The sequence below is a fragment of the Pseudomonas sp. EA_65y_Pfl2_P74 genome (assembly GCF_963970575.1).
Classification (GTDB): domain Bacteria; phylum Pseudomonadota; class Gammaproteobacteria; order Pseudomonadales; family Pseudomonadaceae; genus Aquipseudomonas; species Aquipseudomonas baetica_A.
In genome coordinates this window covers 1-57,671 of record NZ_CAXAOQ010000015.1, presented here as the reverse complement: position 1 = coordinate 57,671, position 57,671 = coordinate 1, and the positions used below count along the sequence as shown (strand labels likewise).

Sequence of the window (57,671 nt, the reverse complement as noted above, 5' to 3'; positions counted from 1 at the left end):
GACATGGCATCCATTTTCATGGCCTTCATGTCCATCATCAACCGATTAAATTCAATACCTTGGCTCATGGTCTACTCTCTTTGGCGGCCCGCAATTTTTTGACACTCACTCGGCGGGTACACAGGTGTTAGCAACAAGGGTGCCAGCTCAGGGGCAGCCTTTTGAGAAAAGCGTTTTCAAAGCGTTGCGGTTCAGATCAAGTGGCGAACAGATAGCCTTCGACATCCATCCCCGCATCGCGCATTTGCGCCAGCTTGTAACGCAAGGTGCGCGGACTGATGCCGAGTTTTTCCGCCGCTTCCTTGCGTCGCCCACGCTCAGTGCGCAGGGTATCGATGATCATCTGAAACTCCCGGCGACGCAGGTCATCGCCCAAGGCGCCGGCCGAATCCGCGTCGATTTCAACTTCACGAATCATTTGTGGCGCTGGCGCTGCCACCGGCAAAGCGGCGAACGTCACGGCACCGGCCAGGCAGAAATCCTGCGGTTGAATCAAACCGCCCTGCTGCAAAATAAGTGCACGCTGAATGGCGTTATCCAGTTCACGCACGTTGCCCGGCCATGGATATCCGGTCAGGCATGCTTGCGCCTCGGGCGAGAGTTTCGCCGCGGCATGCTTCATTTTATTGACGTGCTTGGCCAGCAACCGCTCAGCCAGCGGCAAGATATCGGCAGTGCGCTCGCGAAGTGGACGCCAGGCCAGGGGGAAAACCGACAGGCGGTAGAAAAGATCCTCACGGAATCGCCCCGCCGCCACCTCACCTGCCAGATCGCGGTTAGTGGTGGCCACCACCCGGATATCCAGGCTGATCGGCTTGCGCGCACCGACTCGCTCGACTTCGCGCTCTTGCAGCACACGCAACAGCTTGGCCTGCAGACCGAGGGGCATCTCGGAGATTTCGTCGAGCAGGATCGTGCCGCCGTCGGCCTGTTCGAATTTGCCAGCCTGCGCCGCAATTGCCCCCGTGAATGAGCCCTTCTCGTGACCGAACAACGTTGCTTCAAGCATGTTGTCGGGAATCGCGGCGCAATTGATCGCAATAAACGGTTGATTGGCGCGGTGGGATTGCTGATGAATGTAGCGTGCCAGCACCTCTTTGCCAGTGCCGGACTCGCCGGAGATCAACACGGTTGAATCGCTGCGCGCGACCCGCGCGGCCAATTCGAGCAACTGCGCGCTGGCCGGTTCGACAGCAATCGGGCCTTCGACGTCGCCGGTAACGAGGCTGCCCAGCGCATGGCGCGACACCAGATCGAGTAACGCTTTAGGCTCAAACGGCTTGACCAGATAATCAGCGGCGCCTTGGCGCATCGCATCGACGGCACGCTCCACGGCGCCATGCGCCGTCATCAGCAACACCGGCAATTGCGGCTGGCGGGCGCGCAGCAGCGAAAGCAATTGATGACCGTCCATGCCTGGCATGTTGACGTCACTGACCACCAGACTGAACGCTTCGCGCGCCACCGCCGTCAACGCCTCTTCAGCACTGCCGACTGCGTGGTAATCATGACCGGCCAACAGCAGTGTATCGGCCAGCGCCTCACGCAACGAACGGTCATCCTCGACCAGCAGAACCTTGATACCCATGATGCTCACTCAGCTCCCTGTACAGCGGAAAACAGCGGCAGGATCACCTGCGCGCACGTGCCGCGCCCGACACGCGAACGCAGCTGCAATTCTCCCTGATGCGCCCGGGCCACAGCCTTGACCACGGTCAGACCGAGGCCTGTGCCGGTGACTTTGGTGGTAAAAAACGGTTCACCGAGGCGTTCCAGCACCGACGGCTCGATGCCGCTGCCGCTGTCGCTGATGCACAACCGCAGCGTGTTGTCGCGGGTGTAGCAATGCACTTTCAAGCGCACAACGGCGGCGCTGGCCTGAATCGCGTTTTCGATCAGATTCAAAAGGGCCCCGACCAGCGTGTCGCGGTTGCACAGCAACTCGCCGACATGACTGTCGCACTGCCAGCGAATGGGCAAATCCTGCACATGGGTCAACGCGGCCGCTTGCAACGATTGCATTAAGGCATTGGGCGTGAGGCGGTCAGTCAGCGGCAATTCACCGCGAGCGAACACCAGCATGTCGCGCACCTGATGCTCCAGCTCATGCAGACGCTCTTTCAGGCGCCCGGCAAAACGCTGCTGGGTGGCGACCGGCAGCTCCTGCTCGGTCAAATGACTGGCATAGAGCAATGCAGCCGACAGCGGCGTGCGGATCTGGTGAGCCAGCGAGGCCACCATGCGCCCCAGCGAAGACAAGCGCTCGTGGCGCGCCAGTTGATCCTGCAGGTGACGGGTTTCGGTCAGGTCGTTGAGCAGCACCAATTGCCCCGGCTCGGCATCCAGCGAGCGCGTGGCAATCGACAGGCGCCGACCGTTTTTCAGAGATATTTCGTGACCGTCGTCTTCACGCGGGGCGAAGCAACGCGCGATGACATGGCGCCACAGCTCGCCCTCCAGTGGCAAACCGAGCAACTCGATGGCCGCCGGGTTGGCTTCGACCACAATGCCGTGGCCATCGATCACGATGACGCCGCCGGGCAACAGATCCAGGAGGTTTTGCAGACGATTGGCCAGACGCTCTTTTTCCGCCAGCTCCTGCATGCGCTGAGCGCTGACCACGGCCAGCTCACCCTTGAGCTCGGTAACCCGCGCTTCAAGCATGCTGTAGGAGTCAGTCAACTGACTGGACATCTGACTGAACAGCGCGAAGGCCTGCTCAAGACCCTGCCGGCTTGCCTGCTCTACGGAGGGCGGTTGCCCCTCGGGACTGGAGGCAGAAGACATCTGGGCGGCTTGGGGCATTGTGATCTCTCGCTTTGCTGACCGTCAGTGAAACGGAACGTTGCGAGGGATGTAGCAATACCCGTGCCTAAAAAAAACTGCTTATAAATGAAGAGGTTGAAAAACAGGCGTCAATCATCCGCCTGTTCGTCTCCATCGCGCCGGCTCATACCGTATTTGCGCATCTTTTCCACCAGCGTGGTACGCCGAATGCGCAGGCGCTCGGCAGCCCGCGCCACGATGCCGTTGGCGTCGTCGAGCGCCTGCTGGATCAGGCCCTGCTCGAGACCACCAAGGTAGTCCTTCAGGTCCAGGCCTTCTGGCGGCAGCATGGCGTTCGCGGTGAAGTCTGGCGTATGGCCGTTGATTGCCACGCGCTCTTCGAGATCGCTGCGCAAGCTGTCGACCATTTGCTCGTCTTCATCATCGACGTAGCGGAACTTCTTCGGCAATTCGACCACACCAATCACCCCGTACGGATGCATGATCGCCATGCGCTCCACCAGGTTGGCCAGCTCACGGACGTTGCCCGGCCAGGCGTGACGGCACAGCGACATGATCGCCGCCGAGTTGAAACGGATCGAACCGCGTTTTTCGTGCTCCATGCGCGAAATCAGTTCGTTCATCAGCAGCGGAATGTCTTCGACGCGCTCGCGCAACGGCGCCATCTCGATCGGGAACACGTTCAGGCGATAGTAGAGGTCTTCGCGGAAAGTACCGATCTCGATCATGCTTTCGAGGTTCTTGTGGGTCGCGGCGATGATGCGCACGTCAACGCTCTGGGTCTTGTTGCTGCCCACGCGCTCAAACGTACGCTCTTGCAACACGCGCAGCAGCTTGACCTGCATCGGCAGCGGCATGTCGCCGATTTCGTCGAGGAAGAGCGTGCCGCCATTGGCCAGTTCGAAACGGCCGGCTCGGCTGGTGATGGCACCTGTGAAGGCGCCCTTCTCGTGACCGAACAGTTCGCTTTCCAGCAACTCTGCCGGGATCGCCCCGCAGTTGACCGGTACGAACGGCGCGTCACGACGTTTGGAATGGTAATGCAGGTTACGCGCGACCACTTCCTTGCCGGTGCCGGACTCGCCGAGGATCAGCACGCTGGCGTCGGTGTCGGCCACTTGCTGCATCATCTGACGCACGTGCTGGATCGCACGGCTGGTGCCGACGAGACTGCGGAACAGATTGGGTTCTCGATGACGACCGCGCTCTCGGGCCTGGTCATACATTTCGCGATAGACCTGGGCGCGGTGCAGCGAGTCAAGCAACTTGCTGTAGCTCGGCGGCATTTCGAGGGTCGAAAGCACGCGGCGACGCTGGTCTTCAGGCAAGTCGACGGAAGAATTATCGCCCATCAGCAAAACCGGAAGGAACTCATCCCAGGTTGCGAGTGTCTTTAGCAAGCCAAAAAGCGCACCAGGAGCATTGACCGTCCCGATCAGTACGCAAATGACCTCACGACTAGACGACAAAGAGCCGACCGCCTGCTGCCAGTCATGGCTGCCGCAGGGTAAATTTTCTTCGCCGAGAAAATTCAAGATCACCGCCAGGTCGCGGCGGCGGACGCTATCGTCATCGATCAGCAGAATTTTGGTTTCACGCCACATGCAATAGCAACTTCCCTAGTCAACTCAATGCCCAAAATAAGGGGCAAGCGAGACGCTTGCAGGACACCATGTGCCTGTAGACGCCTGAAATCTGAAAACAGCCACTAGTTAAGTCAAAAAACCGTGCACAGTCAAATTTATGGCGCACATGCCTGGATTAACTGGGGGTCAATTAACCAAACAGATGGTAAACCTTTGCCGCCTTTTGCGCTTGGGTGATCTGCGACATTTCGCTGGCTATCGCCTGCCGCTCACCCATCGCCGCCTCAAGAAGCGCCTTGTAGACATGGAGCAACTCCTCAAGATTGTTGCGCAACGCGTCTTCATCCAGAGCAGCTTCAGCCATGACGTCTTCCATGCAGGAACGGCACGCCAGATCCAGCTCGCCAATGGCTTCCCAGTTGCGTTCGGCCAGCGCAGTGACCAACGCTTCACGGGTATCGGCGATTCGCTGCAATACTAGACTCATGACGATCTCCTTCAGAACTGCGGTGCCGGCACAGGAGCAATGGCATCCCAGCCTTCTTTCACCGTACCCAGCAAGCCTGCAACCTCATCGAGAATGCGCGGATCGCTGCTGATGTTCGCCTCGGCGAGGCGCTTCATCATGTAGATATACAGCCCATCCAGATCAGCCAGGGTGTCTGCGCTATTCTCCAGATCGAGGCCTTCGCGCAGGCCGCTGACAATGCCAATCGCCTTGCTGATCGAAGTGCACTTGCCAGGAATGTCCTTGCGCTCGATGGCGCCTTTGGCCTGAGCGATACGGGCCAGTCCACCTTCCATCAACATTTGCACCAGACGGTGCGGGCTCGCTTCGGATGTCTGAGCGTGTGCGCCGACTTTCTGGTACTGCCGAAGGGCTAACATCGGATTCATGTTCTACCTCATTGCCACAATGACTCGTATAACCAGTTTATCGCCAACGAATCACAGAACTTTAGATCAAAAGACAAAAACCCGGCGCACGCCGATAAAGCGTAGCCGGGTTTTTGTCGTTACCGCCTGTTACTTCGCGGACTGCTGAGCGTTCAGGGAGCTGAAGAACGACGTGATATTACTTGCCGTTGCTTTCATCTGCCCGACCAGCAGGTCCATTGCGTTGTACTTGGCCGTCAACGTCTTCGTCAGGTTATCGACGCGCAAGTCCAGGGCCGTCTGCTGCTTTTGCAGGGCAGTGGTGAGGTTCGTCAGGTTGGAACTGCGCTGATCGAGCAGGCCACCGGTCTTGACGTACGGATCAACCGCCGCGTTCATGCGTGCCAACAGACCGTTTTTGGCGTCGGTACCACTGAACAGCTGTTGAACCTGACCGGCCATGCCCGGGAGTTCCATACGCTTGTTGAACACCGCCGTGTCGAGCGCCAGCAAACCGGTTTTGCTGTCAGTCAGAACACCCATCTGCGACAGTACGGACAATTGCCCCTGACCACCAGCCCCCGGATCAGTCAGTTGAGCACGCACATCTGCCATCAACGAGCGCGGCAACGCGTCACCGGTGAAAGCCGATGAAACGGTCAGCTTGCCATCGGCGTCCGGCGTCGCCTTGGACAGCGTGTCGACGGTTTTCCTCAGGGTGTTATAGGCATCGATGAACGTCTGCAGCGACGCCTGGATACCGGCGGTATTGGTCGCAACCGAAACCGTCGCCGGGGTTGCCGTGCCGTTGACGACAGGGCTCGCAGCAACCAGATTCAGCGTCATACCGCTGATTGCGCCCGTCACCGTGTTGGTCTTGCTGCTGACCGCCAGCCCGTCAATGGTGAGGTTGGCATCTTTGGCCACCTTACCAACCGCCCCGGAAGCGCCTGCCGCCGGATTGTCACCCATTTCCTGGGTGCCATCGATCTCAAGACCAGCGATACCGCTGACCTGCAGGTCCATGCCGGCGCCAGTCTTGTTCGAGCTCAGCACCAGGCGCGAAGAACCGCTACTGTCGGTCACTATGTTGGCGGAAATACCGTTGCTGGCCTGCGCCGTGTTGATCGCGTCCCGCGTGGACTGCAAGGTGGCATTGGCCGGAACCGCAACATTGTAATCAATGCCATTCTGACTGATTTTCAGAGTACCACTCGGAATGGCACTGGCGGCACCGCCGGCAAATGCGGCACTGGCCACTTTCGAGCCGGTGGCCAGGTTCTTCACAACAACGCTGTAAGTACCCGGTACAGCCGTTTTGTCCGATGTCGCACCAACAATCGTTGGTGTGTCCGACGTTGCGGTAAAACCGGCAAATGCCGGGCTCGACGCTTTATTAAGGTCGGTCATCGCCTTTTGATACGCCGCCAGTGCGCTTTTCAGCGAACCGACACCGGAAATCTTCAGCGAGTTAGTTTTCGTCTGAGTGTCGATCTGCGTCTGCTTGGCAGACTTGTCGGCGTTGACCAGCGCGGTCACGATCGCGCCGATGTCCAGGCCGGAACCCAGTCCGGAACCCGGTAGAATTGGACTTGCCATGTGCATCTCCCTTCAGATTGTTGCCATTCTTTTGACCGTTACACGCGTCCTGAGAACGTACAAACATTATTCATGCCAGCTATCAGACTTTGGCATCGAACAGAACGTGGCTCGCATTGGCAAGACTGTCTGCCAGCTTGAGGGCTTCTGCGGAGGGAATCTGTCGAACGACCTCACCCGTCTCGCTTGCGATCACCTTGACGATGACCTTTCCGGAGTGTTCATCGATGGAAAACTCCAGATTGCGCTTGATCGACTGTACAAACTTTTCGATCTCCTGCACCGCCAGTTTCAACTTGGCGTCGTCCGAACCCTGACTCTTCGCAACGACCGGCGCTTCAGTCTTGGCAACTTCAGGCGTCTCTGACGGTTTGTCAGCGACCGGCGTTACTGGCTTGGGAACCGGATAAGACACGTTAAGCTTTAAGCTCATGTCCATACCCATCACCTCTTGACGTAAAAAGGCGAGAGAGCACGACCAGCGCACCCCCCCGCCCAAACTCTATCCGAAATTACTGAAGCAGCTTCAGTACAGCGGAAGGCAGTTGGTTGGCTTGAGCCAGAACAGAGGTCGAAGCCTGTTGCAGGGTTTGCTGCTTGGTCAGGTTAGCAGTCTCTGCGGCGAAGTCGGTATCTTGTACGCGACCTTGTGCAGCAGTGGTGTTCTCGGTGATGTTCTGCAAGTTCTGGATGGTGCTGGTCAGACGGTTTTGCGAAGCACCCAGGCTGGCACGAGTTGCACCGATTGCAGCGATAGCGGCGTCGATTGCAGTGATCGCGTTATCGATGTTGTCCGAAGCAGAACCAGCACCAGTACCCGAAGTACCGGTCAGAACTACAGTACCGCTACCTACGGACAGGCTGACGGCGTCGAACTTGGAGCTCAGTACCAGGTCGATGTGGTTAGCCGAACCGGTGTTTGCACCCACTTGCAGGGTCACAGTACCAGCCGAACCGTCCAGCAGGTTTTTGCCGTTCAGGTTGGTAGCAGCGGAGATACGGGTGATTTCGTCAGACATCTGAGCGAATTCAGCGTTGGTAGCGGTCTGGTCAGCAGTGCCGTTGGTACCGTTACGTGCTTTAACAGCCAGTTCACGCATACGCTGCAGAATGTCGGTCGAAGCTTGCAGAGCGCCTTCAGCGGTCTGAGCAACGGAGATACCGTCGTTGGCGTTCTGGATAGCTTGGGTGTTACCACGGATCTGCGAAGACATACGGTTCGAGATCTGCAGGCCAGCAGCGTCGTCTTTAGCGCTGTTGATTTTCAGGCCGGAAGACAGGCGCTGCATCGAAGTCGACAGAGCGTCGGAAGCGCGGTTCAGGTTTTTCTGAACGTTCAACGATGTGGTGTTGGTGTTTACTGTTAAAGCCATGACGAATTCCTCGTTGGTTGGGTACTGCGGCTTCCGGCCCTGGCAACCGCCGGGTATGGCCTAGAGAACCTTCGTAATAGTTATCGTCGGGATTGCAGGTTGCTTGAGGGCTTTTTGAAAAAAATTTGCCATCACCCTGCCACCCCCGAGAAAACAAAGACTTAGCAGTAATTGAGCCGCGAAAAAATGACGTCATAAAACCGACTTCGGCGCAAACCTGCGGGCCAGCGCAGTCGCCGGGCTCAGACCAGGACACTTTCCAGCAAGTCGAGCAGTTCGTACTCCATATAGTCGGCCAGTCCCAACCAGTCCTGGCGCTCCTGACAATCGAGCATTTGCGTGAGCACCTGCGCCCACATTTGCTGGACATCGGCAGGCGCCGAGAGCAGCAACTGCTGCGCACCTTCGAAGACATCGACCATGCTCAACCCCGCCTCGACATCCCGCCCCAGCCGAAACAGACCAGCACACTGACGGCATTCGCCGATACACTTTTGCATCGCCGTCATTGCACGAACTCCTGATTGAATTGCGTTCCGGCGATCAGCGCACCCGCCCTGCTGCTATTGAAAAACTCAACGTGCGGATGCGCAGCGATGTAACGCTCCAGCACGCACAGGTAACCGCGGAAGTTGAGCTGGGTGCTGACTCGCTGGCCATACCCGTCGCGCACCCAGTGCCGCGCCTGACTGACCCCAGGCCCCAGATCGCCATCGCTCCAGCCAGCGTGGGTCTTGTTCATCGGAAAGGCGAAATCGGCGCCAAATAGCGTGAGACGAGACGCGCCCATTTTCACCGCCAGATCAACGGCCGGGTGAATCACGCTTCCACCGACATGCAGCAATGCCCGCGGATGCTGCTCCCGCAACCCGGCATACACCGGGCTGGCCGAGTAACTGCCATAGCGCTTACCCTTCCAGGCCCGCAAAACCTCGGGGTCGCTCATGGGCAAATACACCAGCGCGATACCGTCGGACGCCTCGAACGGCAAATGACGCAAGCTGATCCGCTGATCAATGGTCACCACCAGATCCGGCACGATCCCGCGCTCAATCAACGGCCGATAAGCCGTGTCGACACAAATGAACAGCGGGCGCTGAGCCTGAGCCCGCAGCGCAGCCAATCGTTCAAAGTGCCCTTCCAGGGTCGGTCCGGTGCCGATCACGTAGATCTCGCGATCGGTGCAGGTACCGAATAACTGCGCCACATCGTCATCACCCAGCAGCACTGGCAGGCAATCCTGCAGACGCTGTTGAATGAACGGCGACTGCGCGTCGAACTCGCGATTGTTGAACCTCAGATGGACTTCGTTCACCAACCGATCGCGGATCTTGGCGTTGTAATCATCGGCCAGCAGCATCTCGGCAGGCAGCGCGAAGAACGGCGTGAAAAAGTCCAGATGATCAGCGGCGTAAAATAACTCGACGCGTGGATCTTCCAGCCATCCGCGCTGATCGAGCAATTGCACCACCAGTGCGAACAACGCTCCATTGAGGATATGCACGTACAAACGTTGCAATCGGTCACGCTCAAGCAGCACAGCAGGTAAATCACCGAGACCGGTGCCGTAGACGTGTAATTGCGCCTTGTCCGGCAGACTGGCCGCCTGAGTATGCGCCTCCTGGAGGCGATCGTGACGGCTAGTGAGTTGAACGCCATTAATGCTGAGCGTCGAGCCCAGCCCCTCAATCAACTGAGCTGCAAGGGCCGCACTGTCTTCAGCCAGCAGTCGCTCGAACAGCGCCGGCCAGCGCCGCTGCAACACCTCGGCATTGGCTTGAAAAAACTCCTTCATGGCGCCTCGCGCTCCCTTTCAGGCAAAAAAATAGCGTTCAAGGGTAACCTTGAACGCTATTTTTGTATCCGCCGTTTTTTGCTTGGCTCATGGACGATAGATGATCGCCGACCCCCACGACAGACCGACCCCGAAACCGCTCAGCGCAACGCGCTGCCACTGCGAGTCGAGGGCATGTTTTTCCAGCAGCAACGGAATGCTCGACGACACGGTGTTGCCGGTCTCGACCATGTCCTTGATGAACTTCTCAGGCTCACCTTCGAAACGCCGGGCCACCGCATCGACAATCGCCGCACTGCCCTGGTGAATGCAGAAGGCGTCGATGTCGTCCGCCTTGAGGCCGGAATCGTCGAGCAGTTCATGCAAGTGCGCCGGGACTTTGAGCAGCGCGAAGTTGAACACCTGACGCCCGTTCATGAAGAACACGCCATCGGTCACTTTCAGGTGCGGCGCACCGGAACCGTCGGTGCCGAACTTCGCCTTGCCCAGCGCCCAGGCAGGGTCTTCGCCCATCCAGGTGGCGGTGGCGGCATCGCCGAACAGCATGGTGGTGTTGCGGTCTTCCGGGTCGACGATTTTCGAATACGGGTCAGCGGTGATCAGCAGGCCGTTCTTCAGGCCGGCGGCTTCCATGAAGCCCTTGATCGCATAGATGCCGTAGACGTAACCGGAGCAGCCCAGGGAAATATCGAACGCCGCGACATTAGTCGGCAGACCGAGTTTGTCCTGGACGATTGCAGCAGTATGCGGCAGGCCTTCTTCGTCACCGTTCTGAGTGACGACGATCAGTGCGTCGATCGATTCACGCTTCAGTTCAGGGTTGCTGGCAAACAGCGCATTGGCCGCTTCCACACACAGATCGGAGGTTTCCTGTTCAGCATCTTTGCGCGGCAGGAAGGCCGAACCGATTTTACCGAGGATGAATTCTTCATCCTTCTCGAATTTTGCACCTTGTGCGTAATTGTCCACGCCGGCTACAGGAACGTAGCTCGCAATGCTTTTTATGCCAATCATTACGGCTTCCCAATATAAAACAGCCCAAAACCACCGCTCGCAAGGATTCGAGGGGCGCCGACAAACAGAAAATGGCTGCCACAACGGGCAGCCACGGGGAGCGCATAGGGCTGTCACTGAAACCGATACACGGCCAGGCGCCATCTCCCCGCTCAATACAATACAGTGAAGATGCGCGTTATGACTCGCAGGTCACGCTATTTTGCCGAATCGGATGCAGATTGGGTTATTCGACCAACGACCAATCCAGCGGCGTACCACGCTTGATCGGTGCGCGAGCGCGACGCCCGAGGACAGCATCGGCGTGCTTGGGCGCCAGGCCAAGGCCGGGCCGAATGGCGCGCAGATTGTCACCGGAAAAGGCTTCGCCGGCAGCCATGTCGGCAGTCACATATAGAGAGCGCCGATAGACCAGTGACTTGCGTTCGACTTCGGTGACGCCGTAATGCACCTGCCCCATGGCCTGCCAGGCACGCTCGGTTTCGATGACCAGACTGGCCAGCTCTGCGGGCTCCAGCGAGAAACTGGCATCCACACCACCTGCCGAACGGTCGAGGGTGAAGTGCTTTTCCACCACTGTCGCCCCGAGGGCCACGGCGGCCACCGATACGCCCAACCCCATGGAGTGATCGGAAAGCCCCACTTCACAATCAAACAATTCCCGCAGATGCGGGATCGTACGCACATTGCTGTTGAGCGGGGTCGCCGGGTAAGTGCTGGTGCATTTGAGCAGCACCAGATCCTTGCACCCGGCCTCGCGGGCGGCGCGCACGGTTTCATCCAGCTCAGCGATGCTGGCCATGCCGGTGGAGATGATCAGCGGTTTGCCGGTCGCAGCCACACGGCGGATCAACGGCAGATCGGTGTTTTCGAAACTGGCGATCTTGTACGCCGGCACATCGAGGCTTTCGAGAAAGTCCACCGCCGTGGCATCGAACGGCGTCGAGAACGCGAGCATGCCCAACTCTTTGGCCCGGGCAAAAATCGGCGCGTGCCACTCCCACGGGGTGTGGGCCTTCTCGTACAGATCGTACAGCGAAGTACCGGCCCACAAGCTGTTTGGTTCCTTGATGAAAAACTCACCCTCGGCCAGATCCAGAGTCATGGTCTGCGCCGTGTAGGTCTGTAACTTCAAGGCATGGGCGCCTGCCTTGGCGGCGGCCTCGACAATCTGCAGAGCCACCGCCAGCGACTGGTTATGGTTGCCGCTCATTTCGGCAATGATGAATGGCGGCGCATCGGCACCGATCAGACGCTCGCCAATTTTGAAACTACTCATCGCGGTGATCCTTCAAAACCTTGGTGAACGCGCAGGCACTTTGGGTGAATCCGGCGTCACTAAACACATTCAAAGAGGGACGATTGTCCGGCAGGACCTGCGCCGTAATGGCTCTCAACTGCGGCCAGTGTGCATGGACGAACACCTCACCTCGCGCCAGCAGCGCCCTGCCCCAGCCAAGACCGAACCGTCCCTCCAGCAGGTAGAGCGAAACTTCGGCCTCAAAGCCACGCAGGTCATAACGCAAGACGCCGACCGGACCGTCATCGGCCTCGGCGATCAATAGCAAGCGATGCGGATTGCGCAGGCTCCCATTCAGCCAGTGCAAATGCTGCGGCCACGCGATCGCGCCGCTGTCCAGCGACCAGCACTGCACAGTCTCGGCATTGCGCCCGTCGAACAGCAAGTGCGCATCATCGAGCGTCGCCGTGCGCAGCTTGAGCACCGCACCGGCCAACGCCGCCGCCACCCGCAACGCACCGCGCCCATCCACCAGTTGCCGCGAACGTTCCGACAAGCTCTGGCGCAGATAAAAATTGTCGACGACAAAACCGATGGCGTCGCGCAGTTGTTCGACGCTGACCTGCTCACGGGCGCCCATGAACACATGCGCCCCCGCCGCCGCCATCACTTCGCCGTTGGCCTGCTGATTGTTCGACACTGCGATGCACAGGGTTGGCAGGCCCAGGGCCGCGCGCTCCCAACTGGTGCCGCCACCGGCGCCGATGAACAGATCGGCGCCGATCATGCGCTGCTGGAAATCGCTGACGAAACTGTGCAGGCGCCAGTGCGGCCGTGTTTCGGCCAGTGCCTGCATTTGCTCCCAGGCCGGATTGTCTGCACCGGCGACGAAATCCACTTCCAGATCAGTGAAATCCTGCAGCGCGAGCATCGCGTGATGAGTCTGCATCGCCACATCGAAACCACCAAAATTCACCAGCACCCGACGGGCCTTGGGTTTGATCTCGATGGCCGGACACACGAACTCTTCACGCAACATGGCGTAGCGTGGACCGAGCAAAATGCGGCAATCGGCGGGCAGCCGCGGCGCGTAGTTCTCGGTGACTCCGGACAGATTCTGATTGAGCAGCAGATCGACGCTGTAATGACGGGTGGCGAGATCGTCCACCGCCGCGATCCGTGGCGCCCAGCGACGGGCCGCGGTTTGCCAGTGATGATCGAGGCCGTAATGGTCGGCGATGATCCAGTCGAACCCGGTATGCCCCTCCAGCAACGATGCCAATGCATCGATATCGGCCTGCCACGGCAGCATCGATTCGATGGCCTGCTGGGGGTCTTCGTCGGGGTAAAAGTCCGGTAACGCGAAGGTTTCAAAACCCTCATCGCTCAGCGAATTGAGCCGATGCCCCGACAACCGCCGGCAGGCAAACGCGACATGACTACCCTGCTTGCGCAGCACCCGCGCCAGCGTCAGACAACGGGCAATATGGCCACTGCCGATGGTCGGCGAGGCGTCAGCGCGGATCAGCACTCTCATTGAAGTTCTCCGCCGGCCTTGAGCGCGGCGTAGAGGTATTCGGCGCGTTTCCAGTCTTCCAGCGTATCGATGTCCTGCACCAGATGCCGCGGCACAATTACCGGCAGGCTCGCGGGGGAATACAGCACCTCACCGCGCAGCCAAGCCTCGCTAAGGCCCCAGTAGAACTGGCCGGCGTCCTGAAACGCTTCGGGCAGATCCTGCGAGCGGGTATCGCGAAATTCCGGGTACAACGCAGTGAGCGCACCCTGCCCGTCCACCGTCAGCGCCCGCTGCACGGGGAAACCAAAGCTGCACACGGAAAACGCAAACGACTTCTGCGGATGCTGCTGCAGCAACCCTAAGCCCTGACGCAGAAAGCGCGCCTGCAACAAGGGCGCGGTGGCGTACACGCAGCAGGCGTAATCGAAGGCCGGGAGCTGCTGCAAGGCATGCGTGATCACCGCAGCGGTGCCGGTGAAATCATTCGCCAGTTCAGCCGGACGCAAGAACGGCACTTGCGCGCCATGGGCCAGCGCCAGTTCGGCAATTTCGGCGTCGTCGGTACTGACCACGACCTGTTCGAACAGGCCACTGTCGAGCGCCGTACGGATCGAACGGACAATCATCGGCACGCCGTCGAACGGCAACAGGTTCTTGCGCGGGATGCGTTTGCTGCCCCCGCGCGCCGGGATGATTGCGACGTTGCTCAAGGGCGTTTTTCCAGCAGGAACCAGGTGACATCGTCCGCCGGGAACTGCGGATCGCGGTGGTAGACGAAACCGTAATCGAGCAGTTGCAGATCCGGATAGCGATCAAGTATTTCCCCGGCGAAATCGCGCTTGAACAGTTTGCCGCTGTTGCCGCGATAAGACACTTCCACCGGCGCCGGGTTGTAGTACTCGGCGATCAGAATGTAGCGCTGACTCAACGCGTACAGCTGCGCATAGGCAGTCGGCAGCAACTCCGGCGCCAGATGGATCAACACGCCTTTGCTCAGGGTCAGGTCGTAACTGCGCTCGCGGGGAAAGTCGAACAGCGAGCCGTGCCAGATCTGCGCGATACCCAGTGCCCGCGCCTGAGCGCAGGCGCTTTCGTTGATCTCGACCCCGAACAGTTCACTTTGCGGCAGCAGTTGATGCAGCGCCTGCAGGTTGTTGCCGGCATTGGTGCCCAGTTCCACCACGCTGTCGATGCGCCCTGCGCGGCTCAGGGCCTTGGCGAACAACGCCAGGTTGGCCGCGACCAGCGGCTGACCGACGTTGCGATCGACGTACTGATTGCCGAAATCGCCCTGCCAGAATTTTTCCTGCTCACTCAGATCACGCATTACACAGTCTCACTCGCCGCCGTAGCGGGATTTATTCGGTCAGCCGGCGCAATTGCTCGACCACATGATCCTGCTGCTCATCACTGAGCAACGGATACAGCGGCAGGCTGATCGCCTCGGCGTAATAACGCTCGGCTTCGGGGAAGTCACCTTCGGCAAAACCCAGGTCGCGATAGTACGGCTGCAAATGCACAGGAATATAGTGCAGGTTCACGCCGATGCCGGCGGCACGCAAGCCTTCGAACACCTGACGGTGGGGCAGACCGATGCGCTCGGTCTGCAAGCGCACCACGTACAGGTGCCACGCCGACTCCGCCTCCGGCTGCGCGCTAGGCAAGGTCAGCGGCAGATACGCCAGCAAACGGTCGTAGCGCGCCGCCAGTTCGCGGCGACGGGCGATGAACCCATTCAGCTTGTTCAGTTGCGACAGGCCCAGCGCCGCCTGCAAATCGGTGATCCGGTAATTGAAGCCCAGCTCGATCTGCTGGTAATACCACGGGCCGTGACTGGGTTCGCTCATCTGTTGCGGGTCACGGGTCATGCCGTGGCTGCGCAGGCGTTGCAAGCGCTCGGCCAGTTGCGGACGATTGGTCAGCACCATGCCGCCTTCGCCACTGGTGATGATCTTCACCGGGTGGAAACTGAATACGGTCATCGCCGCAAACTCCCCGCAACCCACCGGACGCCCGGCATAGCGGGCGCCCACGGCGTGCGAGGCATCTTCGATCACGGTGAAGTTATAGCGCTCGGCCAGTTCGGCAATCTTGCGCATATCGCAGCTCTGCCCGGAAAACGCTACCGCCACCAGCACTTTGGGCAACGTGCCGTCCTGCTCGGCCTGATCGAGCTTCGCTTCGAGGGCGAAGGCATCGAGGTTCCACGTCAGCGGATCGATATCGACGAAATCCACGTCGGCGCCGCAATAGCGCCCGCAGTTGGCCGAGGCCAGAAAGGTGTTCGGCGTGGTCCACAAGCGATCGCCCGGACCAAGGCCGGCAGCGAGGCAGGCGATGTGCAGCGCCGCCGTGGCGTTACTCACCGCTACCGCGAAGTCGGCTTGGCAACGTTCGGCCATCGCCTGCTCGAAGCGCTCGATGCTCGGACCCTGGGTCAGCCAGTCCGATTGCAGCACCTCGACCACCGCATCGATGTCCGCCTGATCAACGCTCTGGCGACCGTAGGGAATCATGCCGACAACTTCGCGTGCAGCTCGGCGATTTGCCCGACCGAGAGGTAGTGCGGATTGGTGTCGGAGCGGTATTCGAAATCTTCACTCACTGGCCGGCCACGTTCGCCGAGCTTGTCGATGGAGAAATCGACATCGACGCTGGTAAAGCGGATCGACGGCTGGATGGTGTAGTGGTCTTCGAACTCCAGGGTCATCCGCGCATCGTCCAGCGGCACCATCAACTCATGGAGCTTTTCGCCGGGGCGAATGCCGACGTTCTTGTGCGGCAAGTGTTCAGCCATGCCCCGCGCCAGATCGACGATGCGAATCGACGGGATCTTTGGCACGAACACCTCACCGCCGTGCATGCGCGCAAAGCTATCGAGGACAAACTGCACGCCGTGGTCGAGAGTAATCCAGAACCGCGTCATGCGTTCGTCGGTAATCGGCAACTGCTGCGCACCGTCGGCAATCAGCTTGCTGAAGAACGGCACCACCGACCCCCGCGAGCCAGCCACGTTGCCGTAGCGCACCACGGCAAAACGGGTTTGTTGTTCGCCGGCAATGTTGTTGGCGGCGACGAACAGCTTGTCCGAGAGCAACTTGGTCGCACCGTACAGGTTGATCGGGCTGGCGGCCTTGTCGGTGGACAGCGCCACAACCCTTTTCACGCCGTTGTCGATGGCGGCGGCGATGATGTTCTCCGCGCCATTGACGTTAGTGCGGATGCATTCGGTCGGATTGTACTCCGCCGCCGGCACCTGCTTGAGCGCCGCCGCGTGCACCACGTAGTCGATGCCGCGCATGGCCTGACGCAGGCGGTCGGCGTCGCGCACGTCACCGAGAAAGTAACGCATGCATGGTGCGTTGAACGTCTGCTGCATTTCGTATTGCTTCAACTCGTCACGGGAGAACACCACCACGCGCTTGGGCTGGTATTGCTCAAGCAGACGGGCGATGAATTTGCGCCCGAACGAGCCGGTGCCGCCGGAGATGAAGATCGATTTTCCGTTGAACATGTATTGATTCCTCTTCCCTGTCCGGCAGGCTTAAGCGAGCAACTGTGCCCAATCCAGCGCAGGGCTGTCAGTGAGCACGTAACCTTTGCCGTGCAGGCTCAGGTTGGCGTTGTAGGCCTGATCCTGGGCGAAAGCGGCTGCCCATTTTTCCATCAGAGCCGCGAGCGCTTTCGGTGCCTGCGGCAACTCGCCCTGATGGATGACCTGCACCGCGGGTGTCCAGACGGTCAGATAACCGGCCTGCCCCGCGCTCAGGCACAGATCGACATCGCTGAAACCATCAACAAAGGTGCTGTCGTCCAGCCCCCCCAAAGCGTCGAACAGTTCTTTGCGGACCATCAGGCACACGCTCGATACCGCCGAATAGTTCTGTTCCACCGTCAGGCGATGCAGGTACCCGTCAGCGTCGTGTTTCTCACCGACGAAAGCCGAACCGACGCCACCGTTCATGCCGAGGATCAGGCCGGCCTGACTGATCTTGCGATCACGGTCGATCAGTTTCGGACCGACCACGCCGACCTCCGGACGCAGGGCGTGGTTGAGCAGTGAGTCGAGCCAGTTCGGGTTGACCACTTCTGCATCAGCAGCCAGCAACACCAGATACTCGCCCCGCGCCTGACGACTGGCCGCGTTGAACAACGCCGCTTCGCTGAACGCCCGATCGGTGCGCAGCACCTGGACTTTGGAGTGCTGATAGGTGCCGAGCCAGTCATTGAGCTCTGCCGTTTGATCCGCCGCGGCGGCGATCAGCACTTCATATTGGTGATAACGGGTGCGCAACAACACGCCTTCGAGGCAACGTTGCAGCACCGCCAGATTGTTACCGGCCGGAATAATGATCGACACCAGCGGGCGATCACTGTGGTGGTAGTCGATCTGGTAAACCCCGGGTACCGCAGAAGTGACCTTGGCCTTGTAGCCGCGATTGCCCAAATGACGCAGCAACGCCAGACGCTCGTCAGGATTCTCTGCCAGTTCTGGGGCTTGGGTAATCAGCAGCGGCTCATCAAGGTGCGCCAGGCTGTTGAGGCCATGCTCTTCGATCAGGCGCAACAGCACATCAAGCTCCAGCGCCTTGCTGAAGTCGGCGCGGTAACCTCCGATTTCCACCAGCGCATCGCGGCGGACCAACCAGTGCCGCGCCATCAGGGTTGGCAGGCTCAGCAACAGGTCGAGGTTGAAACCTGGTCGGAACACGTCCACCAGTACACCGTTTTCCTGGCGCTGGATTTCGTCCGTGGACACTGCACGGCAATCGCCGGCGTTCATCAGTTCCAGACTGGCACGCAGCAGACCACTGGCGGTGAACTCATCACCAGCCTCTGCCAGCAGCAACCAGTCGCACGGCGACTGACGCGCACTCTGATTGAGCTTGTCGACCAGATTGCCCGGTGTCACCCGGACAAAGTGCAGGGTGTTCTGTGAGGTGGTTGCGGCCGGTGCTTCGCCGGTGGTGAACACGACAATCCGGAAGGCCTTGCACTGCCCTTCCAGCAAGCTGTCGAGAGAGACCTGAATCTTGTCAATGTCGCCATCCAGATCCAGCAGAAAAATGCCGAACTGCGGGCCACCGCCATTCTCCGCCAGATGTTGGCTGATTGCCGCGACCTGCTGCTCGTCTGGTGCGCGTGCGGCCAGCCATTTGAGCAGGCGACCGGACTGCATCTTTTCCATGACTGCATGATGATCTTCGATGGTCAAAGCTTCGAGGCGCTCGATCCATGCCTGCATATCCCGGGCTTCTTCTGCTTCGCCCATCGACACCAGTTGCGTCGCCAGACGCTTGACCACGGTACGGTTGAACGCATTCAGGTCATGGGCCTGCCAGAGACGGTCGAGCACACTCTCCGGCGTGTCGTTGTTGCGTGCTTGCAGCAAGTGCGCCTGACGGGTCCAGACGCCCTCAAGCCCTTCCAGTTGGATGCGCCCCGCCGGCATGGCGTGCAGCATGAATTCGAACTGCGCCAGGCGGTCGAAGAACGCCTCGTTGTAGAACGGCATTTCGACGTACTGCAATGGCCCGAACCGGCGATCCGGCTGCTTGAGTTCCTGATTCCAGGTGGACTGGATGATCAGTTCCGCCGTCAGTGCCCGGCCCGATTGCAGGCTGTCGACCATCGCTTCGAAACTTCGCAGGGCGAACGCCTTGCCCTGCTCGGCGTCGAGATTCTTGACGTCGGTCGGCAGCGCGGCGAGGAACTCGGCAAACGCTTCACGCTCGGCTACTGACTTGGCATCGACGTAGGTCAGCGAGTGATACACCTCGGTACTGTGTTCGGACGCACCATAGTTGATCTCCCGTACCACATAAGGCATTGGCAGAATCCGCGCCTTGGCACTGGCCAGCAGGTAGTAGACATGGCCGATTTCCTGCCATTGAAAACTGGTGCCCGGCGGTAGCGCCGAGTGCCATTTCTTCATCAGGTCAGTACGGGTCACCGCGTAAAACGGCGGGATGTACTGACGCATGTAATCGATGACCCGATCCTCAGCCTTTTCAGCGCAGTAGTCTTCCTGGACCTTCTTGTCGCGGCGGTAGTAGCTGACGCCACCGGCCAACGTCAGGTACATCAGGCAATAGCCGTGGCACATGCCGTAATCCGGATTGGCATGCAGGAAGCCAACGGACTCAGCCAGGGAGTCGTGCAGGATGAAGTCATCGTCAGCCGCCAGCACCATGTAAGGCGTGGTCAGTTGCTCCACACCATAAGCCAGTTTGGCCTGCATGCCCCAGTAGGCAAATTGCGGCACATGATGGTAATCGACAGCGGAAAAATCCCCTTCCGGCCGCTCGGGTGTGGAGTCCAGCACCATGATCCGGCAGGGCAAGCTGCTGTAATACTTCACCGCCCGGCGCAGAAACGCCGGCCGATTGTGAGTAATCAGCACCACGGTCAACAGCTCGTTGAGCGGTAGCGCCAGTTCAGAACTGTACTTGCCTTGCATAACTTCTCTCCACAACCGGCGACTCGCCGAGATAACGCTTTGGTGATGTTGCGAATTAACGAACGCGACGCAGATAGCCGTCCGGCGCCACGGTGATCAACAGTTTGTTTTGCAACTGCTGGTCGATCTCGAAATCCTTGTTCTCTTCCAGGTATTTCCATACCGCGGTTTTCGGATTGTCGCCCGGACCCCATGGACGATCCGGGAAGAAATCGGCGGGCATGTCTTCGACCACGGTGTCCATCACCACACAGTAGCTGTCGACCGACACCAGCGGTGCGTACAGGCGCAGCTCTTCGAGGACGTGATCGTGGGTGTGGTTGGAGTCCAGTACCAGAATGACCTTCTTGCCTTTGGCGGCGGCTTGCACCTGGGCAGCGATGGCCGCGTCGATGCTCGAGCCTTCGATCATTTTGATGCGCTTGGCCATCGGGTGGCTTTCAATCGCTTCACGGTTGTGTGGGCGAATGTCGAGATCGATGCCCAGTACTTCGCCGTGACCCTGCAGCTCCAGCAATGAGGCGTAGTAGATGATCGAACCGCCGTGGGCGATGCCGCATTCGATGACCAGATCCGGCTTGACCTGCCAAATGATCTCCTGCATTGCCATCATGTCCTGAGGCAACTGGATGATCGGGCGGCCCATCCACGAGAAGTGGTAGCTGTACTTGTGTTTAGCCGATTCGTTGAAGAAATCACGGGCCAGGCCAGTGAGTTTCTGGTCGTCACCCTGCTGGGCGATCTGCTCACGGCATTCGGCTTCGAAGGCTTGATTGATGCTGTTGTCGGTCATGTTCAAAGTCTCAATGGTCACTGGAACGAAGCGCTGTCAACGGCGTGATAGACGTAGCGTCCACCGGTCATCCGCTTGATCTCTTCGAGGTAATTGGAGTTCATCACAAACAGGTTGGCGCCTTCGGGCAAGGCGTCCATGGCTTCTTGCGGCGAGGACACACGTGCGCCGCTAAGCGGCAGATAACGCCCCTGCTTGGCCGGGTTGATATCCACCACACGATCCACCGCCACACCGGCGCGCTGCAGGAAGAGCGAATAGATCACGCCTTTGGACGAGGCGCCCCAGATCGCCGAGCCCTGCTCGGGGGCGGACTGGATGATCTGCACCGCGCGTTCAAGGCTCGCGGTGAAATCGTCCGGCAACATCAGGCGTGGCACCGGTTGCTGCGGAGTCAGGCGCAACGTCGAAAGGTCGGCGACGATGTACAGGTATTGGCCGCCAAACAGGTGGCCGGCCTCGTGCACCGTGTCGAACATCCGGCGCAGGTCATCGAGGCGGAAATAATTGACGTGTTCGTAGAACAGGTCGAACCAGGCCTTGTGCTCGAGGATCCAGTCGAAGCACGGCACCTCGATGTAGATCTGCCCGCCCTGATTGGCTTGGGCGATCACCGACAGAAAGCTCACCGGGTCTTCGATGTGTTCAAGCACATGGCGCAGCACGATGGCGTCCGCCGCCAGACCGAGGCCACGGGTGAACGGCGCCTTGATCACGTCGGCATTCTCGCCTTCGTAGGCCGGATCGATCCCGGTGATCGAATAACCGAGGCCCTTGAGCAGCTCAAGGAAGTAGCCCTTGCCGCAGCCGACTTCGATCAGTTCCTGGCCCTTGAAGTGCCTGGCGATGATGCTTTCGACGTCGCTCAGGTGCTTCTGAAACTGGCCGGAATGCGCCTGCTCGTTCTGGTAGTCGGCGTCATAGCTGAGCTTGTCGGCATCAAACGCCGCGTTGAAGATCAGACCGCTGCGCTCATCCTGTACCAACAGCATGTCGGCACTGGCCGAGGCTTTCGCCGACTCCGGGTCAGCGAAGGTGCGGTTCTGCAGCACCGGCAAATCGGTGACCCGATACAACTCGTGCCTCATTGCGACTCTCCCAGTAGCTGTTGCAAACGCTCGGTCACGGCCCAGAACGCCATCGGCTCATGGCTCGGATAAGGGTAATGGCCCAGGTTCAGATTCAGTCGCGCACCGCGCTCGCGCAGACGTTGTTCAACCAGTGCACGCACCGATACCGGTTGGCCGCTGGCACAATTGATCACGCCGTTGAAATCGCGCTGATGCACGATCGTGGCGAGGTAATCGGCGGCGCTGGCGATCGGCAAAAAGTCACGCAGTTGCTCGCCACCAGACATGTTGAACGACGCGTCCCCGGCATCGATCGCCCGGTCCAGCGCCGCCAGCAGACTGTTGGGGTTCTGCCCTTCGCCATGCAGGTAAAACAGCCGCGCCCACTGCAAGGTCAATGGCTGTTCCTGCTGCAGGTTTTGCAAAAACAGGTGCAACGTGTGCTTGGCCAGCCCGTAGGGATTGCTCGGCCGTGGCTCGGTGGTTTCGCTGAGCGGGCCGCTTTGCATGCCGTATTCGAAGCAGGTGCCGGTGACCAGCACTTGTTTCACGCCCGCCTCGACCGCACCTTTGATAAAGCGGTAGTCGGCCATCAGGTTGTGCTCGAAATGGAACAGTGCGCGATAGTTCGGCAAGCCCGGCCAGGCCAGATGCGCCAGCGCATCGACACCTTCGGTCAACGCGATTACGTCGAGATCGGCGGCGTGAATATCCGCTGCGACGAATTCAACGTCATTGATCCACGGCATGCCCTGCGCGGTTTCTGCGTTGCGTGCCACTGCACGAACGGTGCAACCGCGTGCCAGCAATGCCGAGACCAAATGTCGGCCAACGAAACCGGTAGCGCCTGTGACGAGGACTTTCACAGCACTTTCAACTCAGGCACGGCAATCACGAAGTGGCCATCCCACTGGCGCACTTGCGCCAGTTGCTGGCTGACTTCGTGCAGCAGGTTCCATGGCAGCACCAGCACGTAGTCCGGTTTCTCGATGTCGATCTGCGCCGGCGCGACAATCGGGATGCGGCTGCCCGGCAGAAACTTGCCCTGCTTGTGCGGATTGGCATCGGCCACCCACGCCAGCAAGTCAGGTTTGACTCCGGCGTAGTTGAGCAGTGTGTTGCCCTTCGCTGCGGCGCCATAGCCGACCACGCGTTTACCGTCAGCCTTGGCCTGCAACAAAAAGCGCAGCAGTTCATGCTTGATGCGTTCGGCGGCAGGCGCCAGGGTCGCGTAGTACTCGGCGGTTTTCACGCCCGCATCCAGTTCAGCCTGCAGTTGTTGCTGCACCGCCGGTTGTACTGCGCGACGCTCGCCGTCCTTGCGCTGGACGAAGACGCGCAGCGATCCGCCGTGAGTGCTCAACTGGCTGACGTCGAAGACTTCCAGACCGTTGCGCTCGCACAGAGTCTGCACGGCAGTCAGCGACAGATAGGAATAGTGCTCGTGATACAGCGTGTCGAACTGCGCGCCGGCCATCAGCGTCAGCAGTTGCGGGAATTCGAACGTGGCCACGCCAGTCGGTTTGAGCAGCGTGGCGAAGCCACCGAGGAAATCGTTGATGTCCGGCACATGCGCAAGCACGTTGTTGGCGGCCATCAGGTCGGCGCCCCAGCCTTCGCTGTTCAACTGCGCGGCAGTGTCGCGACCGAAGAACAGCTCACGAATCTCCAGGCCTTTTTCCCGCGCCGCTTGTGCGGTGCTGCGGGTTGGCTCGACGCCCAGGCACGGAATGCCGCGACCCGCGACGTATTGCAGCAGGTAGCCGTCATTGGCGGCGACTTCAACCACGCGGCTGTCAGCCGTCAGGCCAAAGCGCTCGACCATCTCGGCGACATAGCGCTCGGCATGCGCTAGCCAGGTGCTGGAAAACGAACTGAAGTAGGCGTATTCAGCGTCGAAAAGGCTGTCGGCACTGGTGTAATCCTCGGTCTGCACCAGCCAGCATTGCTGGCACACGGCGACCTTCAATGGCACCCATTGCTCGGCCTGCTCCAGGCGATCGGCGTGCACGTATGCATTGGACGGTGGCGAGGTGCCGAGGTCGATCAGCGGCAGGCTCAGCGGTGCGGCGCACCCACGGCAGTTCATAGACGCACTCCAGCAAAGTGTTGATCGAGCGCGGGATGGCTGGAATCACGCGCTGACAAATTATTGACAGGCAACGGCCAGGCAATCGCTAGCCGTGGATCGTTCACCGACAAGCCGCCCTCATGCTCCGGCGCGTAATCGGCGCTGTGCAGGTAAAGCAGCTCGGCGTCCTCGGTCAGGGTCTGAAAGCCGTGAGCGAAGCCGGCCGGAATCAGCAGGCTGCGACCGTCGCCAGCCTTCAGATGCTCGGCATGCCAGTGCAGAAAAGTCTCGGAGTCCGGGCGCAGATCCACCGCCACGTCCCACACCTCACCGCGCAGGCAGGTGATCAGCTTGGCTTCCGGGGCGTTGGCATTCTGGTAATGCAGACCGCGCACACTGCCCTTCTCGCGGGTGCAGGAATGGTTGATCTGACGGATATGAAACTCGCTGCCAAACGCACTCAGGCTGCCCTCGCAGAACAGTCGGGCGAAGTGTCCGCGCTGATCTTCGAAACGCTTGTGCTCGACGCTGAACAATCCGGCCAGCGGCAACGCCTTCAAGGAAAACTCGCTCACAGCGCGCCTCGGTACAGGTTCAGTTGGCCGAGGGTCACGGCGCGCATGTCATCGCCGCTCTGCCACGCCAGGTGCCAGTCGAGGGTCTGAGCCAAACATTGCTGCAAGGTCCAACGCGGTTGCCAGCCCAACACCTGACGGGCGCGACTGCTGTCCAGGCGCAACAGACCGGCCTCGTGCAATTCGCTTTTTTCGATGCGCAGACCGCGTGCCTGTGGCCAGCGGCTGGCGAGCAATTCGACCACTTCGCCGACGCTGCACATGTCCGCTTCGCTCGGGCCGAAGTTCCACGCTCCGGCATACTCCGGGCCTTGTTCGTAAAGGCCGGCGGCCAGTTGCAGGTAACCGGCCAGCGGCTCCAGCGCGTGCTGCCAGGGGCGTACGGCTTGCGGGTAACGCAGGGTCACCGGCTCGTCTGCCGTCCAGGCTTTGAGCACATCGGGAATCAGTCGCTCTGGGGCGAAATCACCGCCGCCCAACACATTGCCGGCACGCGCCGTGGCCAGGGCCAGACCGTGCTCGGCGTACTTGTCTGCCGCAAAGAAAGAGGCGGCGTAAGACTGCGCCAACAATTCACAGCAAGCCTTGCTGCTGCTGTAAGGATCATGTCCGCCGAGGGCTTCGTCTTCGCGGTACGGCCACAGCCATTCCTTGTTGGCGTAGACCTTGTCGGTGGTCACCAGTACGCAGGCGCGCACGCAACCGACCTGACGAATCGCTTCGAGCAGATTGAGCGTGCCCATCACGTTGCTGGAATAAGTGCCCAGCGGATCGCGATAGCCTTCGCGCACCAGCGGTTGAGCCGCCAGATGCAAGACGATTTCCGGCTCGGTGTCGGCGATGATTTCGAGCAAGGCGCCGAGATCACGCAGATCGCCGCGCTGATCGTTGATGCCTTCGTGGACTCGCGCCAGTTCGAACAGGCTCGGCTCAGTCGAAGGATCGAGGGAAAAACCGCTGACTTGCGCGCCGAGGCTTTGCAGCCACAGGGTCAGCCAACTGCCCTTGAAACCGGTATGCCCGGTAACCAGCACACGCTTGCCACGCCAGAAGTCCGCACTCAGGCCCATTGCTTCCATGGGGCCTCCCCGCTCTGCCACAGCGCTTCGAGGTGATTCTTGTCGCGCAGGGTGTCCATCGGATGCCAGAAGCCTTCGTGTTCAAAGGCTTTCAACTGTTCGTCCTCGGCCAGACGAGCCAAGGGTTCGGCTTCCCAGGTGGATTCGTCACCCGTGATGTACGGCAGGACTTTTGGCGAGAGCACGAAGAAGCCGCCGTTGATCCAGCCACCGTCGCCACGAGGTTTTTCGGTGAAACCGAGCACCTGATCGCCTTGACGCTCAAGGGCACCGTAGCGGCCGGGTGGCTGCACGGCGGTGACGGTCGCCAGACGACCGTGGGCTTTGTGGTAATCGACGAGCTGAGCAATGTTGATGTCGGAAACGCCGTCGCCGTAAGTGAAGCAGAACGCCTCTTCATCTTGCAGATAACGCGCGGCACGCAGCAGACGACCACCGGTCATGGTTTCCTCGCCGGTGTCGATCAGGGTGACGCTCCACGGCTCGCTGTAGTTCTGGTGCACGTCCATGCGGTTCTCGCGCATGTTGAAGGTGACGTCGGAGGTGTGCAGGAAGTAGTTGGCGAAGAAGTCCTTGATCGCATAGCCCTTGTAGCCCAGGCAGATCACGAAGTCGTGAATTCCGTGGGCGGAATACTGCTTCATGATGTGCCAGAGAATTGGCTTGCCGCCGATCTCGATCATGGGCTTGGGCTTGAGGTGCGACTCTTCACTGATGCGCGTGCCGAGGCCACCCGCCAAAATAACTGCCTTCATCGTCTCCCCTCTTGTTCTTCACCGGGCTGCGCATGGCTTCGTTGAGCGATGCGGGCCATCTGGCTAACCCTTTTGCCGCCTGCGGCGCCGCTGCGATGACCGCGAGCGCTCGTTTTATGGCGATTTGAGGAGGACTTGCAGGAAACGCGCCAGCTCCGCTGCGTCAGGTGCGCCGCGAGGCATGAAAAAGGGATGAATCCAGCAGCGGATTCATCCCTTTCATTGCGCTGCATCAACAGATTGAGCGATCAGCCAAACAGGGCGAAGCCATCGACAGTCGCCGGCAGGTCGTAGACTTGGCCGTCGGCAGTCTGCAGGTGCTCGATGTTGTTGAACCCGGCATACCACCCCGCCAGTTTCACGCCGTTGTCCGGCACACTGGTGCTGCCGTCGTTGGCGCTGTGCAGGTAGGCGTCGTCACCGATACGGGTGACGTTCAACTGGCTGGCGTTGGTGATGGTGTTGAGGATGAGCGTGTCGTTGATGTCCAGCCCGTAATCCTGAATCGTCACCAGGCCGCTGGTGTTGACCACGTAGGTGTCATCACCCTGGCCACCGTAGGCGCTGCCGCCGGAATTCGACTGGCCGGCCAGGTTGAGAATCAGCAGATCATTCCCGCCGTCGCCATTGAGCACATAGTTGCTGCCCGTAGCCGTCAGCACATCGTTGCCTTCACCGCCAAAGGCCATGCCCCGACCCAGCGTGATGGTGTCGTTGCCGTCATCGCCACTGGCCCAAGTGAACAGACCATTGCGGGCACCGACGATGACATCATCCCCCGCGCCACCCGACAGAGCGTCGGACTGCCCGGCCTTGTCCAGACCGGACGCCAGGCCGCCATAGATATGGTCATTGCCATCGCCACCGGTAATCTGGTCGTCGCCGGCCCCGCCCTCGAGGATGTTGTCGTCCGAATTGCCTTGCAGCGAATCGTTGTACTGGCTGCCGCGCAGGCCTTCGATATCGATGTAGATATCGTAGAGCGCAATTCCGCTCTGCGGCCCCCAGTTCAGAGAGGCGCTCAGGCCTTCAGCGCTGTCGTCGTAACTGACGATGTCGATACCGGCGCCGCCTTCAAAACGGTCGCCACCTGCACCGCCCAGCAACACGTCATTGCCGGCACCGGAGATGATGGTGTTGGCTTCGTCGTTACCGTAGCCGGTGAAGTCTGCAGTGCCGGTGTACGTCAGGTTTTCAATGAAGGGGTCCATGTGCATCGATGACAGGCTGGTGTACAGCTGATCGGTACCGCCCATGTAGCCCTCGACTTCCTTGATGGACACACCGACGCTGTTGATGGTGTACACATCGTCACCCGAACCACCTTCCAGCGTCACGCCGCCGACATTGGCGGTGAAATGATCAGCGAACGAAGAGCCGATAACGTGCTCCACATTCAGCAGCGTGACACCCGGCGCCCCGACACGCGGGCCGATGTCGATACTGACGCCATCCAAGGAGTGGCGATAGCTCACAGTGTCGTAGCCGTCGGCGCCATCAACGGTCATCGCGTTATCGAGCAGATACACCACGTCATCGAAGTTCGAACCCTGGATCGCTTCGATGCCGGTAAAGGTGTCTCCATCTGCAATGGTCAAGCCATCATAGTTGGTGAAGTCCTGGACGCGCACACCTTCAAGGCTGTCGGTGTAGCTGACGGTATCGTAACCATCGCCACCGACAAAGTGGTCGGCACCGGCGCCGCCCCACAGCCAGTCATTGCCCGCACCGCCGATGATCTCGTTGTCACTGGCGTTGCCGTAACCCTTGAAATCGCCGTTGCCGGTAAAGGTCAGTTTCTCGATGAACGGGTCCATCTTGATCGTGTTGAGGCTGGTGCGCAGCTCGTCGTAGCCACCGTTGTTTTCTTCAATGAGGGTCACGCCTTCGGCGTCGACGGTGTACAGATCATCACCGCCACTGCCGTCAAGCGTCACGCCACCCACGGAAGCGGTAAAGGTGTCGTTGTAGAAACTGCCAACCACCTTCTCCACCGAAACCAGCGTGTCGACCTTGCCATCAGCCCCTATGACCGTAACAACGCCAGCGCCAACCTCGACACCGACTCCCGTACTCATTCCATAATAGGTCGCCGCATCAAACCCTTCACCGCCGTCCAGCACGTCCGATCCTGCGCTGGCCAACAGTTGATCATCCGACTCCATTCCATAGAGCTCGTCATTGCCGTGGGTGCCAATCAGGACATCCGCTTCACTCGTTCCATTTACTACTGTCATTTGCTTCTTCCTTGCGTTGTTGTCGAATACGGAAATCTGTCACCTCAGATACCGGCCGGACAGGTCTTCACTGGCCGTGCCAATTGAGCACATGGAAAGGTATCGACAGAAAAATCCCGATGCTTGAGCCCGCTGCCAAAAAAGTATCCGACTTGATACAAAAACCTTTTTGCCACGCAAAAAAAAACAGGCGACTCGAAAGTCGCCTGTTTCTCATAGGGCCGTACGCGATTCGATCAATCCGCCAGCCAGCCACTCTCCCAGTAACGCAAGTTGTCGCCACGCAACACGTAGTCTCGCAGCACCACCTCACGCAACTCGTCCCCCATGCGGTAGCTGGCATCCGGGTCGGCCAGGTGCATGCGGATAGCCTGCAACCATTCATCGGTGCTGTTGGTCTTGACCCGGGTGCATGGCAGGTAACCGCGATAGGCCTCGGTGTCGGTGCAGATCACCGGGTAGCCGCAGGCGCCGTACTCCAGCAGACGCAGGTTGCTCTTGCAGTCGTTGAAGATGTGGAATTCCAGTGGCGCCAACGCCAGATCGAGATTCAGGCTTGCCAGTTTGGCCGGGTACACTTCCAACGGGATTACCCCGTGGAATTCATGCATGTACGGACGCAGATCATCCGGGCACATGCCGAAAAACACCCAGTCGACTTCGTTGGCCAGCTCACGCACGACATCGGCGATCACCGCCAGGTCGCCGTGGTGACTGGTGCCACCGCCCCAGCCGACCCGCGGTTTTTTCGAAGTGCGGCGCTGGCTGCGCAGGCCGGTCCAGAGATTCTGGGCAAGCATGTTGGGAACAACGCGAATGTCGTGGTGCATGTCCGACAGCGCATTGGCCAATGGCTGGGTCGATACCACCACGCGATCGCACAAGCCGATTGCCTGGCGCACCATGCGTTCCATCTCCTGCTTGTTGGGCATGTTGCGGATATGGGCATTGCGATGGGGAACGTCGATCACATAGTCATCGAGTTCAAAAATCCGCCGGGCATGGCAGAACTTCTTCAACGGCGGGATTTCATCGATCGCACCTTGCGAGTAGCGCCCTTGCAGAACGATGACGTCCGGTGACTGACGCTCGATTTCAATGATCGACGGCAAGCCGTAGCGAATGCAGCCTTCAGCGCGGTTGGCCGCTTCCAGCTCGATCAGCGGCTGACTCATGCGGTAGTGACCAATGGCAGATGCATTGATCGGCACGGCGAGTACGTTGGGCAATTGCGGTCGCGAAAAAGCCGTCCAGCCGGTGCGCAAACCCGGCTCAAGACTGAAACTCGTCGCACCGACACCCTGCAATGACAGGTTGACGTTGAAGGCTGGATCACGGGCAATACGCGACAACCAGCGCGTGTAGAAGGTCTCCTTCTCATGCATGTGCTGCTGGCCTTCTTCGGCTGTCGCATCGACAGTTGGCCGCACCCCCTGGGCCAGTAAGGCATATGGCGTCCACACCACCAGATAACCTTCCTGGCCAATGCGCAGACACAGGTCGACGACATTGAGCGCCTGCTTAAAATCCTGCTCATCGAGCCCTGCGACAGACTCGAAAACGGCCTTGCGCACCATCACGCAATCACCGCCGACGGCACTCAGGTCATGGGTCGCCTGCAGCCGGAACATGTAGCCGTCGGACTGCAGCGACTGCCCATAAAATGGCAACCCGACGGCTCCTTGCAGGCCGAGGATCATGCCGGCATGCAATACGTAACCGTCCGGGTTGAACAACTTGGCGCCGACCACGCCGACTTCCGGGCGTTGCGCCTGATTGAGCAGTTCGTCCAGCCAGTCAGTGTGGGTGATCACCGAGAAGGTATTGAGCAGCAGCACGTACTCGCCACGGGCCTGCGTCACCGCACAGTTATGCAGGGCCGCCATGTTGTCATGCTGCGGGTAGCTCAGGACGCGAATCCGCTCGCCCCCCAGCTGCGCCATGCCGTCCAGCCATGCCAGCGCCTCGGCGCTTTCACTGCCGTTGTCGACCAGCAACAACTCGTACTCGGAGTAAGCGGTTTTCTCCAGCACGGTCTCGACACAGCGCTGCAAGGCAGCGGTCTGATCGCGCGTGATGATGATGATCGACACACGCGGACGCCGGGCGTGCTGATAGTCGACTCGATTGAGCAACTCGCAACTGCCACGACGAATGCCGTGAGCAATCCCCATACGCTGCAGATGCGCTTCGAGCACCCGTGGATTCTGTTCGATCACCGCCGGCTCAGCCAGCCACCCAGACAGATCGAAAGGCGATTCAAGCAGGACTTCGGCAACGTGCCCGACCACCTGCGGACCTTCGCTCTCGACCATTCGCCACAGCATGTCGTGAGGCGCCAGCTCGGCGAACGTCGTATCGAATCCACCGAGCGCCAGGAAACGTTCGCGCTTGAACACCAAGGCACGCCCGACATACGGATAACTGCGCATGAGGTCGAGGTTGAAATCCGGTTTGAACGCGGGCTCTGCCGATTCGCCATCGCGCAGGCTGCCTTCATCGCTGTACATGCAGCTCAGCCATGGCGAATGCGCAATGCGGTCAGCCATGACCAGCAAGGCCGGCATTACCAGACGGTCCCCAGCCTGTAACAGGTAAAACCAGTCGGCACCTTCGAGTTGCGGCAACAGTGCGTTGATCTGCCCCAACCCGTCATCCTGCAACGGCATACGGAACACTCGCCCATCCAGCATGGGAACGGAGCAGGAGGCGGACAACAGCAGAATCAGCTCCGGCGGATAGTCCTGGGCTGCGAGTGCTTCCAGCGTCCGTTCGACGCCATCGCGACTGCCCTGGGCATCCATGATGATCGGCACAATTCGCGGCTGCTGCGGCCAGGCGGCCAGAGTTTCCGGGAGCAACTTGCGCTGCCCTTCGGTCAGACTGCGGCATTGCAGCCAGTGCGCATAAAGTTCGGCGAAACTCCAGCTATCGATACCGACACACCACTCCTGGCGACTCTGTTTGGTGCCTAGCGTTCGGCTCAGCGGCAGCTCTTCCCAGACACGCGGTGATTCGTCAGCCTTGGTCAGCTGGATATAACGAACCCAGCCCGGGGCAGGTGCAGATTCACCGCTGCGAGCCTTGAGCATTTGCAGAATCCACTCGCGCTCGACCTCAACCGCGTCTTTCATCGGTTGCTGCGCACTCAGACGTTCCGGGTAGAGCCGTTCGGCGCTGAGCACATTATTGGACACCGCCAGATTGCCGCGCCGCAGCAGGCAAACGTACAGGGCGAAATCCAGGGTCGCGACAAAGCAGTGGCCCTCTTGAGTCAGCACCGGCAACAGCTCGACGAGATCCGCACGTCGAAACAAGGCATTGGTGAAACCGCCCAGCACATTGACCGGGAATTTTTCAAAAATGCCCAGCAGGTCGTCACCCTTGAACAGACCGCTGTGGGGTGACAAAGAAGTGTTTTCCAAGCGCGCCGGCAGGATGATGTCGTTGGCGTCCCAGAACAGACGCTGAGCCAGCACCAGGCTGACTTCCTCGCGCAACATCTCGTGCGCCTGCTGCTCGATGCAGGCAGCATAGAGATGGTCATCGTCACAGAGGAACTTGACGAATTCGCCCTGCGCCTGATCGAGGCACGCCTTGAGGTTGCCGACCATGCCCAGGGTGCGCGGGTTGCGCACATAACGCACGGCAACACCGGACTGCTCAGCCACGACGGTGACAATCCCTTCGATCTGCTGGCCCCGACTGTCGTCGCAGACAATGATCTCAAGGTGCGCGTATGTCTGACTGACAGCACTGTTCAATGCCCGCTCGAAGAAACGCGGATTGAAGGCGGGAATAACGAGGCTGACAAGAGGAAGTGAATTCACGGCGGGCTCACAGGCGGTACGAGCCCGCTCGGAAAAGCGAGCCCTTGATACCGCTAAAAAACAAAACTGAGGGACAAGGCAACCGGGCGCTTACGCGCCCGTTGGCGTCAGATCTTGTTGAACAGACCCAACTGACTGATCTTGCTGAACGCCAGTTGTGCAGCCTGCAGCATGGTTTGTTGCAAGGTCAGGCGCGTCATCACTTCAGCCGGATCCGAATCGCGGATCGAACCTTGAGTGGTGGTGTTCGCGGTACTCAAGCTGTCGTTCGTGGAGGCTTGCATATCCAGCGCCTGGCCGCGAGCACCAATTTCGGTGACCGCGGTGCCGATTTGATTGCTGGCCGCATCGATGTTGCCGATACCTGCCTCCATCGCGCCCTGGAATTGTTGCTTGGCCACCGGATCACCATCGATCGGTGTGTTCAGTGCGGTGATCATCTGACCCAGGGTATCAAGCACGTTCTGGGTCTGGTGATCGTTCGATCTGATCGAAAACTGATCGCCGGCGGCCGGCGCAGCGCCCAGCGCGAAAGTGACGCCCGCAGCAGTAGCATTGCTACCCACGACAGTCCCCGAGGACACGGGTTTGCTGTCGGCAGTGACCGGCGCTGCGTACAGATCGAAAGCGGTGGCGCTGGTGAACTTGAGGACTGCGCCACCCTGCGGGAAGGCTGCCGTGTACGCTGCCTCGTCGGTGATGCTGGACCCCGTGATCACCGCAGTCGACGAGTTGCCAGGGCTGCGCGTGGTGGAAAACGAATCCGGCGCAGTCGACAGCAGGAAGCTGTGGCCGGCAATGACCGCGTCCGGGTTGGTGTCACCGGTCTTCAGGTTGATGTTCAGCTTCATGTCGACGCCACGGAAGCTGACCGTCTGGTTGGCACCGCTACTGTTACTGACCAAGCCGTTCTGGCTTGCTTCAGCAGTCACATCGTTGCCCAAGGCATCAGTGATTTTCAGTTGGGTGCTGCTGAGGAAGCTGACGGTGTAAGGCTGGCCAGCGGTGAACTTGGAGTCATAGGTGGCGGCTGTGCCGACTGTACCGTTGGACAGCACGACGCGCCCGTCATCCACGGCTGGCGCGGTCATGGTGACGTTGGTACGCGCGGTATTGATGGTCTGCTGGAAAGCAGCCCAACCAGTGGTGTTGGTGCCGACCGTCATGCCATCACCGATGCCCAGGTTGATCGTGGTCTGATCACCGTTGTAGGAATAGGTGCCGTCAGCATTCTGCGAGTACGGCGCAGTATCAGTTTTCGAACCGGAGAACAGGTAGTTGCCGCCAGCATCCTTGGCGTTCATCAGGCCCAGCACTTGTTGCTGGATCTGGCCCAGTTCCGAAGCGTAAGCCTGGCGATCCTTGTCGGTGGCCGTGCCGTTGTTGGCGGCGAGAGCGAGTTCCTTGGCGCGCGCCAACGCGGTGGTGATTGAATCCAGCGTGGACTCTTGCACGTTCAATGCACTTTTGGTGGTGTCGACGTTGGTCTTGTACTGATCCAGCATTGCGGCCTGTTGACCCAGCTGCAGCAAGCGCCCGGCACCGACCGGATCATCGGCCGCGGTGTTGATGCGCTGCAGGCTGCTCGCCTCGCTGGCGGTGGCAACGGCCTTGTTGAAATTACGCTGATAGTCCGACGCTTGCGTGCCGTAATACTGGGCGGTGGAAATGCGCATGAATTACGACTCCTTAAAGGCTGTTAATCAGTGTGGCGAAAGTTTCCTGCGCAGCTTTGATGATCTGCGAAGACGCTGTGTAGTACTGCTGGTATTTGACCAGGTTGCCGGTTTCTTCGTCCAGGTTGACCCCGGACAACGAGTCGCGAGCACCTTTGGCGTTATCCAGAATCGCCGTGGTGGCCGCGCTGTCGGACTTGCCTTGGGCGGTCTTGGTACCGACGTTGGTGACCAGCTTGTTGTAGGCGTCTGTCAGGCTGATGCCCTTGCTCGCCGAACCGGTGTCGACGGTCTGTTGCGTTTGCAGGCCAACCAGGGCCTGCGCATTGCGATTGTCCGAGGACGCCGCACCGGTCAGGTTCATGGTGAAGGTTTCGCCGGACTTCGGCGTGCCGCCGACGGTAGTCTGCACCGTGAAGGTCTTCTGTACGTTCGGCGTGACGGTTGTGTCCATCACCGGGTTGCCGCTGGCATCGACGACGCCGACTTGCAGGTTCAGCGTGTTCGATTGGCCAGGAACGATCGTGCCGGTGCCAATGGTTGCCCCCTTGGCATCCACCAGGTTGTACGACTGGCTGCCACCGCTCGCCGCGCCGAACACCAGCTTGACCGGCGTCGAGTTCTTCAAAGCCGCCTGCATATCAGCCTGGGCAGTCGGGTTGTAGATATCAATCTTGTCGCTGAGCGTCGGCTGAGTGTAAGTCCCCAGGCCGGCAGCGCTGGCCACGCCGGTCAACGGACCTGCCGCAGCAATTTTCTTCGGATCGGTGAGCACCGTCTGGATGCTTGTGGCCGCATTACGGGTCGGAGTCACTTTAAAGGTGTCACCGGCGCTCAACGCACCACCATTGAGTGCGAGGGTGAAACCGTCGATCACTGGCGGCGGATTGGTCGTAGTGCTGAAGGCGCCCAGGTCGGTACCGTCAGAACGCTTGACGGTGTAGTCAGTGGCGCTGGTGAACGTTACCTGATAATCGCTGGTGGTCAGCTTGCCGGTGTCCTTGATGGTGACATCGAGGTTGCCCGAACCTGCACTGTTACCCGACTGCGCGATGCTGCGCTGACTGATCAGTGCGGCACTGTTGATGTTGTTGAAAATCGCCGCGCCGAAGTCACCGTTCTTGTCGATGCCTTGGGCTTGCTGGCTGTTGACTTGATCAGCGATCACCAGCGCCACTCGGCCCAACTCGTTGAGTGACGGGTCAAGGACTTCTTTGCGGTAAGTGAGCAGGCCGCCAATTTCGCCACCGCTCATCGCCGAAGTGATGTCGATGGTGCTCGAACCGCGATCCATCTGGATGGCCATGCGCGACGGATCGGTTTTGCTCGCGACCATGCTCAGCGTGTTGGTGGTGTTGCCGATCACCAGCGGCTGACCGCTGCCAATGTAGACGTCGAAACTGGTGCCACGCTCAACAACCTGTGCGCCCGTCAGTTCGGAGAGCTGGCGAACGGCTTCGTTACGGCTGTCCAGCAGATCGTTCGGCGCGCCCCCGCTGGTGGAGATCTCACCGATCTTCTGGTTCAGATTGGCAATCGAAGTGGCCAGTTTGTTCACCTGGCCCGTCATGTCGCCAAGGCTGCCGTTGATGGTGGTGTTCTGATCGTTGAGCTGTTTGGCGATGGTATTGAAACGACTGGTCAGCGCCTGAGCCCCCGTCAGCACCGATTGACGCGAGGTATCATCGGTCGCCGACGTCGAAACGCCCTGCATCGTCGTGAAGAATTTTTGCAGCACACCGGTCAGGCCGGTGTTGGTGTCCGACAGCATGGAGTCCAGCGGCGTAGCCTGGGCCAGAAAAGAGGCCGACTCGCTGTCGAGCGAGGTTGCTGTGTGCAGTTGGCTTTCCAGATATGAGTTATACACCCGGCGCACGTCAGCCAGGGTCGTGCCCGTACCAATGAAAACAGTGCCGAACTGCTGCGAGGATTTGGTGCCCTGCACGGTTTGCTGACGTGAATAACCGGCGGTGTCGACGTTGGCAATGTTGTTGCCTGTCGTAGCCAAAGAGGACTGGCTGGCCGACAGTCCCGACATCCCGATATTGAGCAAACTCATGGTTCAGACCTTATACCTTGTGCCTTATAAAGGCGTGGTGGATACACCCGCCGCAGCGTAGTTTTGGAAACTGTTCATCTGCTTGGCAATCTGCGAAATCTTGTTTGCGTAGTTCGGGTCGGTGGCGTAACCGGCCTTTTGCAACTCGCGTACAAACTGTTCTGGGTTATCGGCCGACTTCAGCACATCTTGATAGCGATTATTGCTCTGCAGCAAAGTCACCAGATCATGGAAGCTGTCCTTGTACGAGGCGTAGGAACGGAACTCGGCCGTCTCCTTGACCATCGCGCCATTACGGAACTCGCTGGTGATTGCCCGGGCCGAATCACCCTTCCAGTTACTGCTGGCCTTGATGCCGAACAGGTTGTGGCTGCTACTGCCATCCTGTGCGCGCATGACCGATTTGCCCCAACCGGTTTCCAGTGCCGCTTGCGCCACCAGATAACGTGGATCGACACCGATACGGTCAGCCGCTTCCTTGGCCATGGGCAGCATGGTGTTGACGAATTCGTCGGCGGAGCTGAAGGCTTTCTTCGCCGGGGCCAGCGGAATCTGTGCCACCGCACGGCCGTAAACCTGCATCTGCCCGCCGGAAGCCTTATCGGCCTCGGCGCGTGCCAGCCAGTCGCCGTTGTACAACGGACCTGCGCCAGTGGTGGCGGCCGTCGTAGCGCGCTGTGGCAATTGTGTCGCGGCGTTCGTCGCAGTGGCCGACGGCACCAGACCCGCGAGCAGGCGATCAGCCAGTTTCGGTGGCAAAGCCAAACGCCGCTGATTGATCAATGCCATGTCGTTGCGATGGTCCAGTTGCGTGTTCGGCGCATTGACTGAACGCGAGGCCCACAATGGACGTTCGCCATTGAGTCGCGACAACGGGCCATGGGTGGCGACCGTGCCAGCGGCAATCGGCGTTGCCACGGCAGCAGCCTTGGCTTTGGCTTCTTCCTGCTTGGCGGCGGACGCGGCCGCCGCCTCGCCGGACGCCAGGGGCTTGTTCTTCGACATCTGGCGCATCAGCACGTCGGCCAGACCGATACCACCGCCCTCGCGGGACAGCGACACCGCCAGTTGCTGGTCGTACATTTCCTGATACTGCTTGGCCGCCGGCGTGTTGAGCGGATTGTCCTGCCCCAGCGCCTCGGTGGCCGAACGCATCGACTTGAGCATCTCGCCGAGAAACAGCGACTCGAACTCCTGCGCCACTTTGCGCATGTTCGCATCGCTGTCCTTGTCGCCAACCTTGAGCTGGTTCAGGCGATTGAGGTCAGAGTAAGAACCCGAATCGCTGCTACTGACCAGCCCGCTCTTGCGCATGTCCATGGTCGTCGTCCTCAGATCACGATCAGGTCGGCTTGCAACGCGCCGGCCTGCTTCAGTGCTTCAAGGATCGCCATCAAGTCACCCGGCGCCGCGCCGACCTGGTTCACCGCCCGGACGATCTCGTCGAGGGTGGTGCCCGGGCCGAACTTGAACATTGGCTTGGCTTCTTGCTGGGCATTGACCCGCGAGCGCGGCACAACGGCAGTCTGGCCGTTGGACAACGGGCCCGGCTGGCTGACGATCGGGTCTTCGGTGATGGTCACGGTCAGGCTGCCGTGTGTCACGGCGGCTGGCGAGACTTTCACGTTCTGACCGATGACGATGGTGCCGGTACGCGAGTTGATGATGACTTTGGCCACCGCCTGACCGGGGTCGACTTCAAGGTTTTCCAGAATCGACAGATAGTCGACACGCTGGCTCGGGTCGAGCGGTGCGGTGACGCGAACCGATCCACCATCAACGGCCTGCGCCACACCAGGGCCGAGCATGTCGTTGATCTTGTCGACGATGCGCTTGGCAGTGGTGAAGTCAGAACGATTGAGGTTCAGCGTCAGGCTGTTGCCCTGGTTGAAACCACTCGGCACCGAACGCTCCACCGACGCACCGCCAGGAATACGACCGGCCGACGGAACGTTGACAGTGATCTTCGAACCGTCGCGACCTTCGGCATCAAAACCGCCCACCACCAGGTTGCCCTGAGCGATGGCGTAGACATTACCGTCGATACCCTTGAGCGGCGTCAGCAGCAACGTGCCGCCGCGCAGGCTCTTGGAGTTACCGATGGACGAAACGGTGATGTCGACTTGTTGACCCGGTTTGGCAAACGCAGGCAGATCGGCACTCACCGACACCGCCGCGACGTTTTTCAACTGCACGTTGCCCGACCCTGCCGGCACCTTGATGCCGAACTGCGAGAGCATGTTGTTGAAGGTCTGCAGGGTGAACGGCGTTTGCGTCGTCTGGTCACCGGTGCCATTCAGCCCGACCACCAGGCCATAGCCGATCAACTGGTTGGAACGCACGCCGGAAATGCTGGCGATGTCCTTCAACCGTTCGGCTTGTGCATTGAAGGCCGCCGACAACAAAAACGCGGCCACCATAAGGCTTCTGAAATTCAACGTAGCCACCTAGAAAGGGAACAGCGGGCTGAGGAAGAAACGGTCGAACCAGCCTGGCTGACTCGCATCGGCAAACGAGCCGGTGCCCGAGTAGGTGATGCGCGCATCGGCGACACGGGTCGACGACACGGTGTTGTCAGTGGCGATGTCATCGGCACGTACCAGACCGGCGATCCGCACCAGCTCATCGCCGGTATTGAGGGTCATCCACTTCTCGCCGCGCACAGCGATGATGCCATTGGGCAGCACGTCGGCCACGGTCACGGTAATCGAACCGGTCAGGCTGTTGCTCTGGCCGGACTTGCTGTCGCCCTTGGTCGCGCGGTCGCCGCTGTAGCCGACATCCAGGCTCAGATCAGTACTGCCCAACGGGTTGTTGAGGGTACCGCTGCCGCCAAACAACGAAGTCAGGCCGATGCCGGTCTTGCTGTTCTTGGCCACTTGCGAGTTGGCGTTTTTGCTCGCCTGGGTTCTCTCGTTCAGGGTGATGGTGATGATGTCACCGACCCGGAACGCCTTGCGGTCGCTGTACAGGTTCTGCTCGAAGCCGGCCTGATAGATCGAGCCGTTGTTGGCAGCCGCTGGCAACGGCGTGCGCGGCAACACCGGAGCGTAGTAAGGGTCATTGGGCTTGGGCGTCGGAGCGACGCAGCCCGCGAGCGAGACGACTCCACTCAATGCCAGAACAGATACGAAGCGATTCATGACCCTACCTCACGGTGTTGCAGGCGACCTCATGGCCGCCTCATAGACTTGATTACAGATTCTGCGTTACGAACGAGAGCATCTGGTCGGCGGTGGAGATCACCTTGGAGTTCATCTCGTAAGCGCGCTGAGTGGTGATCATGTTGACCATCTCTTCAACGGTGCTGACGTTGGAGGTTTCCAGGGTGTTCTGCAGCGTGGTGCCGAAACCGTTCAGGCCCGGCGTACCGACTTGCGGTGCACCCGACGCAGCGGTTTCCAGGAACAGGTTGTTACCCACCGCTTGCAGACCGGCCGGGTTGATGAAGTCGGCGGTTTGCAGGTTGCCGATCACCTGGGATGCCGGGTTACCGGCAACGGTGATCGAGACGGTGCCATCACGACCGACAGTGAAGGTCTGCGCATCGTTCGGGATGACGATGGCGGGTTCCAGGGCGAAACCGCTGGCATTGACGACCTGGCCATTGGAATCGAGGTGGAAAGTACCGTCACGGGTGTAGGACGTGGTGCCGTCCGGCTGCAGAATCTGGAAAAAACCGCGACCATCAACGGCCAGATCCAGCGGCTGCTCGGTGGTTTGCAGGCTACCGGCGGTGAAGTTTTTCTGCGTACCGACGATACGCACACCCGTACCCACTTGCAGACCCGACGGCAGCTCGCTGTCCTGAGTCGACTGGGCGCCTGGCTGACGCTTGATCTGATACAGCAAGTCCTGGAACTCGGCGCGATCACGTTTGAAACCCGTGGTCGAGACGTTCGCCAGGTTGTTGGAAATGGTCGTCAGGTTGGTGTCCTGGGCGGACAGACCTGTTTTGGCAACCCATAGAGCCGGAAGCATTCGATTCTCCTCGTGCGCCTGTTTTACGGCGCGACGTTCTGATAATTAGCTGATCTGCAAGACCCGAGCCATGGCCTGGTCGTCGTCTTTGGCGGTGTTCATCATCTTGACGTGCAACTCGAACTGCTTGGCCAGGGCCAGCACCGATGTCATCTCTTCCACGGCATTGACGTTGCTCGACTCCAGGAAACCCGACACCAGTTTGACATTGGCATCGGCCGGCGCAGGCTTGCCGTCCTTGGTGTAAATCGAGCCATCGAGGCCCTTGTTCATGTTCTTGATGTCCGGGTTGACCAGTTTGATCCGGTCCACCTCTGCCATGACGCGCGGGCCTTCGCCCATCGCACGAATACTGATGGTGCCGTCTTCACCGACTTCGATCTTCTGCTCGGGCGGCACGGCGATCGGACCGCCATTGCCCATCACCGGCATGCCGTTGCCGGCGCGCAGTACGCCGAGGGCATCGACATTGAGGCTGCCGGTGCGCACGTAGCTTTCGCCACCGTTCGGGTTCTGCACGGCGATCCAGCCATTGCCGGCCACGGCGACGTCGAGGTCACGGCCGGTCTGCACCAGCGAGCCTGGGGTGAAATCAGTAGCGGGACGTTCGCTCATGGCATACGCACGCGCCGGAAAGCTGTCACCGAACACCGGCATCGAACGCGCCTGCTCCAGGTCGCGCTGAAAACCGTTGGTGGAGATGTTCGCCAGGTTGTTGGCATGCGCCTTTTGCGCCAGTGCGTTCTGGCTGGCGCCGGTCATTGCCACATAAAGGTACTTGTCCACACTCTTTCCTCTGCATGCCGGACGTTTGCCGCCCACCGCTGTACTGCTGAGCCATAAGCAATTTGCAGACCAACTTTTTTCTGGCGGCTTCAGGCCCGGCAAACAAAGGACTTGAGGGGTTTTGCGCGAACGGGAGAAATGTATCGAAGTCGAAAAACCGGCGGTGTTATGCCGGTAGGTGGCAAAGCCTGGCGCTGAGGTTGTCGGCACAAACGCCTTCGCGAGCAAGCTCGCGCCCACAGCGATTGCATTGCAAATGTGCAAGCAGGCTTGCTCGCGAAGAGGCCATCATTACCCACACATGTTTGGGCTATGAATCGGTTTTACCGACTTCATACTCCCGCAACTTATTGGCAATGGTCGTATGCGAAACCCCCAACCGCTTGCCTAATTGCCGACTGCTCGGATGCTCGGAATACAACCGCTCCAGCACTGCTTTCTCAAAGCGCCCGACAATCTCGTCCAAACCACCCTCCAGCGAAAAATCGCCAAGCGGCTGACGCACGCCGTAATCCGGCAGACGAATATGCTCAGCCTTGACCGTGCCGCCATCACACAGCGAAACAGCCTGGAACAGCACGTTTTCCAACTGCCGCACATTGCCCGGCCAATGGTAATGGCTGAGCCGGTCCATCGCCGCCGGTGCCAGTTTGGGCAGCGAACACCCGATCTGCCGACTGGCCTGATCGAGGAAGTGCTCCACCAGCGGCGTCAAGCCATCGAGGCATTCACGCAACGGTGGAATGTGCAGCGAAAGCACGTTCAAGCGGTGATACAAATCCTGGCGAAACTCACCGCGCGCGCACAGCTCCGACAAGTCGACCTGCGTGGCGCAGATCACCCGCACATCCAGATAAACCTCTTCGTCGCTGCCGACCCGACGGAAACAGCCATCCTGCAGAAAACGCAGCAACTTCACCTGCAAACGCGGGCTCATCTCACCGACGCCATCGAGAAACAAGGTGCCGCCCGCCGTCAGCTCCAGCAGCCCGAGTTTGCCTTCGGCGCGCGCACCTTCGAAAGCACCCGGGCCATAGCCAAACAGCTCGGTCTCAGCCATCGACTCCGGCAGCCCCGCACAATTGAGCGCCATCAACGGCGACTGCCCACGCGGACTGGCGAGGTGGCAGGCGCGCGCCAGCAACTCCTTGCCCGTGCCGGTCTCACCCTCTATCAATAAAGGTGCGTCCAATGGCGCCATGCGTCGCGCCTCGCGCACCACCGCGGCCATGACTTTCGAGCTTTGGAAGATGCTGTCGAACCCGCGCAACTCTTGTTTGCGCACGTTATAGATGCGCTCGCCGACGCGGTCGGCGCGATGCAACGTCAACACCGCACCAGCCATGGCTTCGCTGTCGTCGTGCTCTGATTGCAGCGGTGCGATGTCGGCCAGAAAGACGTCACCCTTGACCTTGACCCGCATACCGTTGATTCGCGATTTGTTGGCGCGCACCAGTTCCGGCAAATCGAAATCCTCGGCATAGCGCGAGAGCGGAATCCCCGGCACCTCATCAACCCGTACGCCCAGCAACTGTGCCGCCGCCCGGTTCGCCGCGACAATCGAGCCGCCCATGTCGATCGACAGCACCGGGAATTCCAAGGCGCCGAGCAAGGCATTCAACTCCATGTGCCGTCGCTCGCTGGGCATCAGCCCTACTCGCTTGACCCCGAACACCCCGGCAATCGCCTCGAACTTCGGCCGCAGCGCCTGGAACTGGATATTGATCAGGTTGGGACAATGCAGATAGATCGCGTTGCCGTGCTCACCACCGACCTCGCCGCGCGCGACGTTGATTCCGTAAGCCACCAGCAGGTTGAGGATGTCGCGCAAGATACCGATGCGGTTCTGGCAGTGGACTTTGATGCGCATAGAAAAGGCCTGACAAGGATGAGGTTGAACACAACCCCTGTGCAAGCAAGCGGCTCCCACAGGGTTTTGCGGCGCACCCTGGTCTCACTTTTCTGTCGAGGCGCGCAGATAGTCGTCAAGATTATGTGACACCCAATAGCCTTTTCAAACCTGAAAATCGCAGCAAACGCGAAGCAGACTACAATCCGTAACGAATACTTTACGAAAATCGACGATCTTTCCTACAAGGACGCCATTCAACCCGCTGCAAATCAACACGCTCTCGAGTCATTCTGAGTCCATCGCTGGACATAACAAGAACGAATTCCCCTAGCAGGAGAGCAGCATGAAGCAGACGCAATACGTGGCCCGCGAGCCCGATGCGCAAGGTTTTATCGACTACCCCGCCGAAGAACACGCGGTGTGGAACACGCTGATCACTCGCCAACTGAAAGTGATCGAAGGCCGTGCGTGCCAGGAATATCTGGACGGTATCGAACAACTCGGCCTGCCCCACGACCGCATTCCGCAACTGAGCGAAATCAACAAGGTGCTCGGTGAAACCACTGGCTGGCAGGTCGCTCGCGTCCCGGCACTGATTCCCTTCCAGACGTTCTTTGAACTGCTCGCCAGCAAGCAATTTCCGGTGGCCACGTTTATTCGTACCCGCGAAGAACTCGACTACCTGCAAGAGCCGGACATTTTCCACGAGATTTTTGGTCACTGCCCGCTGCTGACCAACCCGTGGTTCGCTGAATTCACCCACACCTACGGCAAACTCGGCCTGCAAGCGACCAAGGAAGAGCGCGTGTACCTGGCGCGCCTGTACTGGATGACCATCGAGTTCGGCCTGGTCGACACCCCGCAAGGCAAGCGGATCTACGGCGGCGGCATCCTGTCCTCACCGAAAGAAACCGTTTACTGCCTGTCGGACGAACCTGAGCATCAGACATTCGATCCGCTGGAAGCCATGCGCACGCCGTACCGCATCGACATTCTGCAACCACTGTACTTTGTCCTGCCAAACCTCAAGCGCCTGTTCGACGTGGCCCATGAAGACATCATGGCCATGGTCAGACAAGGCATGCAGTTGGGTCTGCATGCACCAAAATTTCCGCCGAAACCAAAAGCGGCGTGAACCGTGGCTTTTGCTTACAAGTGAGTCTGTCCGTTAGCGCCACTTTGGTTTAGCGTGGCGCAATTGACGACCGTTATAAAAAAAACACTCGATTCAGGAATCCAACCATGTCCACTTTGAACCAAGCCCACTGCGAAGCCTGCCGCGCCGATGCGCCACAAGTCAGCGACGAAGAACTGCCGATCCTGATCAAGCAGATCCCTGACTGGAACATCGAAGTACGCGACAGCATCATGCAGCTGGAGAAAGTCTTCCTGTTCAAGAACTTCAAACATGCACTGGCCTTCACCAACGCCGTCGGCGAAATCTCCGAGGCCGAAGGTCACCACCCGGGCCTGTTGACCGAGTGGGGCAAAGTCACCGTGACCTGGTGGAGCCACTCGATCAAAGGCCTGCACCGCAACGACTTCATCATGGCCGCACGCACCGACGAAGTGGCCAAGACCGCAGAAGGACGCAAGTAATGCACTTCGACGCCATTGGCCGGGTACCCGGCGACCCGATCCTCGGTTTGATGGAGGCGTATGCGCAGGACAGCAACCCGCGCAAATTCGACCTGGGTGTTGGCGTCTACAAGGATGCCCAAGGCCTCACGCCAATCCCCGAGGCAGTGAAGATCGCCGAGGCACGGCTGGTCGAAAGCCAGGACACCAAAACCTACATCGGCGGCCACGGCAATCCGTTGTTTGGCAAAGTCATCAATGAGCTGGTACTGGGTGCTGACTCGAAGTTGATCGCCGAACAACGCACCGGCGCTACTCAGACCCCGGGCGGCACCGGTGCCCTGCGCTTGGCCGCCGACTTCATCGCGCAGTGCTTGCCGGGCAAAGGCGTATGGCTGAGCAACCCGACCTGGCCGATCCACGAAACCATTTTCGCGGCGGCCGGCGTCAAGATCAGTCACTACCCGTATGTGGGCAGCGATAACCGTCTCGACGTCGAAGCCATGCTCGCAGTGCTCAATGAAGCACCGAAGGGCGATGTGGTGCTGTTGCATGCGTGCTGCCACAACCCGACCGGTTTCGACCTGAACCACGACGACTGGCAGCGCGTGCTGGACGTCGTGCGCCGTCGCGATTTGCTGCCGCTGATCGACTTTGCCTACCAGGGCTTTGGCGATGGTCTGGAGCAAGACGCGTGGTCGACCCGCTTGTTCGCCGCGCAACTGCCGGAGTTGCTGATCACCAGTTCCTGCTCGAAGAACTTCGGCCTGTATCGCGACCGCACCGGCGCGCTGATCGTCTGCGCGAACACCGCCGACAAGCTCATCGACATTCGCAGCCAACTGGCCAACATCGCCCGCAACCTGTGGTCGACCCCACCGGATCACGGCGCAGCCGTTGTAGCGACCATCCTTGCCGATCCGGAGCTGAAAAGCCGCTGGGCCGACGAAGTGGAGGCCATGCGTTTGCGTATCGCGCAATTACGCAGCGGTTTGGTCGAGGCGCTGGAGCCCCATGGTCTGCGTGAGCGTTTTGCGCACATTGGCGTGCAGCGCGGAATGTTCTCTTACACCGGCCTGTCACCCGAGCAAGTGAAACAACTGCGCGAGCAACACAGCGTTTACATGGTCAGCTCAGGCCGGGCGAACGTGGCCGGTATCGACGCCACGCGCCTCGCCTTGCTGGCACAAGCGATCGCTGACGTCAGCAAATAGATCCAGCCACACAAACCGCTGTGGGAGCGGGCTTGCTCGCGAAGGCGCAGTGTCAGTCGACAATTAAGTTGCCTGATACACCGCCTTCGCGAGCAAGCCCGCTCCCACATTTACGTTGCGGTGATCTTTGTTTTTGCTCCCCCTGCGGCCATTTGTCGCAATAATTCGAATTAAAAGTCTGATTGTCATTTTTCCTGCTGTATCCTGCTCAGGCTTTCAAAAAGCGCGGATCTACCAGATCTATCAACAGACTTAGCGAGGAGCGCAACCATGCACGAGATTCCTAATCTCCCCTTCCCAAGCCTGCACGTACCTGAGCAGACGACCACGCAACAAGCCGGCGCGGGGCAGCCCGAACCGAAAGAAGCCGTTGAGAGCCGTCCGGCCGACAGCGAAGAGTAACCCCGCCGTACAGACCGTGTGGAAAGCGCTAACATGCGCTTTCCACACTGCCTGAAACCCCGAGCCCGCCATGACCGACGAATTCTCCGAAAGCCAAGCCGCCGTTCTGATCGGTGCCACCGAGAAAATGATCGAAATCTGGAGTCGGCTCTCCCCCGAGAAGCAAGCCGCCCTGCTCGCCCGTTTCGGCAGCGAAGAGAACGCACTTGCCGCACTGGTCACCACGCAACTGGTCGCCCCCGCCAAACCCTGAAACCGTCGACCGGCAAATAGTTTTACTTTTCCCCGCCCCTGAAACGTTCGCGCCGGTATCATGAGCAGCCTATCTAATCTGCTGCTCCCGTGGACCTTTACCCATGTCGTTCTCTATGTCAGAGCCCCAGCGCCCCCTGGCGGTCACGCTGCAAGTCGTTTCCATCGTCCTCTTCACCTTTATCGGCTATCTGAACATCGGCATTCCACTCGCTGTACTGCCGGGCTACGTCCACAGCGACCTAGGTTTCGGCGCGGTAATCGCTGGCCTGGTGATCAGCGTGCAGTATCTGGCCACCCTGCTCAGCCGTCCGTATGCAGGCAAGATCATCGACAACAAGGGCAGCAAGCTGGCAGTGATGTATGGCTTGGCGGGCTGTGGTTTGAGCGGTGTGTTCATGCTGATTTCGGCATGGACACCGAACATGCCGATGCTCAGCCTGATCAGCCTGTTGATCGGCCGACTGGTGCTGGGCAGCGCGGAAAGTCTGGTCGGTTCCGGCTCGATCGGCTGGGGCATTGGTCGGGTTGGCGCGGCGAACACCGCCAAAGTGATCTCGTGGAACGGCATCGCCAGCTATGGCGCGCTGGCAATTGGCGCACCGTTCGGCGTGTGGCTGGTCAGCCGTCTGGGCTTGTGGAGCATGGGGGTCAGCATCATCCTGCTGGCTGCTTTGGGCCTATTGCTCGCCTGGCCGAAAACCGCCGCACCGATTGTCGTCGGTGAACGTCTACCGTTCATGCATGTGCTGGGCCGCGTCCTCCCTCACGGCTGCGGCCTGGCGCTGGGCTCAATCGGCTTCGGTACCATCGCCACCTTCATCACCCTCTATTACGCCACTCAGCACTGGGACAACGCGGTGCTCTGCCTGAGTCTGTTCGGCGCCAGTTTCATCGGTGCGCGCCTGCTGTTCGGCAACCTGATCAATCGTCTTGGAGGCTTTCGCGTGGCGATTGCCTGCCTGTCGGTGGAAACCCTTGGCCTATTGCTGTTGTGGCTGGCACCGGATGCCCATTGGGCATTGGCCGGCGCAGCGTTGAGCGGTTTTGGTTTCTCGCTGGTATTCCCGGCGCTGGGTGTGGAAGCGGTGAATCTGGTGCCCGCGTCCAGTCGCGGCGCGGCCGTCGGCGCTTACTCGCTGTTCATCGATTTGTCGCTGGGGATCACCGGGCCATTGGCCGGCGCGATTGCGGCAGGCTTCGGTTTTGCCTCGATCTTCCTGTTTGCCGCCCTCGCCTCTCTGAGTGGATTGGCGTTGAGCGTCTATCTGTACCGTCACACCGCCAAGTATCGCGAAGACTAGAAATCCACCTTGCCACGCCCGGCCTTGATGCTGCCGCGTTTGGTTTTCGACTCAAGCCGACGCTTCTTCGAGCCAAGGGTCGGCTTGGTCGGGCGGCGTTTCTTTTCGACTTTGGTGGCGCTCAGGATCAACTCGACCAGACGCTCCAGCGCATCGGCGCGGTTGGCTTCCTGCGTACGATATTGCTGGGCCTTGATGATCAACACGCCGTCGCTGGTGATGCGACTGTCCCGCAACGCGAGCAATCGCTCCTTGTAGAAATCAGGCAAGGACGAGGCCGGAATATCGAAGCGAAGGTGCATAGCGCTGGAGACTTTGTTGACATTCTGCCCGCCGGCGCCTTGGGCACGGATGGCCGTCAATTCGATCTCGGCATCCGGCAGATGCACGTTGTTGGAAACCCTCAGCATTGCATTCTCATAGTGATTCCGAAAACCTCTCATTATCCATAAAGCCCTTGATTATTAGGGTTTTAGGCGTTCTTCTATTGTCTCAGTGTTTCACTCTACAACGTGACTTTTCAGGCGAAACGGGAAACAAACGGGAAAATGGCCAAGCGCATTCGACTGACAGAAATGGAAGCCTACAACGTCAAGGGCAAGAAATCCGAACCGATAGGCTCCCGTGGCAAAGGCACCCTGACACTCGAACGCAAGACGGCGGGGTTCATTAACGGCTACTACCGCGAGCGCACCAACGCCGGGGATAAACGCATAGCACTGGGCACATTGACCAAAAATCCACGTCCCTACACGAATGAAATGGATCTGGACGCCATGCGACTGGCGGCGCTGCGTGTCGCTACCGCGTCAATCGCTGCCGGTGGGCTGGAACAGTACCTGGAACAACAATTGGCCCTAAAGGCCGCCGCAGCGGCAGAGCTGGCACAGGTGGCCGCGCAAGCCGCCCTTGAGGCGAGACGCGGCACCTTTGGCGACCTGTTGGACAGCTACGTCGCCCACCTGGAGAAGTCAGGAAAGGTGAGCCATAGGGCCGTAGCGAACCAGTTCAAGTCCCATATCAAGGACTATCACTCCGAACTCATTCAGCGCCCCGCCGCCCTGATCGAGCCCGAGGATATCCAGCTCATCTTATCCGGCGTACTGGGACGCAAACCCAAGGGCCGGGGGGTCGGTAACCATGCTGCTGGCGGCGCATCAAACGACATGCGCTCGATCTGCAACAACCTCCGTCTTTCACTGCAAGCGGCCTTCAGCCACGCGGTCAAAGCGCACCTTTCCCCGGAACGAATGGCGCGCAGCGGTAAAGTGTTTGCCATAAAGACCAACCCTGTTCGGGATGTTCCGTCCGTGCAGGGAGCAAGGCGCGCCAATACCGAATCATTGACGCCCGTGGAGATGGGCGAGCTGCTGCGTTACCTGGACAAATTGCCCGAGCCTAAACGGGGCATAGCCAACGCCCTAATCTACCTCGGCGGACAGCGAATGACCCAGCTCTGCGCCGTGCCCTGGGACGCCGTTACCGACGACACCATTTGCCTCCTAGATTCCAAGGGGCGCAAAGATCAAGCCTGGGAGCACCTCTTACCTATCACAAAGCGCATTGCCGAAATAATGACCCCCATGGTTGAGCACCACATAGGCGATGGCCCGTTCTCCTTCTCAGAAGGCACGACCGCAAGCACCTCAACGATAATCAAAGCGTTCAGCGAAGCGGGCCAAGTGCTGGCAAAGGCTGGCAAGACTCGCCTCTTCACCTACCGCAACGTCCGTGTTACCGCCGAAACCCTGATGGCGCACCAGGGCATCGGTTCAGAGGTGCGCGCCTGGCTGCTGTCGCATGGCCGCAGTGGGGTGCAAGCCAAGCACTACGACCGATACGCCTATCTACCGGAAAAACGTGCCGCTCTGGAGCAATGGGGACGATATTTGGATGCCTTAGCGAAGGGAGACAAATCCAGTAGCAATGTCGTTTTACTAACTCGACGGAAAAAATCCGACGAACGGTAGTGCGGTAACCATTTCCGGGCATATATGCATATGTGTCCCATATGTCCGTCGGGGCAGCTCTTTTAACGTCAGCAGGCCCTTCAAACACCCTATCTGTCGACACCCTAGTGTTGAATGCGCCTGAAACGTCCCGCTACCATGCGTGTACTGGTGAGTTATGTCGTGACGCCCTAAACACCACAGAACATTGGGCTAATCAGCAAAATCGGTAACTAGCAGACAAGAAAAAGCCCCGGTATTTGACGTACCGAGGCCGATTCGGAAAGGGACGTTGGAGCGTCCCCTGCATACCGCAACAAGCCAGTACACGATCCGAGAGACGAAGCTTTTTGAGGGGCTTCTTTGCGGGCTTTTGGCCTGCCATGAAACTGTATTGCCATGAGGCGGACTATGCAATGTCCTCCCATCGACGCGAACACTTTCACGCTCTCGGCTTTTCCGTACGCCGTTAGAGTAAGCAAGCAATGACGCTATCCACTGACAACAACACCCCACGCCCAAACCTGCCGCGTGCAGGTATCCGAGCCACTACAGAACAACTCTGCACCCTCTACCAGATCAGCCGCACCACCTGGTGGCGCTGGTCTAAAGCCGACAACTTCCCCACTCCCCTTCGCGCAGGCCGCATCCTGCGTTGGGATGCTGAGGCCGTGGACGCGTTCCTCACCAGCCAGAAGGGTTGAGCCATGTCAACTTGCCTAACAGCTCGACCAAGGGTTGCAAACTCGTTCGTGCGCGGCTATCGTTCGTCTGTCGCTGCCAATTCAGCGACCGGGCTTGGTAACCCGTTGAACGTTAGGCGCAACAGCGCCCCCATTATGATTGCAGGCGCTTTTTTTGTGCCCGCAGATCCGTTTTATGGCGGCTGTGCGTGGGAGACCCTCGGGTCTGCCGGGTTCCTAACGTCCCGGTTTACCAACCTGCGTACAGCTGCCACCCATTCGCTTGGTAACGAACGTGGCAGCTCCAACATTACGTTAGGAGCACCATCCATGATCGCCCTCATTCCGACCGCAATTCGCGCACTTGCTCACCGTCGCATGGCCCTGAGCGCCCTCCGCGCAAACTCGTCCCTATCCGTTCGACTCAAACGCTACAACGCCCATATGGCCATTGTCCGAAGCTGTGACGCCATTGCTTCCAACTTACCTGAAACAACGCGGCCCCGAGTAGTTTGCTACCCATTAGCCGGCCACGACTGAGCATAAACAATCTCAGAGTTCTATCGCCTTTCTTGGCCGCTAATAACGGTCGCGTAGCCCAACTTACTCGACGGGTTTAACACAATGATCATTTTTCAAATGCGCAGTAATGCGCTGATGGGATCGGCATGCCCGAAAAAAGCCTCTGGTATCCAGCATCAGGTCAAACAAATAAATCATGACGGGTATGCAGCTCCCGTCCGTACCTATTACCAAGTCGGAGACCAGCAGAATGTCCAGGCTGGGGACTACGGCACCGCGATTGCCGGAGACAGCGGTAAAGCCGTTGTCGGGGAAAGTGGTTTCGCCGTCGTAGGGGATCGCGGCAAGGCTCACGCAGGAGACTTTGGCACAGCCTATGCCGGAGAGTTCGCTACAGCCATCGTTGGAGATTGTGGAGTGGCCACTGTCCGGGACTGTAGCAACGCCGTTGCCGGAGCCCTGGGGACAGCCATCGCAGGTGACTATGGCCAGGCCTCAGCCGGGGCAAGTGGGATGGCCAGCGCCGGAATTAAGGGCGTCGTTTCCGCCGGCGAGAAAGGCGAAATCCGGCTCAGGTACAGAGACAGCCGAGAAGAACGGTTTAGAACCGTTATCGGCTACATCGGTGAGAACGGCCTTATGCCGAACACTGCCTACACACTCGACGATAAACACGCTTTTGTGCGGGCCCACCGTGCTTTGGGGGATGCGCAATGACTACGACTATTCCAACGTCTGTATGGGCGACAGCACAGCAATTATGCGCTCGCTACCAGATCAGTCGTACTACATGGTGGCGCTGGTCTACAACAACGGGCTTCCCAACACCTATCCGCTTTGGACGCGCAATACGCTGGGACATCAACGCGGTAGAGTCCTATCTGATACGGCTGGAATCGCATCAGAGGGGAGGCGCTCATGAATAAGCTCAGCCCTCTTGACCTGATACGACAAACCGCACGGCACGCCTTGACTGCTGCTGAGACGCTTTTGCCTGAATGGCTCCCCCAGGGCGGGCGAAAAGGCCGCGAATGGGTCGCGCCCAATATTGCCCGCGGAGACCGGCAAGCCGGCTCCTTTGGCGTGTCACTCGACTCTGGCCGGTGGAATGACTTTGCCGACAGTAGCGCCCACGGCGGCGACTTGGTTTCGCTGTTGGCCTACCTGCGCAATTGCCGACAGCTGGAGGCAGCAAAGGAAATTGACGAACGCTTGCGCCTGGGGCTGTTCGACCTCACGGCTGCCGATACTCAACAGCTCGAGGACCGCCGCCGACAAACCGAACAGGAGCGCAAAGCATCCTCTCTACGCGCACAGCAACTCCAGGAAGAAAAGCACCTGGACGCTGCTCGCCAGGCTGCGCAGCTTTGGAAAATGGCGAAGCCCGCCGACCGTCTACACACGTATCTGCTGACTAAGGGACTACAACCCTATCAACTACGTCAGTTGGGCCATGGCCGTTTGTTGGTCCCGCTCTGCCATGGTGGCCGCTTGGTCAACCTACAGACCATCACACCTGGTGGCGGTAAACGCTTCCTATCGGGCGGCCGGGTGCAAGGTTGCTACTCCCCCCTGGGCAAAATCTCCGAAGGCTGTCGCCTGTATGTTTGCGAGGGCTGGGCCACCGGCGCAACCCTGCACCGCAACACTGGGAGTCCAGTGGTCTGTGCCATGAACGCAGGCAACCTCAAGCCGGTCGCCATGGCAATGCGTGAGCGCTATGGCGAAACCCTGGATCTGGTGATCGCTGGTGATGATGACCGCCAAACAATAGGAAATCCTGGAAGGTCCGCCGCCAACCAGGCCGCCCGTGCGACTGACGCTCTTGTGGTATTTCCTGACTGGCCTCAAGGCACCCCGACCGACCTATCAGACTTCAACGACCTATACCTCTGGCTAACCGGCCAATTCAAAGAGAGCCGCAAGCCATGAACATCCACGAAAAAAATCCCACCCTGAGCCTGGTCGGCGACCCTAAAGCGCCGTCACCTGAAAAGCTGGAGCGGCCACGCTTTGCCGTTTACGAACACGCCTGCAATGTCGAGGGCAAATCGTACAAGGCTGGCACCTGGTATCACGGCCTAAAACAAGGCGGACCAGAGGAAAAGGCCATTCCGGTGGATCACTGGATCTGCACACCTTTAAACGTTGAAGCTGAAACGGTTAACTCAGAGGACGGCACCATTGGGCGGCTTCTCTCTTTCAGCCACAGGGGAAGGCGTATCGAGTGGGTCATGCCCATGGAAGCACTGGCCGGTAAAGGCGACGAGGTCATGAAGGTTTTAATGAGTCGCGGACTGGTAATCGAGCACCACCAACGACGCCAGATCGTTCCATACCTAGCCAGCCACCAATCGCCCGAGCTGGTGATCGCGACCACCACTAAACCCGGTTGGCACGAGTCTGGGGCGTTTGTGCTGCCCTCTCGCGTCATTGGCGGGGATAACGTGCGTTTCCAGGACTCTGGCCGGTCGATAAACGTATTCACCTGCAAGGGGACTCTCAGCGGCTGGCAAACCGAGATTGCTACACGATGCGTGGGCAACCCCGTGTTGATTCTGTCGGTCTGCTGCGCCTTGGCTGGACCTCTGCTCGCCAAGGTAGGAGTTAATGGCGGCGGCGTTCACCTTGTGGGCGATTCATCAAGCGGCAAGTCGCTCGCCCAGCTCTTGGCGGCGTCAATTTGGGGCAACCCTGGCGCCTTCGCAGCGTCGTGGGACGTGTCGAAGGGCGGTGTTGAGATCGAGGCTGCTTCGCGCAATGACACCGTGTTGATCCTGGACGAAATCAAGCGCGCTGATCCCAAGCGCGTCCAGGAAATGGCGTATGCCATCGCCAACGGTACGGGCAAAGGCACAATGACCCGCGAGCGTGAGGGACGCGCCAAATTGACGTGGCGTGTACTCGCGCTCTCCAGTGGTGAACGATCGTTATCAGACCATGCCGCCATCGGAGGCAGCAGTGCGCACGCTGGGGCCGAGTTGCGCATGGTGGACGTGAATGCAGGTACTCGTACCCATCGTGCCTTCGATGATGTACATGGCCTGACAGGACAAGAGTTTCACCGGACTCTTAACGATGCCGTGTCAAATCACTATGGCCACCTTGGTCCAGCATTTGTGGAGTCTCTGATTCGGCAGCCCGAGGATCTGCACAGTGCGTTCCGGAAGGAGCGGGACGCCTTTGGCACCGATAGCTCACAGGCTGGTCGGGTTGCTGATCGTTTTGCAATTATGGCGTTGGCCGGTGAACTGGCCATCCGTCGTAAGCTGATTAACTGGCCGGAAGGCACAGCCACAAAAGCCTGTTGTCTCTTGTTCAACGAATGGCTCTCAACCGCCGGGGACGGTAACGCTGAAGACCGCCAGATTCTGCGCGGTATCGCTCACTTTATTGCACGCCACGGAGACAGCCGCTTTTCCAGTGTGCACGACACCCATCCAAACGCGAGTGTTCACAATCGGGCGGGCTACTACGAGATTGAGCAAGGAAAACGTCTGTACCTGTTCAACGCACCAGCACTGGAAGAGGCCGCCATTGGCTTTGGCAGAAATCGAATTGTTCGTGCTCTCCAAGGGGTTGACGCTCTGGCCAAAGTGGACGTTGAAGCAAATCAGAAGCGGTCAATGAAACGCTACAACACGCCAGGTGGTGGCGATGCTCGTTTCTACGTGGTCGACCCGAAGAAATTGGAACAGGACGGGGCTAGTCAGTGAACAGCCAGCCTCATGCTTGGCCACCTTCTTGCTGTGGCCAGGCATTCCCTAGCACTCAGCCCTTACTTTCGGCTACCGATGACCGCGACGCTCACCACTACCTGCGCCCTTGGACCTCAGATTCCGAATTCAAATGCGCACACGCTCGTCAAGCGACACATACTTACATGGTCCTCCGAGGTGTCATTTTCCAGAGGGAACAAGGGAATAAGGGAACAGCCCACGAACTACATGGCTTTCATCAATCCCTTAATAGATACGAGAGTAGGGATAAGGGAATACAACTCTGTTCAATAAGGGCTACGGCCATCTACCCCATTCCCTGAAAAAAAAGACAGGGATTGTCACAAGGCTCTGAAAGGCACGGTTTATATGGGCTAGCCCTTAAATCCTTAAATCCCTCGGGTTTTCTAAACCAGACATGCAATGAGGAGATGGCGCACTTTTTTGTTGACAGAACGACGATCAGACACAACTGCGGCCTAAAGCCCCCCACCTCTTGGCGAGCAGCTTTTGACCTCTTCCATACGAATAACTGAAAGATCTGAATGAAAAAGCCCCGCTCGGTTTTCCGGCGGGGCTTTGTTGTTTAGCGATACGAGAGCGTTGTCACGCTGACGATATTCCCAACTGCTCAAACATCTCACGCTGCTGCTGACGGGGAAGCGCATGCAGCCGGTCGAACAGCATCCGGTCAAGTGGCTCTGCTGCCGGAACTAGCGCATGAGAAAACGCCAGAGTCATGACGAAGCGGTGACCGCAGTCCTTGACGTTCAGGCACTGGCAGTAGAGCCGGGCGAACGATGGGGACACATCATCACGCGACGAAATTCGCGCTTTCTCACCACACTCCTTGCAATACACCCGCACTTTTCACCCCGTTCATCGCAACCAAAAAATCAACATATGGTAGTATTATTCTTTTAATAACACTACATGTAGTGTTTTAGTCGTTAATTCAGGCTGTCACAGCTCACCCAAATCAAGGATCTCCTTTATGCCACGTTCACTTGTTTCCTCTTGGAAGCGTGTCGCCATCAGCGGCCCCACCGCCGATGGCCGAGAGATCACCCCCCAAGACCTACGCGACTGCGCAGAAACCTACAGAACGTCGACCTACACTGCCGTCATTTGGGTTGAACATGAGCGCTGGAAGGGCGCCCACGGCACCATCTTCGCAACGCGCCTTGTCAAAGATGATCTCAACCTGGAAAAAGGCCAGGTGGCCTTAGAAGCACAGTTGAAGCCGAACGCCCAGTTGCTCAGGCTAAACAACGAGGGCCAAAAGCTGTTTACGAGTGTGGAAATCACACCCAACTTTGCAAACTCTGGACGCGCTTACATGACAGGCCTGGCCGTCACCGATGAACCCGCCAGTCTTGGTACTCAGGAGTTGTACTTTTCCAAACGTACCAGCAAGTCCGCCTACTACAGCGCATCCATTCCACTGAGATCACAATTTCGCAGTAACAGCCTGCATTTGAGCTTGATAAGTGTGAAACAGAAGCTTAGCCAGAATCTGAACATCATCAAAAATCGACGCGCTTCGAGCCCCAAACAAAGGCCTAACCCAAAGGTACTTTAGCCCAGCGCTCCCAATCTTCCATAACTACCCGAAGGAAAAACATATGACATTTGTTGCTATTGAACGGACCGACTTAGACCAAAGTTTGCAAGAGAAGTTGGCGCACTTTGAGCTAAATCGACATGCGTACCTTGACGTTCAGCAGCGCTTCTCTGAGATAGTCCAGGAGGATCAGCGACTCAGAAACCAAGCGTCGATGCTGGATACGCAAGTCAACGCAACGGACCGAGCTTGGCGACAGTTAGCGAGTGAGCCAAATGCCAGTCAGGCCGAGATCAACGCAGAGATTGAGCGTGGCAGAAAGCTCCAACAAGAGGCGGAAGTACTACGACTCACAGCCGACGCTCGAAGCAGCACCCAGAGTAATTTAATGATTAATTTGGCTGAAGCTCGCATGAAGTTAGTACACGCTCCTGGGGAGATCAACAAAGCGTACTGGCAAGCCCTTCTCGCAAAAGCTTTAACACAGGAAGGTATGCGGGAAAGTCTTCTTGAACTTTTTGCGCTATCGCGCGCGCTGTTCCTAAAAAGCATTGATGAGCATGATGGGGCGTTGTCGAGATGCAACGGTCAACGCGAAAGGCAGGCGAAAATTCAAGAACTCACCTGGAGGGCATTTGGCCAGGAAGTGGAAAAGCTGTTCAACGGTGCTGAACTGGATATACAGGCCCCCACCTTGGCCGTAATGCCGAGTACGGTCCATAGTGAAGCGCCGGTGGAAACACCCGGCGACCTGATGAGACTCAGGCAGGCCCGCAAGGCATAAGCACCGCAAGACCAATGGATTGTTGCTGTACTTTTTACAAGCCGCCTCTGTGCGGCTTTCTTCTTTTCTGGGCTTTTTTTATCGGTGCACCAGGTAGCAACTGCACGACAAAAAATGAAATTACCAAAGCACTGTGAGATTGGCTGCAAGCCATAACACACCTGGCTTACAGGGTTTTCCGTAGCAGATAAGCACTCGCAGATATGCACAAAAAATGTGAGCGGTTCATTTTATAAAAATCCAGCCTACCCCCTATGCACGTTGGCTTTCGTGGTTTTAAACGCCGTTGCTGGCCGGTCACAGCCGCAGCAATCTCTTTGCATTTTTTTGCACAAGCCTGCACAGAATGAAATGGGCTGTCGCCCGCCAAGCCCCACGGCCAGCCTGGGCTAGCGCCCTGATTGCATTACCTATGAAATTGCACAAAAAAATCACACAGAGCGCGTCGGCGGCGGCGTTTTTCAAGGTTGTTGTCGCGTCGCCGTCTAACTATGCCGCTCTTTTCTCGGTCTGCTGCTGCCGATCCGGGTTCAACATCACAGTGCCCATCGGCTCCCAGTTTCTTGTCTGGCCAGACCAGCGTTCCGGGCATTTCTCCCGAGCTTGCTCGTACAGCTCATGACGCCGAGCCAGGATCTGATGATCCTGACCACGGTGCCGTTCGGCCGGGGTCACGAAGCGGATTCG

General features: G+C 59.1%; 49 protein-coding genes and 4 pseudogenes (1 of these 53 running past the window's edge). 13 read left to right on the top strand and 40 right to left on the bottom strand.

The window, feature by feature from the left end; translation table 11 throughout:
- The 37 genes and pseudogenes from fliE to AACY18_RS14000 form a co-directional block, all read right to left on the bottom strand.
- Positions 1 to 68 carry the 5' portion of a flagellar hook-basal body complex protein FliE gene (gene fliE, locus AACY18_RS14175; RefSeq protein ID WP_221731982.1) on the bottom strand. Its footprint begins 262 nt before the window's first position, so only the first 68 of its 330 coding nucleotides appear in the window; it begins with the start codon at positions 66 to 68; the stop codon falls past the left edge of the window.
- Between the two features lie 128 nt (positions 69 to 196).
- Entirely contained in the window at positions 197 to 1,588 is a 1,392-nt protein-coding gene (locus tag AACY18_RS14170; RefSeq protein WP_339432670.1) for a sigma-54-dependent transcriptional regulator, read from the bottom strand.
- A 5-nt stretch (positions 1,589 to 1,593) separates the two neighbouring features.
- On the bottom strand, positions 1,594 to 2,805 hold the full coding sequence (locus tag AACY18_RS14165; protein WP_401136345.1) for a sensor histidine kinase: 1,212 nt from the start codon (positions 2,803 to 2,805) through the stop codon (positions 1,594 to 1,596).
- Positions 2,806 to 2,915: 110 nt separating this feature from the next.
- Entirely contained in the window at positions 2,916 to 4,391 is a 1,476-nt protein-coding gene (locus tag AACY18_RS14160; RefSeq protein ID WP_221731983.1) for a sigma-54 dependent transcriptional regulator, read from the bottom strand.
- 172 nt (positions 4,392 to 4,563) lie between these two features.
- On the bottom strand, positions 4,564 to 4,860 hold the full coding sequence (locus AACY18_RS14155) for a flagellar protein FliT (protein ID WP_339432610.1): 297 nt from the start codon (positions 4,858 to 4,860) through the stop codon (positions 4,564 to 4,566).
- Positions 4,861 to 4,871: 11 nt separating this feature from the next.
- Positions 4,872 to 5,270, bottom strand: coding sequence for a flagellar export chaperone FliS (gene fliS, locus AACY18_RS14150; RefSeq protein ID WP_141128979.1), 399 nt, complete (start codon positions 5,268 to 5,270; stop codon positions 4,872 to 4,874).
- 129 nt (positions 5,271 to 5,399) lie between these two features.
- Positions 5,400 to 6,848, bottom strand: coding sequence for a flagellar filament capping protein FliD (gene fliD / locus AACY18_RS14145; protein WP_339432611.1), 1,449 nt, complete (start codon positions 6,846 to 6,848; stop codon positions 5,400 to 5,402).
- An 82-nt stretch (positions 6,849 to 6,930) separates the two neighbouring features.
- Entirely contained in the window at positions 6,931 to 7,287 is a 357-nt protein-coding gene (locus tag AACY18_RS14140; RefSeq protein ID WP_339432612.1) for a flagellar protein FlaG, read from the bottom strand.
- Positions 7,288 to 7,360: 73 nt separating this feature from the next.
- Complete coding sequence (locus tag AACY18_RS14135; protein WP_339432613.1) at positions 7,361 to 8,221, bottom strand: flagellin domain-containing protein; 861 nt, start codon at positions 8,219 to 8,221, stop codon at positions 7,361 to 7,363.
- 242 nt (positions 8,222 to 8,463) lie between these two features.
- Positions 8,464 to 8,730 (bottom strand): hypothetical protein, encoded by a 267-nt coding sequence (locus tag AACY18_RS14130; RefSeq protein WP_339432614.1) that lies wholly within the window; start codon positions 8,728 to 8,730, stop codon positions 8,464 to 8,466.
- The gene (locus AACY18_RS14125; RefSeq protein WP_339432615.1) at positions 8,727 to 10,016 is read right to left on the bottom strand and encodes a motility associated factor glycosyltransferase family protein; all 1,290 of its coding nucleotides are present in this window, start codon (positions 10,014 to 10,016) and stop codon (positions 8,727 to 8,729) included. Before AACY18_RS14125 ends, AACY18_RS14130 begins: the two co-directional genes overlap by 4 nt.
- Before the next feature lie 87 nt (positions 10,017 to 10,103).
- Positions 10,104 to 11,030 carry a ketoacyl-ACP synthase III gene (locus tag AACY18_RS14120; RefSeq protein ID WP_339432616.1) on the bottom strand — a complete coding sequence of 309 codons (927 nt, stop codon included), beginning with the start codon at positions 11,028 to 11,030 and terminating at the stop codon, positions 10,104 to 10,106.
- Positions 11,031 to 11,256: 226 nt separating this feature from the next.
- A complete protein-coding gene (gene pseI / locus AACY18_RS14115) occupies positions 11,257 to 12,309 on the bottom strand; it encodes a pseudaminic acid synthase (protein ID WP_339465200.1) in 1,053 nt (350 codons plus the stop codon).
- Positions 12,302 to 13,807, bottom strand: a complete 1,506-nt coding sequence (gene pseG, locus AACY18_RS14110; RefSeq protein WP_339465199.1) for a UDP-2,4-diacetamido-2,4,6-trideoxy-beta-L-altropyranose hydrolase — start codon at positions 13,805 to 13,807, stop codon at positions 12,302 to 12,304. Before pseG ends, pseI begins: the two co-directional genes overlap by 8 nt.
- Positions 13,804 to 14,499, bottom strand: a complete 696-nt coding sequence (gene pseF / locus AACY18_RS14105) for a pseudaminic acid cytidylyltransferase (protein ID WP_339432619.1) — start codon at positions 14,497 to 14,499, stop codon at positions 13,804 to 13,806. The genes pseG and pseF overlap by 4 nt, the downstream gene beginning before the upstream one ends.
- Positions 14,496 to 15,116: a pseudaminic acid biosynthesis-associated methylase gene (locus AACY18_RS14100; protein ID WP_339432620.1), complete on the bottom strand. Its 621-nt coding sequence runs from the start codon at positions 15,114 to 15,116 to the stop codon at positions 14,496 to 14,498. Before AACY18_RS14100 ends, pseF begins: the two co-directional genes overlap by 4 nt.
- A gap of 31 nt (positions 15,117 to 15,147) precedes the next feature.
- A complete protein-coding gene (gene pseC, locus AACY18_RS14095) occupies positions 15,148 to 16,305 on the bottom strand; it encodes a UDP-4-amino-4,6-dideoxy-N-acetyl-beta-L-altrosamine transaminase (protein WP_339465198.1) in 1,158 nt (385 codons plus the stop codon).
- Positions 16,302 to 17,303, bottom strand: coding sequence for a UDP-N-acetylglucosamine 4,6-dehydratase (inverting) (pseB, locus tag AACY18_RS14090; RefSeq protein WP_339432622.1), 1,002 nt, complete (start codon positions 17,301 to 17,303; stop codon positions 16,302 to 16,304). Before pseB ends, pseC begins: the two co-directional genes overlap by 4 nt.
- Positions 17,304 to 17,333: 30 nt before the next feature.
- On the bottom strand, positions 17,334 to 20,249 hold the full coding sequence (locus AACY18_RS14085; protein WP_339465197.1) for a TIGR00180 family glycosyltransferase: 2,916 nt from the start codon (positions 20,247 to 20,249) through the stop codon (positions 17,334 to 17,336).
- A gap of 55 nt (positions 20,250 to 20,304) precedes the next feature.
- The gene (locus AACY18_RS14080) at positions 20,305 to 21,042 is read right to left on the bottom strand and encodes a cephalosporin hydroxylase family protein (RefSeq protein ID WP_339432624.1); all 738 of its coding nucleotides are present in this window, start codon (positions 21,040 to 21,042) and stop codon (positions 20,305 to 20,307) included.
- 17 nt (positions 21,043 to 21,059) lie between these two features.
- Complete coding sequence (locus AACY18_RS14075; RefSeq protein ID WP_339465196.1) at positions 21,060 to 22,130, bottom strand: class I SAM-dependent methyltransferase; 1,071 nt, start codon at positions 22,128 to 22,130, stop codon at positions 21,060 to 21,062.
- A complete protein-coding gene (locus tag AACY18_RS14070) occupies positions 22,127 to 22,978 on the bottom strand; it encodes an NAD-dependent epimerase/dehydratase family protein (RefSeq protein ID WP_339465195.1) in 852 nt (283 codons plus the stop codon). Before AACY18_RS14070 ends, AACY18_RS14075 begins: the two co-directional genes overlap by 4 nt.
- Positions 22,975 to 24,201 (bottom strand): class I SAM-dependent methyltransferase, encoded by a 1,227-nt coding sequence (locus AACY18_RS14065; RefSeq protein ID WP_339465194.1) that lies wholly within the window; start codon positions 24,199 to 24,201, stop codon positions 22,975 to 22,977. Before AACY18_RS14065 ends, AACY18_RS14070 begins: the two co-directional genes overlap by 4 nt.
- Positions 24,198 to 24,758, bottom strand: coding sequence for a dTDP-4-dehydrorhamnose 3,5-epimerase (gene rfbC / locus AACY18_RS14060; protein ID WP_339465193.1), 561 nt, complete (start codon positions 24,756 to 24,758; stop codon positions 24,198 to 24,200). Before rfbC ends, AACY18_RS14065 begins: the two co-directional genes overlap by 4 nt.
- Complete coding sequence (rfbG, locus tag AACY18_RS14055) at positions 24,755 to 25,837, bottom strand: CDP-glucose 4,6-dehydratase (protein ID WP_339432629.1); 1,083 nt, start codon at positions 25,835 to 25,837, stop codon at positions 24,755 to 24,757. Before rfbG ends, rfbC begins: the two co-directional genes overlap by 4 nt.
- Entirely contained in the window at positions 25,819 to 26,592 is a 774-nt protein-coding gene (gene rfbF / locus AACY18_RS14050) for a glucose-1-phosphate cytidylyltransferase (protein ID WP_221732002.1), read from the bottom strand. The genes rfbG and rfbF overlap by 19 nt, the downstream gene beginning before the upstream one ends.
- Before the next feature lie 248 nt (positions 26,593 to 26,840).
- Positions 26,841 to 28,829: a calcium-binding protein gene (locus AACY18_RS14045; protein WP_339432631.1), complete on the bottom strand. Its 1,989-nt coding sequence runs from the start codon at positions 28,827 to 28,829 to the stop codon at positions 26,841 to 26,843.
- 236 nt (positions 28,830 to 29,065) lie between these two features.
- A pseudogene (locus tag AACY18_RS28060) lies at positions 29,066 to 30,916 on the bottom strand (glycosyltransferase); the annotation flags it as partial.
- 1,221 nt (positions 30,917 to 32,137) lie between these two features.
- Positions 32,138 to 32,659, bottom strand: a pseudogene (locus AACY18_RS28055) (glycosyltransferase family 2 protein); the annotation flags it as partial.
- Between the two features lie 107 nt (positions 32,660 to 32,766).
- Positions 32,767 to 34,335: a flagellar hook-associated protein 3 gene (locus AACY18_RS14035; RefSeq protein WP_339465192.1), complete on the bottom strand. Its 1,569-nt coding sequence runs from the start codon at positions 34,333 to 34,335 to the stop codon at positions 32,767 to 32,769.
- A gap of 13 nt (positions 34,336 to 34,348) precedes the next feature.
- Positions 34,349 to 36,394, bottom strand: a complete 2,046-nt coding sequence (gene flgK / locus AACY18_RS14030; RefSeq protein WP_339432634.1) for a flagellar hook-associated protein FlgK — start codon at positions 36,392 to 36,394, stop codon at positions 34,349 to 34,351.
- A gap of 24 nt (positions 36,395 to 36,418) precedes the next feature.
- Complete coding sequence (flgJ, locus tag AACY18_RS14025; RefSeq protein WP_339432635.1) at positions 36,419 to 37,714, bottom strand: flagellar assembly peptidoglycan hydrolase FlgJ; 1,296 nt, start codon at positions 37,712 to 37,714, stop codon at positions 36,419 to 36,421.
- Between the two features lie 11 nt (positions 37,715 to 37,725).
- On the bottom strand, positions 37,726 to 38,814 hold the full coding sequence (locus AACY18_RS14020; protein ID WP_221732045.1) for a flagellar basal body P-ring protein FlgI: 1,089 nt from the start codon (positions 38,812 to 38,814) through the stop codon (positions 37,726 to 37,728).
- 27 nt (positions 38,815 to 38,841) lie between these two features.
- Complete coding sequence (flgH, locus tag AACY18_RS14015) at positions 38,842 to 39,537, bottom strand: flagellar basal body L-ring protein FlgH (RefSeq protein ID WP_339432636.1); 696 nt, start codon at positions 39,535 to 39,537, stop codon at positions 38,842 to 38,844.
- Between the two features lie 52 nt (positions 39,538 to 39,589).
- A complete protein-coding gene (gene flgG, locus AACY18_RS14010; protein WP_187677348.1) occupies positions 39,590 to 40,375 on the bottom strand; it encodes a flagellar basal-body rod protein FlgG in 786 nt (261 codons plus the stop codon).
- A 45-nt stretch (positions 40,376 to 40,420) separates the two neighbouring features.
- Complete coding sequence (locus AACY18_RS14005) at positions 40,421 to 41,161, bottom strand: flagellar basal body rod protein FlgF (protein ID WP_221732009.1); 741 nt, start codon at positions 41,159 to 41,161, stop codon at positions 40,421 to 40,423.
- Positions 41,162 to 41,471: 310 nt separating this feature from the next.
- On the bottom strand, positions 41,472 to 43,031 hold the full coding sequence (locus tag AACY18_RS14000) for a sigma-54-dependent transcriptional regulator (protein WP_221732010.1): 1,560 nt from the start codon (positions 43,029 to 43,031) through the stop codon (positions 41,472 to 41,474).
- A 325-nt stretch (positions 43,032 to 43,356) separates the two neighbouring features.
- On the opposite strand from AACY18_RS14000, the gene phhA reads away from it, so the two are divergent.
- The 6 genes from phhA (at position 43,357) to AACY18_RS13970 (ending at position 47,763) form a co-directional block, all read left to right on the top strand.
- Complete coding sequence (gene phhA / locus AACY18_RS13995) at positions 43,357 to 44,148, top strand: phenylalanine 4-monooxygenase (protein WP_339432637.1); 792 nt, start codon at positions 43,357 to 43,359, stop codon at positions 44,146 to 44,148.
- Positions 44,149 to 44,255: 107 nt separating this feature from the next.
- Positions 44,256 to 44,612, top strand: a complete 357-nt coding sequence (locus AACY18_RS13990; protein ID WP_003222798.1) for a 4a-hydroxytetrahydrobiopterin dehydratase — start codon at positions 44,256 to 44,258, stop codon at positions 44,610 to 44,612.
- Positions 44,612 to 45,805 (top strand): amino acid aminotransferase, encoded by a 1,194-nt coding sequence (locus AACY18_RS13985; protein WP_339465191.1) that lies wholly within the window; start codon positions 44,612 to 44,614, stop codon positions 45,803 to 45,805. The genes AACY18_RS13990 and AACY18_RS13985 overlap by 1 nt, the downstream gene beginning before the upstream one ends.
- Positions 45,806 to 46,075: 270 nt before the next feature.
- Entirely contained in the window at positions 46,076 to 46,207 is a 132-nt protein-coding gene (locus tag AACY18_RS13980; protein ID WP_260455831.1) for a hypothetical protein, read from the top strand.
- Positions 46,208 to 46,277: 70 nt separating this feature from the next.
- Positions 46,278 to 46,460, top strand: a complete 183-nt coding sequence (locus tag AACY18_RS13975; protein ID WP_042558181.1) for a hypothetical protein — start codon at positions 46,278 to 46,280, stop codon at positions 46,458 to 46,460.
- A gap of 103 nt (positions 46,461 to 46,563) precedes the next feature.
- The gene (locus AACY18_RS13970; protein WP_339432640.1) at positions 46,564 to 47,763 is read left to right on the top strand and encodes an MFS transporter; all 1,200 of its coding nucleotides are present in this window, start codon (positions 46,564 to 46,566) and stop codon (positions 47,761 to 47,763) included.
- Here the strand turns inward: AACY18_RS13970 and arfB are convergent.
- Positions 47,760 to 48,173, bottom strand: a complete 414-nt coding sequence (gene arfB / locus AACY18_RS13965) for an alternative ribosome rescue aminoacyl-tRNA hydrolase ArfB (protein ID WP_339465190.1) — start codon at positions 48,171 to 48,173, stop codon at positions 47,760 to 47,762. The genes AACY18_RS13970 and arfB overlap by 4 nt on opposite strands.
- Positions 48,174 to 48,311: 138 nt before the next feature.
- On the opposite strand from arfB, the gene AACY18_RS13960 reads away from it, so the two are divergent.
- The 5 genes from AACY18_RS13960 to AACY18_RS13940 all read left to right on the top strand — a co-directional run bounded on the left by AACY18_RS13960 (position 48,312) and on the right by AACY18_RS13940 (position 54,633).
- Complete coding sequence (locus AACY18_RS13960; protein ID WP_339465189.1) at positions 48,312 to 49,733, top strand: site-specific integrase; 1,422 nt, start codon at positions 48,312 to 48,314, stop codon at positions 49,731 to 49,733.
- A gap of 464 nt (positions 49,734 to 50,197) precedes the next feature.
- Positions 50,198 to 50,416, top strand: coding sequence for a helix-turn-helix transcriptional regulator (locus tag AACY18_RS13955; protein WP_273217484.1), 219 nt, complete (start codon positions 50,198 to 50,200; stop codon positions 50,414 to 50,416).
- A 603-nt stretch (positions 50,417 to 51,019) separates the two neighbouring features.
- The gene (locus tag AACY18_RS13950; protein ID WP_339465187.1) at positions 51,020 to 51,634 is read left to right on the top strand and encodes a hypothetical protein; all 615 of its coding nucleotides are present in this window, start codon (positions 51,020 to 51,022) and stop codon (positions 51,632 to 51,634) included.
- A 201-nt stretch (positions 51,635 to 51,835) separates the two neighbouring features.
- Entirely contained in the window at positions 51,836 to 52,849 is a 1,014-nt protein-coding gene (locus AACY18_RS13945; RefSeq protein WP_339465186.1) for a toprim domain-containing protein, read from the top strand.
- Entirely contained in the window at positions 52,846 to 54,633 is a 1,788-nt protein-coding gene (locus AACY18_RS13940) for a DUF927 domain-containing protein (RefSeq protein WP_339465185.1), read from the top strand. The genes AACY18_RS13945 and AACY18_RS13940 overlap by 4 nt, the downstream gene beginning before the upstream one ends.
- A gap of 609 nt (positions 54,634 to 55,242) precedes the next feature.
- Here AACY18_RS13940 and AACY18_RS13935 read toward each other — a convergent pair.
- Positions 55,243 to 55,503 carry an ogr/Delta-like zinc finger family protein gene (locus tag AACY18_RS13935; protein ID WP_339465184.1) on the bottom strand — a complete coding sequence of 87 codons (261 nt, stop codon included), beginning with the start codon at positions 55,501 to 55,503 and terminating at the stop codon, positions 55,243 to 55,245.
- 127 nt (positions 55,504 to 55,630) lie between these two features.
- On the opposite strand from AACY18_RS13935, the pseudogene AACY18_RS13930 reads away from it, so the two are divergent.
- A pseudogene (locus AACY18_RS13930) lies at positions 55,631 to 56,083 on the top strand (GPO family capsid scaffolding protein); the annotation flags it as partial.
- A gap of 178 nt (positions 56,084 to 56,261) precedes the next feature.
- Positions 56,262 to 56,984, top strand: coding sequence for a hypothetical protein (locus AACY18_RS13925; RefSeq protein ID WP_339465183.1), 723 nt, complete (start codon positions 56,262 to 56,264; stop codon positions 56,982 to 56,984).
- Between the two features lie 489 nt (positions 56,985 to 57,473).
- Here the strand turns inward: AACY18_RS13925 and AACY18_RS13920 are convergent.
- Positions 57,474 to 57,671, bottom strand: a pseudogene (locus tag AACY18_RS13920) (IS3 family transposase); the annotation flags it as partial.

What these genes read in the sequence shown, in the direction of transcription:
- AACY18_RS14170 (WP_339432670.1), bottom strand. Translation starts at nt 1,588, where the DNA reads ATGGGTATCAAGGTTCTGCTGGTCGAGGATGACCGTTCGTTGCGTGAG.
- AACY18_RS14165 (WP_401136345.1), bottom strand. Translation starts at nt 2,805, where the DNA reads ATGCCCCAAGCCGCCCAGATGTCTTCTGCCTCCAGTCCCGAGGGGCAA.
- AACY18_RS14160 (WP_221731983.1), bottom strand. Translation starts at nt 4,391, where the DNA reads ATGTGGCGTGAAACCAAAATTCTGCTGATCGATGACGATAGCGTCCGC.
- AACY18_RS14155 (WP_339432610.1), bottom strand. Translation starts at nt 4,860, where the DNA reads ATGAGTCTAGTATTGCAGCGAATCGCCGATACCCGTGAAGCGTTGGTC.
- fliS (WP_141128979.1), bottom strand. Translation starts at nt 5,270, where the DNA reads ATGAATCCGATGTTAGCCCTTCGGCAGTACCAGAAAGTCGGCGCACAC.
- fliD (WP_339432611.1), bottom strand. Translation starts at nt 6,848, where the DNA reads ATGGCAAGTCCAATTCTACCGGGTTCCGGACTGGGTTCCGGCCTGGAC.
- AACY18_RS14140 (WP_339432612.1), bottom strand. Translation starts at nt 7,287, where the DNA reads ATGGACATGAGCTTAAAGCTTAACGTGTCTTATCCGGTTCCCAAGCCA.
- AACY18_RS14135 (WP_339432613.1), bottom strand. Translation starts at nt 8,221, where the DNA reads ATGGCTTTAACAGTAAACACCAACACCACATCGTTGAACGTTCAGAAA.
- AACY18_RS14130 (WP_339432614.1), bottom strand. Translation starts at nt 8,730, where the DNA reads ATGACGGCGATGCAAAAGTGTATCGGCGAATGCCGTCAGTGTGCTGGT.
- AACY18_RS14125 (WP_339432615.1), bottom strand. Translation starts at nt 10,016, where the DNA reads ATGAAGGAGTTTTTTCAAGCCAATGCCGAGGTGTTGCAGCGGCGCTGG.
- AACY18_RS14120 (WP_339432616.1), bottom strand. Translation starts at nt 11,030, where the DNA reads ATGATTGGCATAAAAAGCATTGCGAGCTACGTTCCTGTAGCCGGCGTG.
- pseI (WP_339465200.1), bottom strand. Translation starts at nt 12,309, where the DNA reads ATGAGTAGTTTCAAAATTGGCGAGCGTCTGATCGGTGCCGATGCGCCG.
- pseG (WP_339465199.1), bottom strand. Translation starts at nt 13,807, where the DNA reads ATGAGAGTGCTGATCCGCGCTGACGCCTCGCCGACCATCGGCAGTGGC.
- AACY18_RS14100 (WP_339432620.1), bottom strand. Translation starts at nt 15,116, where the DNA reads ATGCGTGATCTGAGTGAGCAGGAAAAATTCTGGCAGGGCGATTTCGGC.
- pseC (WP_339465198.1), bottom strand. Translation starts at nt 16,305, where the DNA reads ATGATTCCCTACGGTCGCCAGAGCGTTGATCAGGCGGACATCGATGCG.
- pseB (WP_339432622.1), bottom strand. Translation starts at nt 17,303, where the DNA reads ATGTTCAACGGAAAATCGATCTTCATCTCCGGCGGCACCGGCTCGTTC.
- AACY18_RS14085 (WP_339465197.1), bottom strand. Translation starts at nt 20,249, where the DNA reads ATGCAAGGCAAGTACAGTTCTGAACTGGCGCTACCGCTCAACGAGCTG.
- AACY18_RS14080 (WP_339432624.1), bottom strand. Translation starts at nt 21,042, where the DNA reads ATGACCGACAACAGCATCAATCAAGCCTTCGAAGCCGAATGCCGTGAG.
- AACY18_RS14075 (WP_339465196.1), bottom strand. Translation starts at nt 22,130, where the DNA reads ATGAGGCACGAGTTGTATCGGGTCACCGATTTGCCGGTGCTGCAGAAC.
- AACY18_RS14065 (WP_339465194.1), bottom strand. Translation starts at nt 24,201, where the DNA reads ATGAACTGCCGTGGGTGCGCCGCACCGCTGAGCCTGCCGCTGATCGAC.
- rfbG (WP_339432629.1), bottom strand. Translation starts at nt 25,837, where the DNA reads ATGGAAGCAATGGGCCTGAGTGCGGACTTCTGGCGTGGCAAGCGTGTG.
- rfbF (WP_221732002.1), bottom strand. Translation starts at nt 26,592, where the DNA reads ATGAAGGCAGTTATTTTGGCGGGTGGCCTCGGCACGCGCATCAGTGAA.
- AACY18_RS14045 (WP_339432631.1), bottom strand. Translation starts at nt 28,829, where the DNA reads ATGACAGTAGTAAATGGAACGAGTGAAGCGGATGTCCTGATTGGCACC.
- AACY18_RS14035 (WP_339465192.1), bottom strand. Translation starts at nt 34,335, where the DNA reads ATGCGCATTTCCACCGCCCAGTATTACGGCACGCAAGCGTCGGACTAT.
- flgK (WP_339432634.1), bottom strand. Translation starts at nt 36,394, where the DNA reads ATGAGTTTGCTCAATATCGGGATGTCGGGACTGTCGGCCAGCCAGTCC.
- flgJ (WP_339432635.1), bottom strand. Translation starts at nt 37,714, where the DNA reads ATGGACATGCGCAAGAGCGGGCTGGTCAGTAGCAGCGATTCGGGTTCT.
- AACY18_RS14020 (WP_221732045.1), bottom strand. Translation starts at nt 38,814, where the DNA reads ATGGTGGCCGCGTTTTTGTTGTCGGCGGCCTTCAATGCACAAGCCGAA.
- flgH (WP_339432636.1), bottom strand. Translation starts at nt 39,537, where the DNA reads ATGAATCGCTTCGTATCTGTTCTGGCATTGAGTGGAGTCGTCTCGCTC.
- flgG (WP_187677348.1), bottom strand. Translation starts at nt 40,375, where the DNA reads ATGCTTCCGGCTCTATGGGTTGCCAAAACAGGTCTGTCCGCCCAGGAC.
- AACY18_RS14000 (WP_221732010.1), bottom strand. Translation starts at nt 43,031, where the DNA reads ATGCGCATCAAAGTCCACTGCCAGAACCGCATCGGTATCTTGCGCGAC.
- phhA (WP_339432637.1), top strand. Translation starts at nt 43,357, where the DNA reads ATGAAGCAGACGCAATACGTGGCCCGCGAGCCCGATGCGCAAGGTTTT.
- AACY18_RS13990 (WP_003222798.1), top strand. Translation starts at nt 44,256, where the DNA reads ATGTCCACTTTGAACCAAGCCCACTGCGAAGCCTGCCGCGCCGATGCG.
- AACY18_RS13985 (WP_339465191.1), top strand. Translation starts at nt 44,612, where the DNA reads ATGCACTTCGACGCCATTGGCCGGGTACCCGGCGACCCGATCCTCGGT.
- AACY18_RS13980 (WP_260455831.1), top strand. Translation starts at nt 46,076, where the DNA reads ATGCACGAGATTCCTAATCTCCCCTTCCCAAGCCTGCACGTACCTGAG.
- AACY18_RS13975 (WP_042558181.1), top strand. Translation starts at nt 46,278, where the DNA reads ATGACCGACGAATTCTCCGAAAGCCAAGCCGCCGTTCTGATCGGTGCC.
- AACY18_RS13970 (WP_339432640.1), top strand. Translation starts at nt 46,564, where the DNA reads ATGTCGTTCTCTATGTCAGAGCCCCAGCGCCCCCTGGCGGTCACGCTG.
- arfB (WP_339465190.1), bottom strand. Translation starts at nt 48,173, where the DNA reads ATGCTGAGGGTTTCCAACAACGTGCATCTGCCGGATGCCGAGATCGAA.
- AACY18_RS13960 (WP_339465189.1), top strand. Translation starts at nt 48,312, where the DNA reads ATGGCCAAGCGCATTCGACTGACAGAAATGGAAGCCTACAACGTCAAG.
- AACY18_RS13955 (WP_273217484.1), top strand. Translation starts at nt 50,198, where the DNA reads ATGACGCTATCCACTGACAACAACACCCCACGCCCAAACCTGCCGCGT.
- AACY18_RS13950 (WP_339465187.1), top strand. Translation starts at nt 51,020, where the DNA reads ATGATCATTTTTCAAATGCGCAGTAATGCGCTGATGGGATCGGCATGC.
- AACY18_RS13945 (WP_339465186.1), top strand. Translation starts at nt 51,836, where the DNA reads ATGAATAAGCTCAGCCCTCTTGACCTGATACGACAAACCGCACGGCAC.
- AACY18_RS13940 (WP_339465185.1), top strand. Translation starts at nt 52,846, where the DNA reads ATGAACATCCACGAAAAAAATCCCACCCTGAGCCTGGTCGGCGACCCT.
- AACY18_RS13925 (WP_339465183.1), top strand. Translation starts at nt 56,262, where the DNA reads ATGACATTTGTTGCTATTGAACGGACCGACTTAGACCAAAGTTTGCAA.